This is a genomic window from Streptomyces sp. 2323.1, from assembly GCF_900221035.1.
Lineage (GTDB): Bacteria > Actinomycetota > Actinomycetes > Streptomycetales > Streptomycetaceae > Streptomyces > Streptomyces sioyaensis.
Genome location: NZ_LT907981.1, coordinates 1830306 through 1887976, shown reverse-complemented (window position 1 = coordinate 1887976; position 57671 = coordinate 1830306). Strand labels below are relative to the sequence as shown.

44 protein-coding genes (2 of these 44 cut by a window edge) are annotated in these 57671 nt (G+C 70.4%); 21 read left to right on the top strand and 23 right to left on the bottom strand.

Going from position 1 to position 57671, the window contains the following annotated elements; genetic code table 11:
* Window positions 1–1574: the 3' portion of a bifunctional salicylyl-CoA 5-hydroxylase/oxidoreductase gene (locus CPH93_RS07515; protein ID WP_096212359.1), read on the top strand. Its footprint begins 748 nt before the window's first position; only the last 1574 of its 2322 coding nucleotides appear in the window; its start codon lies off the left edge, out of view; the stop codon is at window positions 1572–1574.
* Between the two features lie 117 nt (window positions 1575–1691).
* Here the strand turns inward: CPH93_RS07515 and CPH93_RS07510 are convergent, their stop codons facing one another.
* Together CPH93_RS07510 and CPH93_RS07505 are read right to left on the bottom strand one after the other, a co-directional pair.
* Entirely contained in the window at window positions 1692–2669 is a 978-nt protein-coding gene (locus CPH93_RS07510) for a ScbA/BarX family gamma-butyrolactone biosynthesis protein (protein ID WP_093485845.1), read from the bottom strand.
* A 145-nt stretch (window positions 2670–2814) separates the two neighbouring features.
* Window positions 2815–3432, bottom strand: a complete 618-nt coding sequence (locus tag CPH93_RS07505) for a ScbR family autoregulator-binding transcription factor (protein ID WP_093649201.1) — start codon at window positions 3430–3432, stop codon at window positions 2815–2817.
* A 193-nt stretch (window positions 3433–3625) separates the two neighbouring features.
* On the opposite strand from CPH93_RS07505, the gene CPH93_RS07500 reads away from it, so the two are divergent.
* Window positions 3626–4654: an MDR family NADP-dependent oxidoreductase gene (locus CPH93_RS07500; protein ID WP_093485847.1), complete on the top strand. Its 1029-nt coding sequence runs from the start codon at window positions 3626–3628 to the stop codon at window positions 4652–4654.
* A 52-nt stretch (window positions 4655–4706) separates the two neighbouring features.
* Here the strand turns inward: CPH93_RS07500 and CPH93_RS07495 are convergent, their stop codons facing one another.
* Window positions 4707–5342: a TetR/AcrR family transcriptional regulator gene (locus CPH93_RS07495; RefSeq protein ID WP_093485849.1), complete on the bottom strand. Its 636-nt coding sequence runs from the start codon at window positions 5340–5342 to the stop codon at window positions 4707–4709.
* A 453-nt stretch (window positions 5343–5795) separates the two neighbouring features.
* Here CPH93_RS07495 and CPH93_RS07490 point away from each other — a divergent pair, with 453 nt between their 5' ends.
* Entirely contained in the window at window positions 5796–6560 is a 765-nt protein-coding gene (locus CPH93_RS07490; RefSeq protein WP_093649203.1) for an HAD family hydrolase, read from the top strand.
* A gap of 17 nt (window positions 6561–6577) precedes the next feature.
* Here the strand turns inward: CPH93_RS07490 and CPH93_RS07485 are convergent, their stop codons facing one another.
* On the bottom strand, window positions 6578–7429 hold the full coding sequence (locus tag CPH93_RS07485) for a PaaX family transcriptional regulator (protein ID WP_093485853.1): 852 nt from the start codon (window positions 7427–7429) through the stop codon (window positions 6578–6580).
* 203 nt (window positions 7430–7632) lie between these two features.
* On the opposite strand from CPH93_RS07485, the gene CPH93_RS07480 reads away from it, so the two are divergent.
* On the top strand, window positions 7633–8880 hold the full coding sequence (locus CPH93_RS07480; RefSeq protein WP_096215346.1) for an RNA-guided endonuclease InsQ/TnpB family protein: 1248 nt from the start codon (window positions 7633–7635) through the stop codon (window positions 8878–8880).
* Here CPH93_RS07480 and CPH93_RS07475 read toward each other — a convergent pair.
* Window positions 8872–10479, bottom strand: a complete 1608-nt coding sequence (locus CPH93_RS07475; RefSeq protein WP_096212358.1) for an AMP-binding protein — start codon at window positions 10477–10479, stop codon at window positions 8872–8874. The genes CPH93_RS07480 and CPH93_RS07475 overlap by 9 nt on opposite strands.
* A gap of 209 nt (window positions 10480–10688) precedes the next feature.
* Between CPH93_RS07475 and CPH93_RS07470 the strand changes: the two genes are divergently transcribed.
* Together CPH93_RS07470 and CPH93_RS07465 are read left to right on the top strand one after the other, a co-directional pair.
* A complete protein-coding gene (locus CPH93_RS07470; protein WP_096212357.1) occupies window positions 10689–11822 on the top strand; it encodes an acyl-CoA dehydrogenase family protein in 1134 nt (377 codons plus the stop codon).
* Window positions 11823–12144: 322 nt separating this feature from the next.
* Entirely contained in the window at window positions 12145–12945 is an 801-nt protein-coding gene (locus tag CPH93_RS07465; protein ID WP_093485859.1) for a VOC family protein, read from the top strand.
* A 166-nt stretch (window positions 12946–13111) separates the two neighbouring features.
* On the opposite strand, the gene CPH93_RS07460 is transcribed toward CPH93_RS07465, so the two are convergent.
* The 3 genes from CPH93_RS07460 to CPH93_RS07450 form a co-directional block, all read right to left on the bottom strand.
* Window positions 13112–13585 carry a helix-turn-helix domain-containing protein gene (locus tag CPH93_RS07460; RefSeq protein ID WP_096212356.1) on the bottom strand — a complete coding sequence of 158 codons (474 nt, stop codon included), beginning with the start codon at window positions 13583–13585 and terminating at the stop codon, window positions 13112–13114.
* 81 nt (window positions 13586–13666) lie between these two features.
* Entirely contained in the window at window positions 13667–14020 is a 354-nt protein-coding gene (locus CPH93_RS07455; protein WP_093485863.1) for a transcriptional regulator, read from the bottom strand.
* Window positions 14017–14535, bottom strand: a complete 519-nt coding sequence (locus CPH93_RS07450) for a hypothetical protein (protein WP_096212355.1) — start codon at window positions 14533–14535, stop codon at window positions 14017–14019. The genes CPH93_RS07455 and CPH93_RS07450 overlap by 4 nt, the downstream gene beginning before the upstream one ends.
* Window positions 14536–14873: 338 nt before the next feature.
* On the opposite strand from CPH93_RS07450, the gene CPH93_RS07445 reads away from it, so the two are divergent.
* A complete protein-coding gene (locus CPH93_RS07445) occupies window positions 14874–16073 on the top strand; it encodes a sensor histidine kinase (RefSeq protein WP_096212354.1) in 1200 nt (399 codons plus the stop codon).
* 85 nt (window positions 16074–16158) lie between these two features.
* Here the strand turns inward: CPH93_RS07445 and CPH93_RS07440 are convergent, their stop codons facing one another.
* Genes CPH93_RS07440 through CPH93_RS07420 form a run of 5 tightly spaced genes read right to left on the bottom strand, consistent with a single transcriptional unit; the run spans window position 16159 to window position 23355 of the window.
* Window positions 16159–18081 carry an ArnT family glycosyltransferase gene (locus CPH93_RS07440; RefSeq protein ID WP_096212353.1) on the bottom strand — a complete coding sequence of 641 codons (1923 nt, stop codon included), beginning with the start codon at window positions 18079–18081 and terminating at the stop codon, window positions 16159–16161.
* 41 nt (window positions 18082–18122) lie between these two features.
* Complete coding sequence (locus CPH93_RS07435) at window positions 18123–19163, bottom strand: NlpC/P60 family protein (RefSeq protein WP_096212352.1); 1041 nt, start codon at window positions 19161–19163, stop codon at window positions 18123–18125.
* A 49-nt stretch (window positions 19164–19212) separates the two neighbouring features.
* Window positions 19213–19695: a poly-gamma-glutamate biosynthesis protein PgsC/CapC gene (locus CPH93_RS07430; RefSeq protein ID WP_033269075.1), complete on the bottom strand. Its 483-nt coding sequence runs from the start codon at window positions 19693–19695 to the stop codon at window positions 19213–19215.
* Window positions 19692–21026, bottom strand: a complete 1335-nt coding sequence (gene pgsB, locus CPH93_RS07425; protein WP_093485873.1) for a poly-gamma-glutamate synthase PgsB — start codon at window positions 21024–21026, stop codon at window positions 19692–19694. Before pgsB ends, CPH93_RS07430 begins: the two co-directional genes overlap by 4 nt.
* A gap of 16 nt (window positions 21027–21042) precedes the next feature.
* Window positions 21043–23355 carry a HAMP domain-containing protein gene (locus CPH93_RS07420; protein WP_096212351.1) on the bottom strand — a complete coding sequence of 771 codons (2313 nt, stop codon included), beginning with the start codon at window positions 23353–23355 and terminating at the stop codon, window positions 21043–21045.
* 988 nt (window positions 23356–24343) lie between these two features.
* On the opposite strand from CPH93_RS07420, the gene CPH93_RS07415 reads away from it, so the two are divergent.
* Together CPH93_RS07415 and CPH93_RS07410 are read left to right on the top strand one after the other, a co-directional pair.
* Window positions 24344–25597, top strand: a complete 1254-nt coding sequence (locus tag CPH93_RS07415; RefSeq protein ID WP_231977222.1) for an alpha/beta hydrolase family protein — start codon at window positions 24344–24346, stop codon at window positions 25595–25597.
* A 133-nt stretch (window positions 25598–25730) separates the two neighbouring features.
* On the top strand, window positions 25731–27302 hold the full coding sequence (locus CPH93_RS07410; protein WP_096212349.1) for a DUF5722 domain-containing protein: 1572 nt from the start codon (window positions 25731–25733) through the stop codon (window positions 27300–27302).
* An 18-nt stretch (window positions 27303–27320) separates the two neighbouring features.
* Here CPH93_RS07410 and CPH93_RS07405 read toward each other — a convergent pair whose 3' ends face one another.
* A complete protein-coding gene (locus CPH93_RS07405) occupies window positions 27321–28850 on the bottom strand; it encodes a helix-turn-helix domain-containing protein (RefSeq protein ID WP_096212348.1) in 1530 nt (509 codons plus the stop codon).
* Between the two features lie 112 nt (window positions 28851–28962).
* Here CPH93_RS07405 and CPH93_RS07400 point away from each other — a divergent pair, with 112 nt between their 5' ends.
* Together CPH93_RS07400 and CPH93_RS07395 are read left to right on the top strand one after the other, a co-directional pair.
* On the top strand, window positions 28963–29955 hold the full coding sequence (locus CPH93_RS07400) for a DUF1648 domain-containing protein (RefSeq protein WP_096212347.1): 993 nt from the start codon (window positions 28963–28965) through the stop codon (window positions 29953–29955).
* A 1-nt stretch (window position 29956) separates the two neighbouring features.
* Entirely contained in the window at window positions 29957–30316 is a 360-nt protein-coding gene (locus CPH93_RS07395; protein ID WP_006602478.1) for a GntR family transcriptional regulator, read from the top strand.
* Window positions 30317–30417: 101 nt separating this feature from the next.
* On the opposite strand, the gene CPH93_RS07390 is transcribed toward CPH93_RS07395, so the two are convergent.
* From CPH93_RS07390 to CPH93_RS07370, 5 genes are all read right to left on the bottom strand, one after another.
* Window positions 30418–31713, bottom strand: coding sequence for an MFS transporter (locus CPH93_RS07390; RefSeq protein ID WP_096212346.1), 1296 nt, complete (start codon window positions 31711–31713; stop codon window positions 30418–30420).
* A gap of 85 nt (window positions 31714–31798) precedes the next feature.
* Window positions 31799–32683: an RNA polymerase sigma factor SigJ gene (sigJ, locus tag CPH93_RS07385; RefSeq protein ID WP_096212345.1), complete on the bottom strand. Its 885-nt coding sequence runs from the start codon at window positions 32681–32683 to the stop codon at window positions 31799–31801.
* A gap of 139 nt (window positions 32684–32822) precedes the next feature.
* Window positions 32823–33179, bottom strand: coding sequence for a YciI family protein (locus CPH93_RS07380; RefSeq protein WP_096212344.1), 357 nt, complete (start codon window positions 33177–33179; stop codon window positions 32823–32825).
* A gap of 41 nt (window positions 33180–33220) precedes the next feature.
* The gene (locus tag CPH93_RS07375; protein ID WP_231977221.1) at window positions 33221–34546 is read right to left on the bottom strand and encodes an MFS transporter; all 1326 of its coding nucleotides are present in this window, start codon (window positions 34544–34546) and stop codon (window positions 33221–33223) included.
* Window positions 34537–35040, bottom strand: a complete 504-nt coding sequence (locus tag CPH93_RS07370; protein WP_096212342.1) for a MarR family winged helix-turn-helix transcriptional regulator — start codon at window positions 35038–35040, stop codon at window positions 34537–34539. The genes CPH93_RS07375 and CPH93_RS07370 overlap by 10 nt, the downstream gene beginning before the upstream one ends.
* A gap of 317 nt (window positions 35041–35357) precedes the next feature.
* Here CPH93_RS07370 and acnA point away from each other — a divergent pair, with 317 nt between their 5' ends.
* Window positions 35358–38072, top strand: coding sequence for an aconitate hydratase AcnA (acnA, locus tag CPH93_RS07365; RefSeq protein ID WP_093485895.1), 2715 nt, complete (start codon window positions 35358–35360; stop codon window positions 38070–38072).
* A gap of 84 nt (window positions 38073–38156) precedes the next feature.
* Here acnA and CPH93_RS07360 read toward each other — a convergent pair whose 3' ends face one another.
* Entirely contained in the window at window positions 38157–41615 is a 3459-nt protein-coding gene (locus CPH93_RS07360; RefSeq protein ID WP_096212341.1) for a GH92 family glycosyl hydrolase, read from the bottom strand.
* Between the two features lie 434 nt (window positions 41616–42049).
* Here CPH93_RS07360 and ngcE point away from each other — a divergent pair, with 434 nt between their 5' ends.
* The 9 genes from ngcE to CPH93_RS07315 all read left to right on the top strand — a co-directional run bounded on the left by ngcE (window position 42050) and on the right by CPH93_RS07315 (window position 54557).
* The gene (ngcE, locus tag CPH93_RS07355; RefSeq protein ID WP_096212340.1) at window positions 42050–43486 is read left to right on the top strand and encodes an N-acetylglucosamine/diacetylchitobiose ABC transporter substrate-binding protein; all 1437 of its coding nucleotides are present in this window, start codon (window positions 42050–42052) and stop codon (window positions 43484–43486) included.
* A 40-nt stretch (window positions 43487–43526) separates the two neighbouring features.
* Window positions 43527–44450, top strand: a complete 924-nt coding sequence (locus CPH93_RS07350; RefSeq protein ID WP_093485901.1) for a carbohydrate ABC transporter permease — start codon at window positions 43527–43529, stop codon at window positions 44448–44450.
* Between the two features lie 11 nt (window positions 44451–44461).
* Window positions 44462–45391, top strand: coding sequence for a carbohydrate ABC transporter permease (locus CPH93_RS07345; RefSeq protein ID WP_096212339.1), 930 nt, complete (start codon window positions 44462–44464; stop codon window positions 45389–45391).
* A gap of 308 nt (window positions 45392–45699) precedes the next feature.
* Window positions 45700–46899 (top strand): ROK family transcriptional regulator, encoded by a 1200-nt coding sequence (locus tag CPH93_RS07340; protein ID WP_093485905.1) that lies wholly within the window; start codon window positions 45700–45702, stop codon window positions 46897–46899.
* 140 nt (window positions 46900–47039) lie between these two features.
* Window positions 47040–48134: a substrate-binding domain-containing protein gene (locus tag CPH93_RS07335; RefSeq protein WP_231977220.1), complete on the top strand. Its 1095-nt coding sequence runs from the start codon at window positions 47040–47042 to the stop codon at window positions 48132–48134.
* Between the two features lie 362 nt (window positions 48135–48496).
* Window positions 48497–49297 (top strand): ATP-binding cassette domain-containing protein, encoded by an 801-nt coding sequence (locus CPH93_RS07330; RefSeq protein WP_093485909.1) that lies wholly within the window; start codon window positions 48497–48499, stop codon window positions 49295–49297.
* The gene (locus CPH93_RS07325; RefSeq protein WP_093485911.1) at window positions 49294–50598 is read left to right on the top strand and encodes a sugar ABC transporter permease; all 1305 of its coding nucleotides are present in this window, start codon (window positions 49294–49296) and stop codon (window positions 50596–50598) included. Before CPH93_RS07330 ends, CPH93_RS07325 begins: the two co-directional genes overlap by 4 nt.
* A 228-nt stretch (window positions 50599–50826) precedes the next feature.
* Window positions 50827–52830 carry a 1-deoxy-D-xylulose-5-phosphate synthase gene (dxs, locus tag CPH93_RS07320; protein ID WP_173909740.1) on the top strand — a complete coding sequence of 668 codons (2004 nt, stop codon included), beginning with the start codon at window positions 50827–50829 and terminating at the stop codon, window positions 52828–52830.
* Window positions 52831–53030: 200 nt separating this feature from the next.
* On the top strand, window positions 53031–54557 hold the full coding sequence (locus tag CPH93_RS07315; RefSeq protein WP_096212338.1) for an amino acid permease: 1527 nt from the start codon (window positions 53031–53033) through the stop codon (window positions 54555–54557).
* Between the two features lie 72 nt (window positions 54558–54629).
* On the opposite strand, the gene CPH93_RS07310 is transcribed toward CPH93_RS07315, so the two are convergent.
* The 3 genes from CPH93_RS07310 to CPH93_RS07300 form a co-directional block, all read right to left on the bottom strand.
* On the bottom strand, window positions 54630–55022 hold the full coding sequence (locus tag CPH93_RS07310; protein ID WP_093485917.1) for an NTP pyrophosphohydrolase: 393 nt from the start codon (window positions 55020–55022) through the stop codon (window positions 54630–54632).
* Between the two features lie 101 nt (window positions 55023–55123).
* Window positions 55124–57259, bottom strand: coding sequence for a 3-hydroxyacyl-CoA dehydrogenase NAD-binding domain-containing protein (locus CPH93_RS07305; RefSeq protein ID WP_096212337.1), 2136 nt, complete (start codon window positions 57257–57259; stop codon window positions 55124–55126).
* On the bottom strand, window positions 57256–57671 hold the 3' portion of the coding sequence (locus CPH93_RS07300; RefSeq protein WP_096212336.1) for a thiolase family protein. Its footprint extends 811 nt past the window's final position; only the last 416 of its 1227 coding nucleotides appear in the window; its start codon lies beyond the right edge, outside the window; its stop codon occupies window positions 57256–57258. The genes CPH93_RS07305 and CPH93_RS07300 overlap by 4 nt, the downstream gene beginning before the upstream one ends.

Below are 57671 nucleotides of genomic sequence, written 5' to 3'. Positions count from 1 at the left end.
TGCGCGGCCGGTCGCTGCGCGCCAACAACTCCAGCTGGATCGCCTTTCGTACCGTCGTCAACGCGCGCTGGTCCCACGGCAATACGGTGCTGCTCGGCGACGCCGCGCACACCGCGCACTTCTCCATCGGCTCCGGCACCAAGCTCGCCGTCGAGGACGCCCTGGCGCTGGCCGCCTGCCTCCAGGAGCAGCCCGACACCGCCTCCGCGCTGGCCGCCTACGAGGAGGAGCGCCGCCCCGTCGTCGCCTCCACCCAGCGGGCCGCCCGCGCCAGCCTCGCCTGGTTCGAGGAGCTGGCCACCTACCTCGACCAGCCGCCCCACCAGTTCGCCTTCAATCTCCTCACCCGCAGCCGCCGGGTCACCCACGACAACCTGCGGCTGCGCGACCCCGGATTCGTCACGGCCGTCGAGCGTGAGGCGGGCATCGAGTCCGCCACGCCGCCCATGTTCACCCCGTTCCGGCTGGGCGGGCTGACCCTGCGCAACCGCGTCGTGGTCTCCCCGATGGACATGTACTCCGCGGTGGACGGCGCGGGCACCCCCGGCGACTTCCACCTCGTCCACCTCGGTGCCCGCGCGCTGGGCGGCGCCGGACTGGTGATGACGGAGATGGTGTGCGTCAGCCCGGAGGGACGGATCACCCCCGGCGGTACGGGACTGTACGCACCGGGCCATGAGACCGCCTGGCGCCGGGTCACCGACTTCGTCCACACCTCCGCGCCCGGCACCGCCATCGGTGTCCAGCTCGGGCACTCCGGCCGCAAGGGCTCGACCCGGCTGATGTGGGACGGCATCGACCAGCCGCTCCCGGAGGGCAACTGGCCCCTCGTGGCGGCCTCCCCGCTGCCCTACCGCGCCGGCGTCAACCAGCTTCCGCACGCCCTGACCGAGCCCGAACTCGCGACCGTACGCGAGCAGTTCGTCCGCTCCGCCGAATCCGCCGCCCGCGCCGGCTTCGATCTGCTCGAACTCCACTGCGCACACGGCTATCTGCTCTCCGGCTTCCTCTCCCCGCTCACCAACCGGCGCACCGACGCCTACGGCGGCGACGTCCACGCCCGGCTGCGCTTCCCGCTGGAGGTCTTCGACGCGGTCCGCGCCGTCTGGCCGGCCGGGCGCCCGATGACCGTCCGGATCTCCGCGACGGACTGGGCGGACGGCGGCACCACGGCCCGGGACGCGGTGGCCATCGCCGAGGCCTTCGCACGGCACGGCGCGGACGCCATCGATGTGTCCACCGGACAGGTGGTCCCCGACGAGCGCCCCGACTTCGGCCGCTCCTACCAGACCCCGTTCGCCGACCGCATCCGCAACACCCTCGGTGTGCCGGTCATCGCGGTCGGTGCGATCTCCTCCTGGGACGACGTCAACTCCCTGGTGCTGGCCGGCCGCGCGGACCTGTGCGCGCTGGCCAGGCCGCATCTGTACGACCCGCACTGGACGCTGCACGCCGCCGCGGAGCAGGGGTACGCGGGGCCGGGAGCGCCCTGGCCGCTGCCGTACCAGGCGGGCAACCGTCCCCCGCCCACCGGACGCACCGACGCGCCGAAGCCCCGCCTCACACTGCGGTGACGGGGGAGGCACGGGCAGTGTGGGGCGGGGCCGTACGGGGGCCGGCCCGGCAGGGGCCGGGCGGGCGGTGAAGCGGCGTGTGGCGGCAGGCGGCCGGCGGGCCGGCGCAGCGGCCGGTCAGGACATCGGCACGCTGGTGATCTGCGCGGAGACGACGGGCTTGTCGTGCTGTTCGACGTCGACCGTGAGCTGCCGGCTGCCGTCGTCGGCCCGGTCGGTGGTCCGCGCCTGTACCCAGGACGGTGCGTCGAGTTCGGCATAGCGCGCGAACGAGCACTCCATGGAGACCGGGAGGGTGAAGCCGGGGGCGGTCGCCTGTGCGGCCTGCCGGGCGGCCTCGATCATCAGCATGCCGGGCGTGTGGTCGACGGGGTGGTCGAAGAGCACCGGGTGCGAGGTGTCCACCCGCAGTTGCCAGCGGTCGGGGCGGTCGGTGGGGGAGAGCGCCACATCGCGGTCGTGGTCCCGGGCGACCAGCTGCGGAGGAACGGCCTCGGGAACCGGCAGCTTCCGGGAGTTGGCGAGCTGGAGATCGCAGTATTCGCCGCGGAGCCGGCGGTAGACCGCCGGGCTGTGACAGGAGTAGTCGAGCGCCGCCGTGGCCAGTTCGGCGCCGTCGCACACGATCCGGAACTCCTGGCGGGCGCTGGCCAGCCGCTTGCCGCGGTGGACCATGTCGTGGTCGGTGATGTGCAGTTCGACCTCGGCGGGCCGGTCGGTGGTGCGCAGCGCCTCCGGTAAGAGGTCGTAGCGGACCCGCTGCCAGATGATCGGGTGGTCCAGGGGCACGCCGTGGGCGACGTGGCTGAGTAATATCCCGGCCTGCCGCATGCTCTCTATCAGCAGCAGCGGGTCGTGCAGCCCGTGGACCGGACCGTAGAAGGTGTGGGCGCGCGGCCACTGCGCGCTGACCACCCAGCTGTCGGCGTCGCCTTGACGCCAGTTGGTCAGGAACACCTCGGAGACGGCGGTGCGGTGCACGTACTCCCGCGGCACCGTCGTGGTGAGCGCGGACGGTCGGATTCCGTTGGCGTCCTCGCCTCCGTTGTCGTGGCGCTCATCGCGCAAGTACGGCGTGAGCGTGGCGCTGGCCATAGGTGTTCCTTTCTGAGGTGCGGCTCTTCGCGCCCTGCCGGGCTGAGCCGTGGTGACCGTTCGTGCGGCACTAAGATACGGACCATGTGGTTTGTTTTCCAGTGCCGGACGGGCCCCGGCTTCGTCGGGGCGGTGAACGGTGGTGTCAGGCCGGGACCTTCACGCACCGGCCGTGCGGATCGAGGTGGCTCAGCGCGCCGGGCGACGCCAGACCCGGGAGGGTGTGCTTCCACAGGGCCGTGACGCGCTCCGGGAGATCGGCGCGGTTGGTCGCGGCCCGTGAGAACAACTGCACGCCCATGTAGGCGGCGACGAAGAACTCGGCCGCCCGGTCCGGTGCCACGCCGGGCAGTAATTCCCCGTTGTCCCGGGCCTCGGTGAACATCGTGGTGATGATGTCCGTCCAGGCCTGGTACGGCACGAGCGGGTTCTCGCTGAAGGTCGTCTCGACCGCGATGCGGGTGCCGGCCTGCAGCAACGGATCGCTGCGCAGGGCCAGCGCCACCTGGTGGGTGAAGTCGATGGCGTCCTGCAGCCGGGATTCGCTGACTTGCGGCAAAAACGGATCGGTCTGCTCCGTGATGACCGCGCGGGCCAGCGCGTCCTTGGACGTGAAATGGAAGTACACGGCGCCTTTGGTGACCCCGGCGCGCTGGATGATCTCTGCCATCGTGGCGGCCTGGTACCCGCGGGTGCCGATGACATGAGCCGCCGCTTCGAGGACGGCCCGTCGGGTGCGCACTGCGCGTTCCTGCTTGACCACCGATCATCCTCCGTATGCTCTCTTGGAGTTGTTGTGCCTGAGTGCGACCCGCCGCCCGTGGCCGCGCAGTCTATTTCCGCATCATAAAGAAGCCAACCATGCGGTATTGATTCGCGCCCGCGACGGTGGCGCGAATCCCGCGTCGCGGTCCGGTGCGACGCCGTCGAGTGTCACGAGCGCGAGGAGCTGTCCGATGTCCCCCACCGTCGTCCCCGCCATACCGGCCGTACATCGCGAGGTCCGCCTCGCGGACCAGGCCGAAGGCGAATTGACGGCAGGTCACTTCACCGTAGTCGAGGTCCCGGTGCCGGTACCGGAGCCGGGGCAGGTACTGGTGCGTACCCGTGTGATGGCGGTGACCGCTGCGATGCGGACGCAGATGACCAAAGTTCCGCTGCCGATGCCCTCATTCGTGCCGGGGCAGGCGCTGTGGGGCGCCGCGGTCGGCGAGGTCGTGGCGGCACCCGGCGGCGGCTTCGCCCCCGGCGAGCTGGTCCACCATCCGTACGGCTGGCGGGAGTTCGCGGCGGTCGAGGAGTCGCGGGTACGGCGGCTCGACCCGGACGCCCTGCCGACGCCCGCCGCACATCTGTCGCAGGGGGCGACCGCCTGGGGCGCGCTCCGCCGGGCCGCCGAGGTGCGGCCGGGGGACACCGTCTTCGTCACCGGCGCGGCGGGCGGCGTGGGCAGCCTGGCCGGGCAGCTCGCGCGCCGGCTGGGGGCGGGCCGGGTGGTGGGCAGCACCGGCTCGGAACGCAAGGCGGCCCGGCTGCGCGCCGAGTTGGGCTACGACGACACGATCGTGCGCGGCGCCGGACCGATCGAGCGCCAGCTGCACCGGGCCGCGCCGGGCGGGATCGATGTACTGCTGGACACCGTGGGCGGTGAACAGCTCCCGGCGGCCCTGGCGGTGGCCCGTCCCGATGCGCGGTTCGCCCTCGTCGGCGCGCTCTCCAGCCAGTTGGGCGGGAGCGGTGGCGCCCTCACGCCGGTGGAGCTGGACACGGGGCTGATCATCACGCGCCGGGTGACGCTGCGCGGCTTCGGGCTGTATGCGCATCCGGATCTGCCGCAGGAGTGGACGAAGGAGTTCGGGCAGGGCTTGCGGGAGGGCTCGCTGACCTTCCCGCACGCCCTTCTTCAGGGGATCGAGCAGGCGCCGCGGGCGCTGTGCGAACTTACGCAGGGGCGTCATATCGGGGCCGTGCTGGTCGAGTTGTGAGGGCCGGGCGCGGGGAGGCGGGCGGCACCGGCCCGGGTGGCGGCCGCGCCGGTCAGCCGGCCGCCGGGAGCTGGGCCGGTGCCGGGATGCCGGCGGCCGCGATCCGGCTCGGCGCGGCCGGCAACAGCCCCCACATGCCCACGATCGACTCCTCGTCCCACCACGTCCCGTCCTCGCCGCCCAGATGCAGCAGGCCCACCACGAGCGAGGTCAACAGCTGGGCCGTCCGGCGCGGTTCGGCGTCCGGCGCGTGCGAGCCGGCCGGTCCGCACGGCCCGCAGGTGACCGCCTTGTCGAGGAAGAGCGCGTACCAGCGCTGCTCCAGTGCGTAGATGCCGAGCCCCGGCGCGGTCTCCGGCCGCAGCCGCAGTCCGGCGCGCAGCACGGCGTCCGTCCGCACCCGGCCGAACAGCTCGACGGTGAAGTCCTGTACGGCGGTGGTCAGCGGCTGCGGGGAGCGGGTGAAGGCCTCTTCGACCTCCTGCAGGGTGGCGAGTGCGGCGTCCCGCACCGCGAGCGTGAGGTCGTCCTTGGACGTGAAGTGGAAGTAGAGGGCACCTTTGCTCAGCCGGGCCCGCCGGCTGATCTCGACCATGCCCGCGGCGGGTACCCCCTTCTCCAGGAAGGTCTCTGCGGCCGAGCGGATGAGTGCCTGGCGGCTCTGGATGGCGCGATGCTGGGTGGGCACGGTGTCCGTCCCGTCTCTAGTACGGCTGCGAGCTCAATGCAGTCTACATAGAAAACCAACCATGCGGTTCGGTATGCTCCCCAGGATTGGCCGGAACTGGCGCTGTCTGACGCGAAGCTGACGTTCGGTCGGCCGTTCGGATCTTGTGGGGCTCGGGGGGTGCGGTGCGTTCCCAGTCTGGCCGGGAAGCGGAGCGTTGTCGACCCGTCAGAGGCAGCAAGCATGCATTGACAAACAGCGCAGGCGGTTTTTAAATCTCCGAAGGCGGTAAACGGGGCGATCCCTTCCGTTGCAGCCGCCCGCGACGGTCGCGTACCGCCCTTGGAAGTGGTGCGTCATGGCGAGACCGCCTCTGCCTTCACCAGTCGTCGACCGCAGGCCGCCCGAGCAGCCGAGCCAGCAACGTCACCCGAGCCCCCTGCACCCCCATAGGAATCCGGAAAGGTCTCAGCCATGCGCGTAGCAACGGAAGTCGGCGAACGTCCCGTCAGAGGCGCGCGGGGCGCCGGCGGTGAAACCATCAGGGCCGCCGTCTTCGATCTGGACGGCACCCTCGCCAACACTCTCCCCGCGATCAGCAAACTTCTCGTCAAGGTGGCCTCGGAGCAGGGCTGTTCGGTGACCCCGCGGCAGGCGGCCGCCGCCATCGGCAAGCCGCCCGGCCCCGCCTTCGGCCGGCTGCTGGGCAGGCCCGAGGACGACGGCCGGGTACAGGCCGCCATCTCCCGCTACCGCGAGCTGTTCTCCTACGAGGTCCTGTGCCAGGGGCCGCAGCTGCTGTTCCCGGGCGTGACCGCGGGGCTGTCCGCGCTGCGCGCCCACGGCGTCGAGCTCGCCGTCGCCACGTCCAAGACGACCCGCAGCGCCGAGTCGCTCCTCGATGTCATGGGCATCCGTGATCTGGTCGGCCCGGTCATCGGCCAGGACATGGTCCGGCGCGGCAAACCGCACCCGGAGATGGTGCTGCGGGCCGCCGGCCGGCTCGGCGTCGCGGCCTGGCAGAGCGCGTACGTGGGGGACACCGTGGGGGACATGAGGATGGCGGTCACCGCGCGCATGGAGCCGGTCGCGGTGACCTACGGCGTCGGGAAGTTCGGCGAGCTCGCCGGGGTCGCCGGCACCCGGATGTGCAGCTCCTTCAAGGACGTGGTCTCCGTGATCGCCGCCGCCAGGCCGCGGTCGGGCGTCACGGTGGGGGCCCAGCAGCGCCGACGCTGAGGCCGGGGGAGGGGGCGCTACGCTCCGGTTGTCAGCTCGTGTGCGTAACGGGCCCCGGCGGTGTGCAGTTTGGCGTGCAGCAGGCCGAACACCTCCGCCGCGCGGCCGCCCGGCCAGTCCTCAGGCAGGAGGGGAGAGGGCAGTCCGGGATCCGCATAGGGCAGCTGACGCCAGGCGTCCAGCGCCAGCAGGTAGTCGCGGTAGGCCGCCTCGGGGGGCACCGAGCGGCGTGGTGACCAGCGGCGCAGGACGGGTTCCTGCTCGGCGAGGAAGGCGCGGTGCGCCGCGGCCACCGCATCGAGGTCCCACCACCGCGCCACCGCGTCCGCCGTGGGGGCGAACCCGGTGTGCGCGCCGGTGAACAGATCGACGTACGGGTCCAGTTGCAGCCGCTGCAGGGTGTGCCGGGTCTCCTCGTAGAGCTGTGCGGGGGCGATCCACACCCCTGGTGCGGCGGTGCCGAAACCGAGCCGCGCCAGGCGGGAGCGCAGCAGATGCCGTTTGTGCCGCTCCTCCTCGGGGACGGAGAAGACGGCCAGTACCCAGCCGTCGGACAGCTGGGCGGCGGGCCGGCCGAAGATCCGCCGGTCGCCGTCCTCCAGGAGCTGACGGGCGTCGTCGGACAGTCCGTAGGCCGCCGCCCCGGTGGCCGTGCGCGCGGGGACCAGCAGACCGCGCCGCTTGAGCCGGGAGACCGCGGAGCGCACCGACGGCGGATCCACGCCGAGCGCGCCGAGCAGCCGGATCAGGGCGGCGACCGGCACCGGCGCGGCCGGGCCGCCCGCGGTGCCGGGCTCGCCGCGTCCGTAGGCGCCGTAGAACGTGACGATCAGGGACCGTGGGGTGCGCTGCGTTTGCTGGTCGTTCACCGGGTCACTCCGGGGATGCCCCGGCTTTCAGGCCGGGGTGGGGGTACCTCCCGTTTGCGGGGGAGAATCGGACTCCTGCGGGGCGGGGCCGGGGTGGCCGAATTGTCGGGAGGGCGGTTCGGTGTCCCACCACCGCGGTGGTGAGGCAGACCGGATTGGATCAGAACTCTCAACTGTCAGACCTCCCAGATAGGTTGATGTTCATGACGACGGAAGCGAAAACGAGCGGGGAGACCGGGCATGCCCGGTGGACCTACCGGCTTCGTGTGTCGTCCACCGCACGGGCCGCACTTGAAGCGGAATGGGCGCGGTGTCGTTGGGTGTGGAACGAGTGCTGCGCCCGGTCGAAGAAGGCATATGCCGAAGAGGAGAAGTGCGGACCGGCACGTCTGGACAGGATGCTGACGGAGGCCCGGGCCCGCATGGCGTGGCTGCGTGCGGGTTCCAGCGTTCCCCAGCAGCAGCTCATTCGCGATTTCGCCAAGTCCCGCGCCAAGGCGCTCAAGGACATCAAGGCCCGGTTGCCGATGCGTCAGCGGTCCGGGTTGCCGAAGTACAAGAAGAAGCACCAGGCAGACCCGAGCCTGAACTGCTCCCAGCGGGGCTTCAGGTTGAAAGACGGCCGTCTGCACTTGGCCGGGGGCGTCGCCGTGACGGTGGTGTGGTCCCGAGAACTTCCCAAGCCACCGTCCAGCGTCCGCGTGTACCGCGACAGCATCGGACATTGGTACGCGTCCTTTGTTGTCCCGGCCAGCACCGAGACCCTGCCCGCCACGGGTGCGGTAATCGGCATCGACTGGGGCGTGAAGGAAACCGCGACCACCACCAGTGACGACCACGACCTTCCCCACGCCGAGCACGGACAGAAAGCCGCCAAGCGCCTGGCGCACTACCAGCGGATGATGGCCCGCCGCCGCGCCCCGCGCGGAAAGACCCAGTCCAAGGGCTACCGCCGGGCGCAGGAGCAGGCGGCGAAGCTTCACAAGAAGGTCGCCCGGCAGCGTGAGGACACCGGCCGGAAGTGGGCCAAGAAGGTTGTCCGCGACCATGATGCGTTGGCGGTCGAGGACTTCCGGCCGAAGTTCCTGGCCAAGTCCACGATGGCTCGCAAGGCAGCGGATGCGGCCATCGGCGCCACGAAACGCGCCCTGGTCGAGATGGGCCGCAAGCACGGCAGGGCCGTGCACCTGGTCCACCCCGCGCACACCACCATGGACTGCGCGCAGTGCGGAGCGAGAACCAAGCACGCACTACCTCTCTCGATGCGAACCTACGCGTGCACCGCGTGCGGAGCCGTCTCGCCCAGAGACAAGAACTCCGCCCGCGTGATGCTCGTCCGGGCTGGTCTCAACCCGGCTGGTGCTGATCGTGTCAGACCTGCTGGTCCGCCGGGCCGCAGGCGACGTGAGCCAGGAATCCCCCTCGTTTACGAGGGGGAGGAGTCAATCTAGATGGGGCCCGCGCAGCCGGAAGCGCTGGAGCTTGCCGGTCGGGGTGCGCGGCAGGGAGGCGTGGAAGACGATCTCGCGCGGGCATTTGTAGGGCGCTATCCGGGTTTTGGTGAAGGCGCGCAGGGCTGCGACGGTCTCCTCTCCCCGGGGGACACCCTCCCGCAGCACGACATGGGCGACGACCACCTGCCCGCGCTGCTCGTCGGCCCGCCCGACGACCGCCGCCTCGGTCACATCGGGGTGCCGCAGCAGGGCGTCCTCCACCTCGGGACCCGCGATGTTGTAGCCGGCCGAGATGATCATGTCGTCCGCGCGGGCCACATAGCGGAAGTAGCCGTCGGGCTCGCGGACATAGGTGTCGCCGGTGATGTTCCAGCCGTCCTGGACGTACGCGGTCTGCCGGGCGTCGGCGAGGTAGCGGCAGCCGGTCGGCCCGCGGACGGCCAGCAGTCCCGGTTCGCCGTCCGGCAGCGGGGTGCCGTCCGCGCCCACCACCCGCGCCTGGAAGCCCGGGACCGGCAGTCCCGTCGTACCGGGCCGGATCGCCTCGTCGGCGGCGGCGATGAAGATGTGCAGCAGCTCCGTGGCGCCGATGCCGTTGATGATCCGCAGACCGGTCGCCTCGTACCAGGCCTGCCAGGTCGCGGCGGGCAGATTCTCCCCGGCCGAGACGCAGCGGCGCAGGGAGGAGACCTCGTGCCCGGCGAGCCGGGGCAGCATCGCGCGATAGGCGGTAGGTGCGGTGAACAGCACCGAGATCCGGTGCGCCGCGATGTCGCCGAGCAGCCGTTCCGGCCCGCCCCAGTCGGCGAGAAAGGCCGAGGCGCCGGCCCGCAGCGGGAAGATGACCAGCCCGCCGAGGCCGAAGGTGAAGCCGAGCGGCGGGCTGCCGGCGAACACGTCGTCCGGCTCCGGGCGCAGCACCTGCGCCGAGAAGGTATCCGCGACGGCGAGCACATCGCGGTGGAAGTGCATACAGCCCTTGGGACGCCCGGTGGTGCCCGAGGTGAAGGCGATCAGCGCGACGTCGTCGGCCGCGGTCGCCACCGCCGGATACGGCGCACCGCCCGGCCGGGCGAGCCGCCGCAGGTCGTCCGGGCCGTCCCCGCCGAAGGGCGTGATCCGCAGCCCCGGGACTCCGGCCTTGGCGAGATCGTCGACCGAGCGGACATCGCACAGCGCATACCGCACCTGTGCGATCTCACAGATCGTGGCGAGCTCCTCGGGGCGCTGCGAGGCCAGTACGGTCACCGCGACCGCCCCCGCCTTCATCACGGCGAGCCAGCAGGCGGCCAGCCACGGTGTGGTGGGACCGCGCAGCAGGACGCGGTTGCCCGGCAGTACGCCCAGCGGGCCGGTGAGCGCATGGGCGATCGCGTCGACCTGGGCCCGCAGCTGTCCGTACGTCCAGACCGGCCCGCCGGCGTCACGGATCGCGGGCCGGTCGGGGCCGAGCCGTGCGATGGTGCCGTCCAGCAGCTCGGCGCCGCAGTTCAGGCGGTCGGGATAGCCCAGATCGGTGAGCTGCGGCCACTGGTCGTGGGGCGGCAGCCGGTCGCGCGCGAAGGTGTCGGCGTGGGCCGAGGACCGTAGCTCCATGGCGGGTGCCCCCTGGGGCGTGGTGGCCGACGCGCGGCCGCGGGAGGGATGGGGGACTGTGGAGGCCGGTGCGGGAACCGGTGGGGAAGGCTCGGGTGGCTGCTCGTGCTGCGGGTCGAGTACTGCCGTTCGGATCCGTCGTCAGCGTAACGTGTTCGTGACGGCAGTCAACAGACCGCGATAGAGGACCGTTACCAGGGAGCCGCCTCGTGACCGTATTCGCGCTGGGACCGGATGAGCGGAAATGGTGTGCCGAACTGCGCGCGCTCACGGCCGAACGGCTGCGCCCGCTGGCGGAGCAGGGCACCGAGGGCCGGGTCAACCGTCCGCTCGTCGCCGCCCTCGGCGAACTCGGCCTGCTGCGCCGCCTGTTCCCCGCCGACGGCGCCCTGCGCGCCCTGGACCTGTGTCTGCTGCGGGAGTCGCTCGCCCAGGAGTGCACGGAGGCGGAGACCGCACTGGCACTCCAGGGGCTGGGGGCCTATCCGGTCGTGCAGTCCGGGACCGAGGCGCAGCGCGCCCGCTGGCTGCCGGAGGTGACCGCCGGCCGGGCGGTCGCGTCCTTCGCGCTCAGCGAGCCGGGCGCGGGCTCGGACGCCGCGGCCCTGGCCCTGGCCGCCGAGCCGGACGGCCCGGACGGCTGGCGGCTCACCGGCGAGAAGTGCTGGATCTCCAACGCCCCCGAGGCCGACTTCGCCACCGTCTTCGCCCGCACCGGCGGCGGGGCGGGCGCGCGCGGGGTGACCGCCTTCCTCGTCCCCGCCGGCCGTCCCGGACTGACCGGCGCGCGCCTGGACATGCTCAGCCCGCACCCCATCGGCACCCTCGTCTTCGACGGCACGCCTGTGACCAGGGCGGATGTGCTGGGTGAGGTGGACGGCGGGTTCGCCGTGGCGATGGCCACGCTGAATCTCTTCCGGCCCAGCGTGGGCGCCTTCGCGGTCGGCATGGCGCAGGCCGCGCTGGATGCGGCCCTGACGCACGCCGGCGCGCGCACCGCCTTCGGCGGCCCCCTCAAGGACCTCCAGTCCGTCGGCCACCAGCTCGCCGAGATGGCCACCCGGGTCGAGTCCGCCCGGCTTCTGGTGTACGCGGCGGCCACGGCGTACGACACCGGGGCGCCGGACATCGCCCGCCGGTCGGCCATGGCCAAGCTGCTGGCGACCGAGACCGCCCAGTACGTCGTCGATGCCGCCGTACAGATCCACGGCGCCCGCGCGCTGCGCCGCGGACACCTGCTGGAACACCTCTACCGGGAGGTCCGTGCGCCACGCATCTACGAGGGCGCCACGGAGGTGCAGCGCTCGATCATCGCCAAGGAGCTCTACCGGGAGAGGACCTGAACTCCTCGCGCTCTCCCTCATGGCGTGGTGTGCGGGGCGCCCGCTGGGCGGCGGGGCCGTACGCGGGCTCATGGCCATACCTCGCGCCGATTGGCGATGCGTGCGCCGGGCGTACCTGACGAGCGCGGGGACGGCGCCGGCCGGCGGTCGGCACGGACATCGGGCCCCGGTCGGCGGTCGGAACGGCGTCGGACCCTGGCTGGCGGGCGTACGGGCACCGGACCCGGCCGGCGGGCGCACGGGCGCCGGCCCCCGGCCGACGGGCGAGTGTCAGTGCCGGATGTCAGGCTGACAACAGAGAGGATCCGCGAAGGGAATCGCCATGATCACTACCGACTTCGTCCCCGGCTCCCCGTGCTGGCTCGATCTCGGCGCCCCCGACGTCGAGGTCGCCACGGCGTTCTACCGCGCCGTGTTCGGCTGGCAGTCCGAGCCGCACGGTGGCCAGGAGGCAGGCGGCTACACCCTCTTCCGGCTCGACGGCAAGGCCGTCGGCGCGGTGGGCCCGCTCACCGAAGTCGGCGCCCGCTCCGCCTGGACGCTCTACTTCCACACCCCCGACGCGGACGCCACGGCCAAGGCGGTGGAACAGGCAGGCGGCGCGGTCCGCACGGCCCCCGCCGAAGTCGGCGCGGACGACGGCCGGTTCGCTCAGCTCACGGACCCGCAGGGGGCGGAGTTCGCCGTGTGGCAGCCCCTGAAATATCCGGGCATCGAAGCCGCGGACATACCGGGCACGCTGTGCTGGACCGAGCTCTACACCACCGATGCGGCCGCCGCGCAGACCTTCTACACCACCGTCTTCGGCTGGACCACCCAGGACATGGCGCTCCCGGGCGGTGGCGGCACCTACACCCTGCTCACCCCCGCGGACCGCGGCGAGGACCGGATGCACGGCGGCCTCATGGAGGTCCCGGCCGATCTCCTGGTCCCCAGCCGAAGGCCGTACTGGCACCCGGTGTTCAGCTCCAAGGACTGCGATGCCACCGTCGGCCTGGTGACGGGCAACGGCGGCATCCTGTCGATGGGCCCGGATACCGCCGAGGGCGTCGGCCGCCTCGCCGTCTGCACGGACCCTGCGGGCGCGGAGTTCGTGGTGCTGACGCCGGAGGGGACGCTGTGAGAGTTCACCGCGTCGGCCTCGTCGCGCGCAATGGGTCTCCGGTGGGTCAGCTCCGCATCGTCGCCTGATCGACCTGGTGAGACAGCTCATCGAGCGGACCGGAGTCACCCGCGACGGCAGTTGACCACCAAAGCCGCCGCCCGGCCGAAGCGGGAGCGAACTGTTGTCAGGGCCGTTCCTGCGCCCGGAAGGCGCCGGGTGCCTGGCCGGTGGCGCGGCAGAAGAACTTGCCGAAGTTGGTCGGCTCGGTGAAGCCGAGACGGCGGCTGATCGCCGCCACCGCGAGATCGGTGTGCGCCAGCAGGCGCTTGGCCTCCAGGGCGACCCGGTCGTCGATGCACTCCTTGGCGGTGTGGCCGGTGGCGGCCTGGCAGGCGCGGTTGAGGGTGCGCAGCGAATATCCGGCGCGGGCGGCGTAGTCAGCGGCGTTGCGGCTGGTGGCGAAGGACCGTTCCAGCTCGCGCTGGAAGCGGCGGTAGACCTCGTCGCCTGCGCCGGTGCGGTCGGCGCCCTCCGGCGCGGGCAGGCGGGTGAGGCGCAGCAGCAGGGCGCCGAGTAACTGGCGCAGCAGGTCGACGGTGGCGCCGTCGGCGTCCGCCTCCGCGACGGCGCGGCGGTACTCCACGGCGAGTTCGCTCATGGCGGCGTGCCCGGGATGCTCCTGGTGCGGATGCCGGTCGACAAGGTCCTGGCGTTCCGCGGAGTGGCCGACCGATCAGCCTCAACCGGATAATCCGGGCGGTCCGCTGCCGGCATGCTCGTCCTCGGAAACGTGTCGTGCCGACCGGTCGGCGATGTCCTGCAGCGCCGCGAGATGGGCCTGCAGGGCGAGGTGGCCGGCGCGGCTCAGGTTCAGCCAGGTGCGCGGCACCTTGCCCACGTGTCCCTTTTTGACCTCGACGTACTCGCGCTTGCTCAGCGTGCTGATCTGCTTGGACAGGGCGGAATCCGACAGGTTCAGCGAGTCCCGGACGAACTTGAACTCGGCCCACCGCGTCGCGGCCAGCAATGCCGTGATCGACAGGCGGGTGGGGTCGAGCAGCAAGGGGTCGAACTCGGGAGTGGTCACGGTCACGCGCCGTTCCGGCTCAGCCGCTGGAGCCGCTCGAACCGGCGGGAGGACGGGAACGCCACCGACAGTCCCAGGGCGAGCCCCAGTATCAGGCGCCAGCCGGGGACGTACGACAGCAGCCAGGCACTGCCCACGGACAGGATTCCCACCACGCCCACCACGACGAGGAATCCGGCCCAGGGGTAGCGCCGCCCGGCCGACCCCGGCGCCCCCGCCGGCAGGAACGCCCGCGGCTTCAGCCCGGGCGGCAGGCCGAACAGGCTGCGCCCCCGCCGGGTGTACTGGCCGAGGAGAAAGACCACGGTCAAGGGCCCGAGAACCGCCGTCCACCACATGCTCCACCGTTCCAGGTGCAGCAGGGGCAGGAGGTCGGGCGTGGAGAAGGTCAGGAAGAGCACGGCCCCCCAGGCGAGGAAGAACCAGCGGGGCTCGCGCTGCGCCGCAATGGCCTGGTGGCGCCGGTGCTGGACGTCTTCCAGCGCGCGGGCCGCCTGTTCGGCGTCGGGTTCAAGGGGCATGGGCCACCTCCTGGCCATCGCGGAGAGCAAGCGAAAGTACTTGCCTGAGGAGAAAGTTACTAGCCACTTTCCTCTCAGGCAAGTGCTTGCCTGGGGTGGAAGTTCCCCGGTTGCCGGCCGGCAACCGGCCGGTCGCCCGCCGGGTGGCGGTCTCCACGCGGCATCCCGATCACCCACCTTCGCCACCGCGTCCTCCTCGGTCAGCAATGACCCTTCCGGCTCCGGTCCGTTGCACCAAGGGGAGGTGCTGCCCTCCACCGTGGGGCGTACGTGACCGCCACAGGGATCGGCCCTCAGGTTGACCCTGGCGCGTACGCGGCCTGCCTACGCTGGTTGACGTGCAGCGTCTTTACGTCTTCCTCCGCCGGCACCCGACCATGGTCGACAGTTTCTGGGCGGTCTTCCTGCTCGGGTTCTCCTGGCTGTCGGTCGCGGGGGACGGCTTTGGTGGCTCAGATCTGTGGACCGCCGCGATCCAGGTGTGCGCGCTGAGCACCGCGGTCGCGCTGCGCCGCCGCGCGCCGGAGAAGATGCTGCTGCTGGCCACGGCGGCGGGGGTGTTCCAGCTCGTCGCGAACGTGCCGAAAAACCTCGCCGACTTCGCGATGCTGGTGATCGTCTACACCGTCGCCGCGAACGGCGCCCGCTGGGCCTCCCGCTTCGCACTGGTCGCCGGACTGGCTGCGCCCCTGCTCGACTACGCCCGCTGGCCGCACTACTACGGGTCCGGCGGGACAAACGCCACCGTCATCGTCTTCCTGGCCATCCCCTTCGCCCTCGCCTGGGTCCTCGGCGACTCCGTGCGCACCCGCCGCGCGTACTACGCCCAGCTGGAGGAGCGTGCCGCCCAGCTGGAGAAGGAACGCGACGCGCAGGCCAAGGTGGCCGTCGCGGCCGAACGGGCGCGGATCGCCCGCGAGTTGCACGACGTCGTGGCGCACAACGTGTCCGTGATGGTCGTGCAGGCGGACGGCGCCGCGTACGTCCTCGATGCCGCGCCCGAGCAGTGCGAGAAGGCACTGGAGACGATCTCCGGTACGGGGCGGCAGGCGCTCGCCGAGATGCGGCGGCTGCTCGGCGTGCTGCGCACCGGCGAGCCGGGCGAGAACAGCGGCGACCGGGCACCGCAGCCGGACGTCGGCCGGCTCGATGACCTGATAGAGCAGGTGCGCGGGGCGGGGCTCCCGGTGGACTTCACGGTCCAGGGCGCGCCCCGGCCGCTGTCCAGCGGTGTGGAACTGACCGCGTACCGCATCGTGCAGGAGGCGCTCACCAACACCCGTAAGCACGGCGGCCCGGACGTGAGCGCGCGCGTACGCCTCGTCTACGGCAGCGACGCGCTGGATCTGCTGGTCGAGGACGACGGGCGGGGCGCGCAGCGCGAAGTGCACGAGCAGGGCGGGGCCGACGGGCTCGGGCACGGGATGATCGGGATGCGCGAACGGGTCGGCATGGTCGGCGGCCGCCTGGACGCCGGGCCGCGCCCCGGGGGCGGATTCCGGATCAGCGCGGCGCTTCCGCTCAAGCCGGCGGGCTGAGGCCCCCTCCGGGCAGGCAGACCGCTGTGCGGCCCGGGCGCGGTGTACGTGTGTGGGCCGCAGAACTCGCCGTGTTCAGGAGGTCTCATTTTTTGCCGCCGGCGCAGTCGTAGAGGGTGAAGCTTCCGTCCGAGGTCTGACCGTAGGCGCGTGGGGAGAGGGCGGTGCAGCTCTTCTTCACCCAGGCCGATGCCGGTGTGGACGGGCGGCGCGTGGTGAGCAGGGCGTAGCGCAGTTGGTGGGTGGAGACCAGGTCACCGATCCGTGGGGCGGTCGGGTAGGGGGTCAGGCCGGTGAAGCCGCCCATGACCAGCATGGGTTGGGGGGTGGCGCGCAGCAGGGGCTCGGCGCCGTAGGCGGCCTGGGTGGCGAGCAGGTACTTCTCGCCGGAACGGTGCGCGGAGAGGTACTTCAGCAGTGCGGTGTCCCGCGTGGACGGTGTGTTCAAGGGGTTTCGGAGGACCTTGGCCCGGTGGTGGTGCCTACCGTGGAAGCCGGGGCCGACCGGTCCGGCCAGGGGTTCGATCGGTGAGCCGGGGTAGCGCGGGTTCAGGCAGGAGGCGGCCCAGACGGCCGGGGCGAGGAGCACGGCCGCCAGGGACGCCGCCAGGGCGCTGTGCACCGCCGGCCGTGTGGTGTGTGGCCCGCTGGTCCACAGGCCGACGGTCCCGCACAGGCCGAGCATCAGCACCACCGGCAGCAGCCAGGGCGCGAAGTCGCTGTGCGGACCGTCGATCACCGCGGCCCACAGTGCCGTGATCCCGACTGCGACGGGCAGTGCCGCCCGACGCCGGCCACCGGCCCGGTACTCGGACCGGAAGAGGGCGATTCCGCCACCGGCCAGCGCGGCGAGGGCCGGGGCCAGTACGGCCATGTAGTAGCCGTGGTTGCCGTTGGAGTTGCTGAAGACCACGAGGTGCATCACCAGCCAGCCGCCCCAGAGCAGGAACCCGGTCCGCGGCCCGTCGGTGCGCGGTCGTCCGGCGCGCCACCACACCCCCAGCGCCAAGGCCAGTACGGCGAGCGGCAGGAGCCAGGCGATCTGCGGCCCCACGTCATGGTTGACGACCATGGTCCACCCCGTGTTGCCGCTGGTGCGGCTGGCGGCGGTGCCGGCGACGGCGCCCAGCGCGTGCGGGTCGTGGCCGAAGCGGCTCAGCCCGTTGTAGCCGAAGACCAGGGTGAAGGGGTTGTTGTTGGTGGTGCCGTCGAGATAGGGACGGTTCGCGGCGGGGGTGACCCATACCAGCAGCAGCCAGGAGCAGGAGACGACGAGTGCGGTGATCCCGGCGAGCAGCAGCCGCCGGGCCCGGTCCCACCAGGAGCCGGGTGCCGCCAGTTGGTACACGGCGGCGAAGACCGGCAGGACGAGCCAGGCTTGCAGCATCTTGGCCTGGAAGGCCAGGCCCACCCATGTCCCGCAGACCAACAGCGGCAGCAGTTTCCCGGTGTGGACGGCCTTCTGCAGCGATCCCGCCGCGAGGACCAGCAGCAGGACGAGCAGGGTGTCGGGGATGTTGTGCCGGTTGAGCGCGACGGTGACCGGGGTGAGGGTGAGTGCCAGCGCGGCGAGCAGCCCTGCCAAGGGGCCGGCCCAGGCACGGACGATCCGGTGCAGCGCCCAGACGGCGAGGAGGCCCTCCAGCACCTGCGGCAGTACCGCCGCCCAGTTGTACGGTCCCAGAAGCCGGACGGAAAGGGCCTGCGGCCACAGCGCCCCGGGGATTTTGTCCAGGGTGAGCGAGCCGCTCGGGTCGAGCCCGCCGAAGACGAAGGCGTGCCAGTCGGCCGCCATCGACCGCACGGCCGCGCTGTAGTACGGGTGCACCCCGGCACGCCCGATGGCCCAGGTGTAGAGCACCGCGGCGGCTGCCAGGATCAGCAGCAGGGCGTAGGACTCCCGGCTGAGGGTGGTGGGTTGCCGGAGCGTGGTGCGGAGGGCGCGTCGTATGCCGTCCATGCGGGGGCGGCTGTCGGCGGGGTCCCGGGTGAGGGGGGCGGTGGCCATGGCGGGGTCTCTCCTGGGGCGGCGGGCTGGGGACGTCGGCTTCACAGGCGGCGGGCCATCCGGAATCCCTGGGCGTAGAAGCCAGGGCCGTCGAGCGTCGCGCGGCCGGCCAGGTCGCCCATGGTGGGCCCGTTGGCCCGCGAGCGGCTGGAGTAGAAGCGCGGGCGCCCGTCGGTGTCCGGCCCCAGGTAGATGCCGCAGTGGTCGATGCCGTGCGGTCTGCCGATGTCGATGGCGAAGAAGACCAGGTCGCCGGGGAGCAGCTGGCTGAAGTCGGCAGGGGGCCGGCCGGTGTTCGGGAGCAGCAGCACGCCGGGGGCCCGGGTGGCGATGGCGTAGGCCCGGCGAGGCAGGCCGATCCCCGGGTTGTTGGTGGCGTGCATGGGGTAGCCCATGCGGTATCCCCAGACCAGGCGCATGAAGCCGGAGCAGTCCACGGCCCCGTAGCGCTCCTTCTCCGGGTACTTGCGGGTGCCGTCCGGGAAGGTCCAGGGAACGCCGAGGTAGTCGTAGAAGTCGGACTTCTCATCGCGGTAGTGGAACGACGTCTCCGACTGCCCGGGAACACGCGGCCCGAAGCGGGCGTTGCCGCCGTAGCGCAGGCCCGATGCGGTGCGCAGATCGGGCGCCCCGTCGCCGTACTGGAAGGCCACGGCGAAGGCGTCCGGACTGCGGTCGGCGAGGGCCTTGGGGAACCACTCCCGGAACCAGTGGGTGTGCTCCTTGCCCTGGCTCCATGGGCTGCCCATCAGCCGCACCCAGGCGTCACTGCGCACCACCGCGCCGGTGGTGCGCGGCTCGCTCCAGGTACGGGTCGGGCCGGTCAGCAGCGCGCTGCGGGCGCCGTCGGTGAAGGTGGCCAGCACGCGGTCGTCGGCGGCGCGCACCACCGTACGGGCGGGCGCGGCGCGGCGCTCGAAGCGGTAGCCGCCGGCCGGTACCGGGGCGTCACTGTCCGGTACGCCGCTTCGGAAGTGGTGCCAGGCGTATCCGGTGATCGCTCCGGCGGAGGCCAGACCGGCGGCGCAGGCCAGGACCTGACGGCGACTGGGCCTGCCGGACGGGGTGGGGCGGGTGCCCATGGTGACCTCCTCTGCGTGCGGATGGATACGGCGGACGCGTGCGGCGGGTTCAGCCGACGGGCAGTGCCCCCAGCAGCAGCCCGGCGACCAGCACCACATACGTGCCGAGGGTCACCGCGGTGGTGGAGACCACGGTGGCCGCCAATGGCTGGCGGACCAGCTGATAGGCGATCAGGCCGGGCACGATGAAGCCCAGGGTCTGGGCGGTGTACAGGAGCGGGAACTCGTGCTGGAGGGCGAGCATCACCGTGGTCTGGAGCAGTACCGCGGACAGCACCACGGCGGCGAACAGCCGCTTCCCGTAAAGGATCACATGGCGCTGGAGGAGCTTGGTCGCGGCGAGGGTGAGGGCCGTGACGCCGATCATCATGGCGGCCCGGACCACATCGGTGACCAGGGTCAGCGCCAGCCAGCCGGGGGTGATCATGCCACCGGGGGAGAGGTTGGTGGTCAGATAGCAGATCAGCGAGAAGAGCAGTCCGAGGGCGATCCCCAGTGCGGCGGTCTGCGGAGTGACGATGACGGGGATCACAGCGGCTTCCTTGCGGTTTCGTACCGGGAATCGGCATGGGCGGAGGAGGGGCTCGGGACAGGTGCGCCGGACGTCGGGCCGGTCAGCGACCCCACCCAGCTGTACGGCTCCGTCTCGGGCGGGTGCGCGACCGGAAGCGGCTCGTCGTCGTGGTCCGGGGCCAGCCTGCTGAGGTGGTCCAGGAGGAGTTCGCCCTGGCCGTGGATATTGCCGACGGCCACCAGTGAGGAATCGGGGGCGAGTTCGGCGAGGAGGGCGTGGGTCAGCTCCTGCGCGTCGCGCCGGTCGCCGCCCAGGTCCACCACCCGGCCCGGCGAGCCCGGCGGGATGCCGTCGAGGGCGCTCTTGGTCGGATGCCCGATGAGGAACACCGTCTCCGGGGCCAGGTCGGGGACGATCGCTCCCATCTGGCCATTGCGTTCCACCCGGTCCGGGCGACAGTTGATCACCACGTTCAGCGGGCGTCGGATCGCACCGAGCTCCTCCAGCTGACGGACGTTCATCAACGTCGATTCGGGGTCGTTGGCGGCGAAGACATTGGCGAAGCGCAGCCGCTTGCCGTCCGGTGTGCGGTAGCGCTCGACGGAGAGCACGCCGGGGTCCGGCGGCGCGTCCCACATACCGCGCAGTGCGGTGGCCCGGTCCACACCGAGCAGTTCGGCCACGGCAAGCGCGATGGCGACGTTCTCCTTGAAGGTGAACCAACTGAACTCGCGCAGCTCCTCGTCGGTGACCGACTCCGGATCGACGGCGATCAGCCGGCACCGCCGCTTGTCCGCCTCCTCTTGGAGGATGTGCAGCCGCTCCTGCTCGGCGGTGACGCAGATCCCGTCGAACGGCATCGACCGGGACAGCGAGCGAGCCACATCGTCCAACGTCGGCCCCATTTCGGCGAGGTGGTCCTCGCGCACGTTGCACAGCACGCCGATGGTGGAGCGGATCAGCTTGTCCTGGTTGACCTCTTGAAGTGCGGGCATCACCGCCATGCACTCGATCACCAGGGCGCACGGCCGGTATGCCGCCGCGCGCCGGACGATGCCGATCTGCTCGACGACGTTCGCGATGCCGAACTTCCGGTACACCGGCTCCTCGGTGGCGTCCGGGTGGATGAACCGGGCAGCGGTGCCGGTGGTCTTGGCCACGGTGACCAGACCACCGCCGCGCAGCGCCCCCGCGCACAGCCGGGTGATCGAGCTCTTGCCGCGAATGCCGTTGACCAGCACCCGGGTGGGGATCTGCGCCAGCGCGGCGTAGTGGCGCCGCTGCTCCAGCACGCCGGCGACCAGCAGCGCGGCACAGCTCAGCAGCAGCACAACATAGAGGAAAAGCACGTCGGTTGATCCTTCACTACGGTGCGCGCGAGGGGGCAGGGACAGCGGCGAGGTCGGCTCCGGCGCCACGGTCCCGCTCCACCAGGGCCTGCCGGAGCAGTTCCAGACTGCGGGTGACCGAACCGCACTCGTCGTGATGGACCGGGAACAGCACGGTGCGGCGGTCACCGCCGGCCAGCCGCTCCGCGCATCCGGTGAGGGTGCGCAGCGGTCCGACCACCACGATGTACAGCCAGCCCAGGCAGGCGCCCCCCGCGGACAGGGCGAGCAGCCCGGCCAGCATGGTGCGTGCCTGGACCTGATACGCCGCCAGTTTGAGCGCTGCGGCAGGCTCGGCGGAGACCACCCGCCAGCCGAGCCCGGCGGCAGGCCCCTTCAGTGCCAGTGGCACGGCGGCCGCGACCGACAGGCCCTCGCCGGGGGCCGTCCCCGCGTGCAGTACGGCCGATGCCGGGTTGCCAGGGCTGCCGGGTGCCGCGTCGGTCTTGGCCACCAGACGGGTGAGGCGCCGGCTGGGAAGGGGCTCGAAGGCTTCAAAGCCGACGCTGGCCGCGAGCACTCTGTGGTGCTCGTCGGTCAGCCACACCTTGCCGAGCCCGGGCCGGGTCACCAGGTCGTTCAGCTCGTCGACGCCGATCTCTGCGACGACCACGGCCGGGGCAGTGTCCTCGGCCTTCTTGGCACCCTTGGCGTGTTTGGCCGCCGGAATCCGGGCGTAGGCGGCGATCGCGGGGATCTTGCCCGACGTGTTGACCTGGGTGATCCCGTCGCCGGTGGGAGGGACGAGAGTGCGCAGCGGCTGCTCGCCCACTTGCCGCACGACGGCACCGGTACGGTCCAGCACATACAGCGACCGGAACGTCGGATGGTCGTCGTGTTCGCGCCGCAGCACCTCCGCCGCCCGCTCGGGTCGCGCACCGGAGAGCGCTGACGCCGCCGCCGCGAGGTCGGTGCGGCTCCGGCCGAGGGACCGCTGCACCCGGTCGGCGGCGGCCTCGGTGCGGGCCCGCTGGTCGGCGACGGCAGCAGCCGGTACGGCCTTGGCTGCCGGTACCCGGTTGAACAGGAACAGCAGCGGCACCCCCCATGCGGCGATCACGAGGGCGCAGACGAGCACCAGAGCACGGACACCTGGGCGGCGCCGCACCGGCTGCACCGGCTCCGGTCCCGTCTCGCCGAGCAGTTGGCGGCGTATCGACTCCAGCGCCCGGCCGATCCTGCCCGGCTCGTCGAACCCGTCAACCGGCACCGGCCGCGCCAACTCCGCACGGTCCCCCGGCATGTCGCCGACACCCTTGGCCAGCCGGGCAGCGGACAGATGCAGCCGCAGCAGCGGACGCTGCAGCGTGCCCCACAGCACCAGGGTGACCAGCACGGCGATCACCACGAGCGCGCCCGCGGCCACGAGGGCGAACCACATATGGTCGCCTCCCGCCTTCACCGGAGGCACCTCCCGGGCCGTCAGGACGGTCAGTCCCAGGCCGGAGGCGTCGTCCTTGCCGTCCGCCGCGGTGACCGACGCCCACCCCGTGACCCTGCGCAGCCCGTCGTGACCGTCACCGAGCACGCTGCCCGAGACGTCGCCGGTGTGGACTCCGGTGTGCGCGGCGTTCGCCGCAGCGGCAGGCAGCGCGCGGTGGTCGGCAGCAGCCGCCACGCCCGCGCCGGTGGTGGGGGCGGAAGCACACACCTTGCCGTTCCGGTCCACCAGTTGCCCGGTGCGCCCCGCCCCGTACACCGCTGGAGCAGCGACCTTTTCCGAGACGACGAACAGGAGTCCGCGTGACTCCGCGTCCTGCTCCCCTCTCAGGTCGCCGGCCTGATCCTGGTTCTCGTCCTGCTTGCGGCCCGCAACGGGGACGCTCACCCGGGCAAAGAGCAACAGCCGCGGCGCGCCACTGCCGGAACCGACCACCCGGGGCGCGATGTTGCCGGTATCGGGCCGCGCCAGATCCTTCGCATCCACCCCGGTCAGCGGCACCTTTTCCCCACTGGCCGCCAGCGGTTTGCCGGTGCGCGGGTCGAGCAGCACACCGCCCGCCGCAGGGTGGCCGGTCGGGAGGAGGGACCGCAGAACTGCCGCCGGTTTACTGCTGCCGGCGGGTGTGGCCGACGCCGCGGAGCGGCGCACGGCCCTGGCACTTGCGTTGATGGAGGTCCCGACCGAGTCGGCGGCATCCTGGGCGATCTGGCGTTCCGCGTCGCTCAGGGCCTGGGGCACATCCTGTTCGTGAACGGTACCGAGACCGAGAGCGGTCAACGCGGAAACTGCCAGCAGGGCGCAGAGCAGTGCGGCGATCGGTGGGCGGACGCCTCCGAGCATGGGCATGTCGGCGCGGCGTCGGGTGCGGTGCGGACGGGGCGCGCGGGCAACAGCGAGCAGGGCAGCGTCCTCTCGGCATATGGGGGTGGCCGTGCGGCAACTCAAACAGTATGAATACTGGGAACACAGGATAATCACAAGGTTGTTCATGCTGTGCCCGGATTGCCGGCCCGTACAACATGGGGCTCAACTCGCCCTCGGAAGCGGCCGCTTATGCGTCTTTCGACCCCATCCCGACATGGGGGAATTTCCAACGCACCGGTCGCCAGGGCCGGTTCCCGCCCGTTTCCGCTCTGCGTTCGGCGCCTCACGCAGAGTCGCGATGGCGCTGAAGTTCGCCCCCGAAACGGCCCCTTCCCGAGTAAATCCGCAAATCCACAAGGGCTGGTCGGAGCGGTCAGTAGTTACGAACTGCCGCGTAATAAAAGCGCTCAGTGAATACGGTGAGCAAAGCCGAAGCAAACCTGGATCCGATGGCTGCCATCCGGCGATGGCGCGAACCAGTCGCCTCCCACAGAGGCCTTCTGGTCGGGTCTGACGCTCCCTCAGCCCTCGTGTTGAGGCAACGGAACGGTCGCTCACGCCGACCCTCCGCCGGCTTGGACCTTGCTGCTGCAACTGGTTGCCTGAGGTTGCCGAATGGGCCGCCGCTGACAACTGACACCGGCCCAACCAGGGGATTTCCCCGTTGCGCATCCCGTATGGGCACCCGACGTTGCTCAACTCGGAGGCATGCTCCGCGAGCGCCGACAGACAGCTCCCCACACATATGGGTCCAGCGAAAAGGTCACTCACCGAGGCCCGGCGACGGACGGTGTACGAAGTCGACACCGCGCAATTCCGGACGCGTCATGAGCGCTCACCTCACCCACCGCCGTGGATAACTCCCTGCCCTATCAAGTGGGTTGGCTTGGCAATGGCAAAACTGCATATACGATGACCGCCAGCCGATCGCTGATCACGTGGCGATCACCACCATGGAGGGGGGCTGCCCATGAAGCACGCACGAAGGCGCCACAGTCGGTTGCGCACCCGGGTCGCCGGTACCACAGGACTACTGACCCTCGCCCTGGGCGCCGGGATCGCGCCGGCCACCGCCGCGGAGAAGACCGCCCATGCGACCACGGCAGCGGCCATGGACACAGCGGCGTCCGCGGAAACGGAAGCGGCCGTGGAACCGCCCCAGGCCCCGGGCCAGCTGACTCTCCCGGCCCCGACCGGTCGCCATCGCGTTGGGACGGTCGACCTCCACCTGCGCGACTCGTCCCGCATGGATCCCTGGGTGCCCGGACAGCAGCGCGAGCTGATGGTCTCGCTGTGGTACCCGGCCACGCACACCAGCCAGTACCCCGCCGCACTCCTCCCCAACAGCCAGCAGGTGCTGCCGGGCGGGGTGACCCTGCCCACCACAGCCGGGCACACCGGCGCCCCGGTCGCCCGCAAGGACGGCAAGCTGCCGGTGCTGCTGTACTCGCCCGGCGGGCGTGGGAACCGTGCGACGGGCACGGCACTGGTTCAGGACCTGGCCAGCCGCGGCTACTTGGTCGTCACCATCGATCACACCCACGACACCAACGATGTGGTGTTCCCCGGCGGGCGACATGAGCCGAGCATGCTGCCGCCAGGCACCAAATCGCGCGACTTGATCGACGTCCGGGCGGCGGACAGCCACTTCGTCATCAACCAGCTGGCCGAGATCGCCCGCGGCCACAACCCGGACGTGGAACACAAGGCGCTTCCCCACGGGCTGACCCAGGCCGTGAGCACGAAACACATCGGGATGTTCGGTGCCTCCCTCGGTGGCGGATCAGTGGCCGCTGCCATGCACGCGGACTCCAGGATCGACGCCGGCGTGAACCTGGACGGCCAGCTCTTCGGCCGGTCGGAACACCAGCGGCTCGACCGCCCCTACATGCTGTTCAGTTCCGAGCACCACAACCGCAACACCGACCCGAGCTGGGCGCGGCTCTGGGAAAACCTGCACGGAGAGCGGCTCGACCTGAAGCTGCGCGGCTCCGGGCACAACTCCTTCGTCGACAACCAGGTCCTGTTCCCCCAGGCGCCGGGCGCATTCGGGGTAACCCCGGAAGTAATGCAGCAGGCACTCGGCACGATCGACCCCAACCGCTCCATCGAGGTCCAACGCACCTACGTCGCCGCCTTCTTCGACAAGCACCTGCGCGACCAGCACAGCAGCCTGCTCGACGGCCCCTCGCGGCATTACCCGGAGGTCGACTTCATCCGCTGAACCGACCGGAGGCCACCGTCGGCAACTACACCGTCGGCCACTGCACGGGCGCCGGTATGTCACGGCCGGTACGCCCCGACCGCACGCTGAACCTGCCGCACACGCTCGACGGATAAGACGTAGAAGGAGAATCATGGCCAGAGCAGCCCGGTGTCTTGCGGCTCTCGTGCTGCTCATCTCCGCCCTCCTCCTTCCCGAGGCTCTCCAGCCCACCGCCGGTGCCGAGGCGGCTGCGCTGCCGTACCCGACGCGCTCCGACTACCGCATCAAGGGCATCCAGCCGGACTTCTGGTCCCCCAAGGACGAGATCGCCGGCAACAACGCCGGCGGCGTCTCCATGAACCTCGTCTGGGCGGACTGGGAGCGAACTGCCGAAACAGCCCCCTGCGCCGCCGGTGAGCAGGAGTTCGACGGCCGCTGCTTCACCATCCGGCCCGAGGTGGACGCGGCCATCAAGGAGTGGACCGACCGGGGCATGGTGGTCACCGCCATCGTCTACGGCACGCCCGACTGGGCCCGTCAGGGCCGACCCTGCGAGCCGGCGCCCGGCTATGAGTTGTTCTGCGCACCCAAGGACCCTGCCGACTTCGGACGGTTCGCCGGCATGCTGGCCCAGCGTTACGACGGACTCCACGGGCACGGCCGGATCGCCGACTTCGTGATCGACAACGAGGTCAACACCAACACCTGGTTCAACATCGGCTGCGGAAGCGGCAAGCCCTGCGACACCACGCAATGGCTCGATGAGATCGCGGCGAACTACAACGCCGCCTACGACCGCATCACCGTCCAGCAGCCCACCGCCAAGGTACTGACCTCACTGGACCACCACTTCGGCACGGCATACGACCGCCCCTCCGACCACGACGCGACGCTGTCCGGCATGACGGTGCTCAAGGGCCTGGCTGCCCGGACGGGATCGCGCCAATGGCGCGTCGCCTACCACCCGTACGCCCCCGACCTGTTCACCTCCGCCTTCTCTGCCGACGACTTCCCCAAGGTCACCTACGGCAACATCGGCGTAGTGGTGGGCTGGCTGCGCCAGCAGTTCCCGCACACCCCCTCCGCCTGGACGATCCAGCTCACCGAGAGCGGCATCAACTCCGGAGACCGGTCCAACGAGTCACAGCAGGCCACCGCGGTGTGCGACGCCTTCCGCAATGTGCTCGGCACACCGGACATCGAGAGCTACATCTACCACCGGATGCAGGACAACCCCGCCGAGGGCGGCCTCAAGCTCGGCCTCCGCAGACAGGACGGCTCCGCCAAACCCGCGTGGGCCACGTGGGCCCTGGCCAACCGCAACGACCTGCCCGCACCCCAGCTCTCCTGCGGATTCGAGCACCTGCCGTACACCCTGCTGCGCCGCGGCTACCGCCCCGACCGCGGACACGTCGCCTCCTCCCGGCTGCTGCCGCCCGGCTTCACCCAGGAGCAGACCTGGAAGCTCCTGCGCCACCAGGCGCCCGACACCACCATGCTCTACGAGTGCAAAACGGCCGGCCACACGCTCCTCACCCGCGACCCCGGCTGCGAAGGCCAGTTCCCCATGGGACCCGTCGGCTACGTCCACACCAACCAGGTGAGCGGGTCGGTCCCCCTCTACCGCTGCTACACCCCTTCCAGCGGAGACCACTTCGTCTCCAGCGCAGCCGACTGCGAGGGCCATACCCGGGAGTCCTTGCTGGGTTACGCGTTTCCCTGACGCAGCGACATCCGCCCCTCAGATGTCCCGAAAGATCTCGATCTGCGCCCCGATCGAGTTGAGCCGTTCCGCCAGGTCCTCGTAGCCGCGGTTGATGACGTAGACGTTGCGCAGGACGGAGGTGCCCTCGGCGGCCATCATGGCCAGGAGGACGACGACGGCCGGGCGCAGGGCCGGGGGGCACATCATTTCCGCGGAGCGCCAGCGGGTCGTGCCGTCGACCAGTACCCGGTGCGGGTCGAGCAGCTTGACCTGGGCGCCGAGGCGGTTGAGGTCCGTCAGGTAGATGGCGCGGTTGTCGTAGACCCAGTCGTGGATGAGGGTCTGGCCCTGGGCGCTGGCCGCGATGGCCGCGAAGAAGGGGACGTTGTCGATGTTGAGGCCCGGGAAGGGCATCGGGTGGATCTTGTCGATCGGGGCTTGGAGCTTGGAGGGGCGGACGGTCAGGTCGATCAGCCGGGTGCGGCCGTTGTCGGCGGCGTACTCCGGGCTGCGCTCGTGGTCCAGGCCCATCTCCTCCAGGACCGCCAGCTCGATCTCCAGGAACTCGACCGGGACGCGGCGGATGGTCAGCTCGGACTCGGTGACAACTGCCGCCGCCAGCAGGCTCATTGCCTCGACCGGGTCCTCGGACGGGGCGAAGTCCACATCGCGTTCGATGTGCGCGGCGCCGTGGACGGTGAGCGTGGTGGTGCCGATGCCGTCGACCCGGACGCCCAGCTCCTCCAGGAAGAAACACAGGTCCTGGACCATGTAGTTGGAGGAGGCGTTGCGGATGACCGTGACGCCGTCGTGGCGGGCGGCGGCCAGCAGCGCGTTCTCCGTGACGGTGTCGCCGCGTTCGGTCAGCACGATGGCGCGCTTGGGGGCGACGCTGCGGTCCACCTCGGCGATGTAGGTGCCGTCGGTCGCGGTGATCTCCAGGCCGAAGTGCCGCAGCGCCGTCATGTGCGGGGTCACGGTCCGGGTGCCGAGGTCGCAGCCGCCCGCGTAGGGCAGCTTGAAGTGGTCCATCCGGTGCAGCAGCGGGCCGAGGAACATGATGACGCTGCGGGTGCGGCGGGCCGCCTCGGTGTCCATCGAGGCGAGGTCGAGCTCGGCGGGCGGAACGATCTCCAGGTCGTTGCCGTCGTTGATCCACCGGGTCCGTACGCCGATGCTGCCCAGCACTTCGAGGATGCGGTAGACCTCCTCAATGCGGGCCACCCGGCGCAGAGTTGTGCGGCCGGCGTTCAGCAGCGTGGCGCACAGCAGCGCCACGCAGGCGTTCTTGCTCGTCTTCACGTCGATGCCGCCGGACAGCCGGCGGCCGCCGACCACCCGCAGATGCATCGGCCCGGCATAACCGAGCGAGACGATTTCGCTGTCGAGCGCCTCGCCGATTCGGGCGATCATCTCAAGACTGATGTTCTGATTCCCGCGTTCGATGCGGTTGACCGCACTCTGGCTGGTGCCGAGAGCCTCCGCAAGCTGCGTCTGTGTCCAGCCACGGTGCTGCCGGGCGTCACGGATGAGCCTGCCGATGCGTACGAGGTAGTCGTCTGCCATGGGGTGACCGTATCTCAGATATGAGATGGATACGCAATTGCCATTGCCTGGGTTGTTCTCCTACTATGCGAACAATTGAAGGGGAGTCATAAGGGACGTCATAAGGGGAGTCATGAAGAGTGTGCTGCGATCCGTCCCGCCTCTGACCGGCCGGCCGCGGGCCCTGGTTGCCGCCGGCCCCTTCCTTGCCGTGCTCGTGGCGTTCGCCGGCATCTATACGGCGGTGTCCGGCCGGCTGCCCGATCCGCTCGCCACCCATTTCCGGTACGGCGGCCAGGCCGACGGCTTCACCTCGGTCCAGGGCTTTCTGACCGGATCCCTCGCCCTGTTCCTCCTCCTCGGCGCCGTGGTCGGCCTCCTCATCCAGCTGCGGCCGGACGCCCCCGAGGTGCCGTGGGTGATCGCCGGCGGCTACGCCACCGCCGCCGTAACCGGTTACGCCGTCTGCGTGACGCTGCTCAGCAACGCCGACGTGGCCGATGTATCGGCCGTCCGGGTGCCGCAGTGGGAGCTGTTCCTCAGCCTCGCAGTCGCGCTGTGCGCCGGGGCGCTGGGGCGACTGCTCGCCGGCGCGGCGCCTGCCGCGCCCCGGCGGCCGCGCGGTGCGGTGTCCCGGCTCGACCTTCCCGCCGCCGCGACGGCCGGCTGGTCGCGCACCATCAGCTCGCCGCCGCTGGCCGTACTGGGCGGTCTGCTGCTCGCCGCCGGGCTCGTCGTCGGCCTCGTCGCCGGCTGGATCGCCGGCGCGGGCCTGCTGTTCGGCGCTGCCGTGTCCCTGCCGCTGGCCTCGGTACGGGTGACCGTGGACCGGCGCGGGCTGACCCTCGCGCCGACGCTGCTGTCCTCGCGGTGCCATTTCCGGCGCATACCCCTGGACCGCATCGAGGAGGCCGGCAGCCGACGGATCGCCTGCTTCGCCGAGTTCGGCGGCTGGGGCTACCGCATCCGGGGCGGCGGCAGCGGCTTCGTGCTGCGCTCGGGGGAGGGCATCGTGGTACGGCTGACCAGCGGCAGGGAGTTCGTGGTGACGGTCGATGATGCCGCGACCGCCGCCGCACTGCTCAATACGTACACCGACCGCGCCCGTTCGCGGCAAGGAGGCTGAGGTGCTCTTCCGGGTCGATCCCGGCTCGTCCGTCCCGCTCGGCGACCAGATCGCGGCCTGTGTCCGCGGCGCCATCGCCGACGGCACGGTGGACGCCGGGGAGCGGCTGCCGGCCGCCCGCGAGCTCGCCGGGTCCCTCGGCGTGAACGTCCATACCGTGCTGCGCGGCTATCAGCGCCTCAAGGAGGAGGGGCTGATCGAACTCCGCCGCGGGCGCGGTGCGGTGGTCACCGGTGCCGCCACACCCGCGCGTGCCCGCCTCGGGGAGACCGCCGAGCGGCTGATCGCCGAGGCCCGCCATCTGGGGCTCTCCGACGAGGAGATCGTCACGGTGGTACGGACGGGGCTGGCGGGGCGGTGAGTACGGGCGGACGCGGCGGAGGGTGCACCCGGGCCGGCTCCGCCGCACCACCCGGGTCGGCTCCGCCGCACCACCCCGGCCGGCTCCGCCGCACCGCTCGTTCACGGGCCGTCCGGTGCCTCGTCGCCAGGTGCCGGCCGGAGCGTGCGCAGGCCGCGGACCTGCGGGGAGAGCAGCGCGGCGGCCGTGGCGAGGACGATCAGCGCGGCGCAGCCGGCGAGCGTACGACCCACGCCGAGGTGTGCCGCGACCGGCCCCGCGACCAGCAGGCCGAGTGGTGCGAAGGCCAGTGAGCCGAACCAGTCGTACGAACTGACGCGGGACAGCGCCGCCTCGGGGACCTCCCGCTGGAGGGTCGTCGCCCACAGCACCCCGAAGACGTCGGCGGCGATACCCGAGCCGAACATGGCGAGCGCGATCAGCGGCACCGGTGCCCGCACGGCGAGCAGGGCGATCGGGAGTGCCGCCGGGAAGGTGGCCAATACGGCGACCAGGACCGGACGGTGCACCCGGAGGCGGGCGGCCAGTCCCGCGCCCAAGATGGTGCCCAGTGCCTGCGCGGCCACGATCAGGGACCAGGAGCGCGCACCGCCCAGCCCGCCTTCGGTCGCCAGCGGTCCCAGCACCCCGGCGTTGGCGTTGAGCGCGGCGACGACGACCGCGTACTGCACCACGACGACCCACAGCCACTGCCGCCTAGCGAACTCCCGCCAGCCGTCCCGCAGTTCCGACCACCCCGACGCCCTCGGCCGGACCCGTGCGGACAGCCGGAGGCAGCGGATCAGCAGCGCGCTCACCACGAAGGAGGCGGCGTTGAGGGCCAGCGCCCAGCCGGCGCCGACGAGTGCCACGACCACACCGGACAGCGCCAGCCCCAGCAGCATCGAGCTGTTCATGCCGACCCGCAGCAGTCCGTTCGCCCGTTGCAGCCGTCCGGCGGGGACCAGCAGCGGAATGACGCCGTCCATCGCGGGGGAGAACAGCGCGGTGGCCGTCCCCGCCAGCGCGGCCAGCGAGCAGAGCGCCCACAGCGGCGCCTGCCCCGTCAACACCATCGCGGCGAGCCCGGCGTAGGCGGCCGCGCCCACGAGATCGGCGACGATCATCAGCCGGGAGCGCGACACCCGGTCCGCCAGCACCCCGCCGACGAGGACGAACGCCAGCTGTGGCACCGCCTGACAGGCCAGCACCAGCGACAGCTGCCCGGGGCCCGCCCCCGGCAGTGCCAGCACCGCGAAGGACAGCGCCACCCGGGCGAAGCCGGTGCCGAGGACCGAGATCGTACGGGCGGCGGTGAGCAACACGAACCGCCGGTCGCGCCAGAGGGGTGGGCCGGCGGGCAGCGCGGTCAGCGTCGGGGACGGGCAAGGGGGCGCGGGTTCCGGGGTGGCCGTCACGGCGTCAGCGTAGGACCAACTGCCCTACCCCGTACGGGGTCTGGGCATCGGTGGAGGCCAGCCTCCCCCGACGGGCCCGGCCTCCTCAGTCGTCGAGGAACGTCAGGTCCAGCCGCTCCAGGCGTGCCGGATCGGCGAGGATATTGATCTCGACGACCTTCCCGTGGGCGATGGTGAAGCCCATGACGGAGAGCGGCACTCCGCCCGGCGCCGTGACCAGCCCGGGTGCGCCGTTGACCAGCGCCGGCCGGGCGAACGGCGCGAACCGGGAGAACATCAGCGCCTGTTCGACGACCGCGCGTGCTCCGCGGACCAGCTTCGACAGCCCGCCGCCCGCGGCACCGGCGTCGGCGCGCAGCACCACGTCCGGGTCGAGGACGGCGAGCAGTGCATCGAAGTCGCCGCCGCGGGAGGCGGCGAGGAAGGCGTCGACCACCTCCCGCTGCCGGGCGAGATCCGGATCGGGGGCCGGGGCGGTGCCCTGCACGCGCCGCCGGGCCCGGCTGGCGAGCTGCCGGGCGGCGGCGGGCGTGCGGTCGACGATCGGCGCGATCTCGTCGAAGGGCATCGCGAACATGTCGTGCAGGACGAAGGCCAGCCGCTCGGCGGGGGAGAGGGTCTCCAGGACGACGAGCAGCGCCAGCCCGACGGAGTCGGCCAGCACCGCCGCGTCCTCCGGGCCGTCGGCGTCCAGCCGGCGCACGACCGGCTCGGGGACATGCACTTCGAGCGGGTCCTCGCGCCGTGCCGTGCGCCGGCGCAGCTGGTCCAGGCATACCCGCCCCACGACCGTCGTCAGCCATCCGCCCAGATTCTCCACGCCGTCCGCACCGGACCGGTCGAGCCGCAGCCAGGCCTCCTGGACGGCGTCCTCCGCCTCGGTCAGCGACCCGAGCATCCGGTAGGCCACCGCCCGCAGATGGCTCCGGTTCTCCTCGAAGCGCTCCGCCAGCCACTCGTGCTCATCCATCGCTCGCATCCTTCCCCCGTTTTGCTCCCCGACAAGGTCCGTCACCGTACTGACGCATCCGGCGGGGCGCATGTGACAGGAGGGAGGCTACGGGCAGGTTTCCCCTGCCCGTAGCGCGCGTATGGGGGTGGGGCGCCGGTCAGCCCTCGGCGATCTCGCGGACCTCGGCGGTGACCGTCAGGTGCTCCGGGTGGATCTGCAGGAACCGCTTGGTCCACTCCAGGGCCTCGGCCTTGTCCTTGCACTGGGTCAGGGCGTAGCCGCCGATGACCTCCTTGCTCTCGGTGAACGGCCCGTCGCTCCAGTGGAGCTTCCCCTCGGACCAGGTGACCCGGGTGCCCTCGGAGGTCGGGGTGAGGCCGGCCGTGTCCAGCATGACTCCCGCCTTGGTGATCTCCTCCAACAGCTCGGCCATCCGCCCCTCGAACTCGGGGCCGGGGCCCTCGGCGGGGGCGTTCTGCTCGTCGATGCGGATCATCGTCAGAAAGCGCGGCATGGTCACTCCTCGGTCGGGAGGGCGGGGCTGGTCCCCGCCTCTCACCCTTGCGTCGAACGGGAGACGGCCGGATCGACACCTTTCCCGGAATTCTTCGGAGATTTTTCCGGGGCGGCCACCGCAGCGTCTCCCGGGCGGCGGGAATCCGCGGAGCACGCGCGCAGCCCGGGCGTCGCGGCACCCACCAGAGCGACCGCGCCGAGGCACAGCAGACCGCCGCTGACCAGGGCGGTCACCCCTGACGTGGCGTCGGCCAGCAGGCCTCCGCGGACATTGCCGAGGTCCGGCCCGGCCTGCCCGACGATCTGTTCCGCGGCGCCGACCCGGCCCAGCAGTGCGTCGGGGGTGTGCCGCTGGACGAGGGTGTTGCGGGACACCACGGACACGGTGTCGGCCGCACCGGCCAGGACCAGGAACCCCAGTCCGGCCCATGGGTGGGTCGAGAGGCCGAACAGCGCGAGCGCCCCGCCCCACGCCGCCGATCCGCCGAGCATCACCAGGCCGGGACGGGAGCACCGGGTGAAGGTCCCGGAGAGGACGGACGCGGCGAGGCCGCCGGCCGCGAGGGCGGTCAGGAACAGCCCGAGGGTGCCCGGGCCGCCGGCGAACCGTTCCGCGTTGATCAGGGGGAACAGGCTGATCGGCATCGACAGGACGGTGGTGGCCAGGTCGGTGAGGAGCGCCCCGCGAATGACGGGCGTGCGGACCAGGAAGGCCAGGCCGTCCCGTACACCGCGCAGGCCCGGCCGGGCCGGCTCGTCCCCGGGGCGCATCGGCGGCAGGCCCCGCGCACCGTGGAGCGCCGCGGTGAAGGTGAGCGCGTCGACCAGGTAGCAGCCGCCGACGCCCAGCCCGTCCAGGAGCAGCCCGCCCAGTGCCGGTCCGGTCAACATGGCGCCCTGGAAGGCGATCCGGCGCAGTGCCAGCCCGGCCGCGCGCTGGTCCTCGGGAAGCAGGCGGGGGACGAACGTGCGGGCCGCCGGACCGCTGCCGGCCCCGAAGCAGGACTGCACCGCGACCAGCAGCAGTACGCCCGCGGCCGGGAAGTGCCCGAGCAAGCCCTGCACGGCGAGCAGCAGGGAGCAGACGGCCTGGCCGCCGGTGGTGACCAGGTAGCACGTCCGCCGGTCCACCCGGTCGACGACGGACCCTGCGAAGAGCCCGAGGGCCAGGAGCGGAACGGCCCCGGCAAGGCCCACCGCGCCGGTCCAGGCGGTGCTGTGCGTCATCTGCCAGATCTGGAACAGCACGGCGACGCGCGTCATCTGGCTGCCGAGCCCGGAGAGCGCCTGGCCGACCCAGAGCCGCCGGAACGGTGCCGACGAGCGCAGCGGGCGCACATCGAGGAGGGCCCGCCTCACTCCCATGCCGGGTCCGCCGCCAGCCTCTCGGCGATCCGGTCGTGGAAGCTCTTGCGTGCGAGGGCCTGCTCGATGTCGGTGACGACCCGGCTGAGGGGGTAGGGGATCTCCGCCTCGATCTCGGCGAGCGCGGCCTCCGTGGCCCGCCACTCCGCCGCCAGCCGGCCGGCCACGCGGCGGGCGTCGTCCGTGAGCGTCACCTTCTTGCTGCGCGCATCGTCGCCCGGCACGGTCCGGACCCAGCCGGCCGCGCGCATCGCGGCCACCTTCTGGCTGAGCGCCGAATGCGTCCGGCCGACCGACGCGGCCAACTCGGTGATGGTCATCGGCCCCTCGGCGTGCAGCCGGAGCATCTCCAGCACATAGCTCGGCTTGAGCCCGTCGATCTGCTTCTCCGCGTAGATCCGGGCGATGTCCGCGTCCATCGAGGCCTGAAGCAGCCGCAGCGGCCGCCATCGGCTGTGGTGGGTGGGGTCGGGCGTCGGGTCCGTTTGCGTCATGAGCAAACCGTAACAGCGCTTATATAAATGCTGTTGGATTTCTCCCGCCTTCCTTGTGCCCCGGAAGGCGGCGGCCGCGAGGAGGGTGTCGGCGGGGTGAACGGCAGGCGGCGATGGCGAATGCGCGAAGGTCAGGGCATGACCCCGGCGCGGCGATGTATTAGAGTTATCTCGACATCGAGATATCTACCGAGAGGCGTACCGCTGCCGCGCCAGTAAGGCATGCCTAAGTTAGGCCAACCTTAGTGGATGGGGCAAGGGGCTGTGACGGCAGCATTGCGGCGGTACGCGCGAATTCATGCATGAAGGAGACTGTCGTGTCGGCGAACAGCTTCGACGCCCGCAGCACGCTGCAGGTGGGCGACGAGTCGTACGAGATCTTCCGGCTGGACAAGGTGGAGGGCTCGGCCCGCCTCCCGTACAGCCTGAAGGTGCTGCTGGAGAACCTGCTCCGCACCGAGGACGGCGCGAACATCACCGCCGACCACATCCGGGCGCTCGGCGGCTGGGACTCGCAGGCCCAGCCCAGCCAGGAGATCCAGTTCACGCCGGCCCGCGTGATCATGCAGGACTTCACCGGTGTGCCGTGTGTCGTGGACCTCGCGACCATGCGTGAGGCCGTCAAGGAGCTCGGCGGCGACCCGGCGAAGATCAACCCGCTGGCCCCGGCCGAGCTGGTCATCGACCACTCCGTCATCGCCGACAAGTTCGGCACGAAGGACGCCTTCGGCCAGAACGTCGAGCTGGAGTACGGCCGCAACAAGGAGCGCTACCAGTTCCTGCGCTGGGGCCAGACCGCCTTCGACGAGTTCAAGGTCGTCCCGCCCGGGACCGGCATCGTCCACCAGGTGAACATCGAGCACCTGGCCCGTACGGTCATGGTCCGCAACGGCCAGGCCTACCCCGACACCCTCGTCGGCACCGACTCGCACACCACCATGGTCAACGGCCTCGGTGTGCTGGGCTGGGGCGTCGGCGGCATCGAGGCCGAGGCCGCGATGCTCGGCCAGCCGGTCTCGATGCTCATTCCGCGCGTCGTCGGCTTCAAGCTGACCGGTGAGCTGAAGCCCGGCACCACCGCCACCGACCTCGTGCTGACCATCACCGAGATGCTGCGCAAGCACGGTGTCGTCGGCAAGTTCGTCGAGTTCTACGGCGAGGGCGTCGCCGCCACCTCGCTGGCCAACCGCGCCACCATCGGCAACATGTCGCCGGAGTTCGGTTCGACCGCCGCGATCTTCCCGATCGACGACGAGACCCTGAACTACCTGCGCCTGACCGGCCGCGACGCCCAGCAGGTCGCGCTCGTCGAGGCGTACGCCAAGGAGCAGGGCCTCTGGCTCGACCCGGCCGCCGAGCCCGACTTCTCCGAGAAGCTGGAGCTGGACCTGTCGACGGTCGTCCCGTCGATCGCCGGCCCGAAGCGCCCGCAGGACCGCATCGTCCTCGCCGAGGCCGCCACGCAGTTCGAGCGCGATGTCCTCAACTACGTCTCCGACGCGGACGAGGCGGGCGAGGAGTCCTTCCCGGCCTCCGACTCCCCGGCCGCCGCCAATGGCGTGCCGAGCCGTCCGACCACGGTCACCGCCCCCGACGGCTCGACGTACGAGATCGACCACGGTGCGGTGACGGTCGCGGCCATCACCTCCTGCACCAACACCTCGAACCCGTACGTCATGGTCGCCGCCGCGCTGGTGGCCAAGAAGGCGGTCGAGAAGGGCCTGACCCGCAAGCCGTGGGTCAAGACCACCCTCGCCCCGGGCTCGAAGGTCGTCACCGACTACTTCGACAAGGCCGGGCTGACCCCGTACCTCGACAAGGTCGGCTTCAACCTCGTCGGCTACGGCTGCACCACCTGCATCGGCAACTCCGGCCCGCTGCCGGAGGAGGTCTCCAAGGCCGTCAACGACCACGACCTGGCCGTCACGTCGGTGCTCTCCGGCAACCGTAACTTCGAGGGCCGGATCAACCCCGACGTCAAGATGAACTACCTGGCGTCCCCGCCGCTGGTCGTCGCGTACGCCCTCGCGGGCTCCATGAAGGTGGACATCACCAAGGACGCACTCGGCACCGACCAGGACGGCAACCCGGTCTTCCTGAAGGACATCTGGCCCTCCGAGGCCGAGGTCAACGACGTCGTGGCCAACGCCATCGGCGAGGACATGTTCAACAAGTCCTACCAGGACGTCTTCGCGGGCGACGCCCAGTGGCAGGCGCTGTCGATCCCGACCGGCAACACCTTCGAGTGGGACCCGCAGTCCACCTACGTCCGTAAGCCCCCGTACTTCGAGGGCATGGCGATGGAGCCGTCGCCGGTCCAGGACATCGCCGGTGCGCGCGTCCTGGCCAAGCTGGGCGACTCGGTCACCACCGACCACATCTCCCCGGCCGGTGCGATCAAGGCCGACACCCCGGCCGGCAAGTACCTCACCGAGCACGGCGTCGAGCGTCGCGACTTCAACTCCTACGGCTCCCGCCGTGGTAACCACGAGGTCATGATCCGCGGCACCTTCGCCAACATCCGCCTGCGCAACCAGATCGCGCCGGGCACCGAGGGCGGCTTCACGCGTGACTTCACGCAGGAGGACGGCCCGGTCTCCTTCATCTACGACGCGTCGCAGAACTACCAGGCCGCCGGCGTCCCGCTGGTCATCCTGGCCGGCAAGGAGTACGGCTCCGGCTCGTCCCGCGACTGGGCCGCGAAGGGCACCGCGCTGCTCGGCGTCAAGGCCGTCGTCGCCGAGTCCTACGAGCGCATCCACCGCTCGAACCTCATCGGCATGGGCGTCCTCCCGCTGCAGTTCCCGGAGGGCCAGTCCGCCGAGACCCTCGGTCTGACCGGCGAGGAGACCTTCGCCGTCTCCGGCGTGACCGGGCTGAACGACGGCACCACGCCGCGCACCGTCAAGGTCACCACCGACAGCGGTGTCGAGTTCGACGCGGTCGTCCGCATCGACACCCCCGGCGAGGCGGACTACTACCGCAACGGCGGCATCATGCAGTACGTGCTGCGCTCGCTCCTGCGTAAGTAAGTCCCCCGCGGCAGCGGCAGCAGGACGGGCCGCACTCCCTCGGTCGAGGGGGTGCGGCCCGTCCCGTTTTCACGGCGTCGGTATTTACGGCGTCCCGAGCAACTCGACCTCGGCCAGGGTGCCCTTGTGGTCGGGCACCACCCGGTAGTGCCGGTAGCTGCCCGGCCGGCTGATGCCGAAGACCCGGGTCTGGTGGTCCCAGGTGAAGGACTCCCCCTCGCGATGGTCCAGCCGCGTCCACTGCTCCCCGTCGGCGGAGCCCTCCAGCGTCCAGCCCGACGGTGCCGAGGCGCGGTCCGCCGACGTGAAGGTGTATGACGTGACCGTGGCGGGCCGGGCGAGGTCCACCGGGGCATCGGTCAGTTCGGCCGAGGTGTCCGAGGTGTTGTCGTACAGCGGGCCGCCGCCGGGGCCGGTCAGGTCCCGGGGCGGGGCGGGGACCTTGTCGTCCGTGGTGATCGAGGTGGGGGCCGCGTGCGCGCCGGTGCCCCAGGCGGACGGCTCGGGGCCCATGGTGAAGTCCAGGGTGCCGCCGCGGGCCAGGAGGCGGTGCGGCAGGGCGGTGGAATTCCACGGCTTGCCGTTGAGCGTGAGCTGCTGGACGTAAATGTTGCGTGGGGAGTTGTGCGGGGCGTTGATGGTGAGATCGCGGCCGTTCTCCAGATGGACCGTGGCCTTGGTGAACAGCGGGGAGCCCACCGCGTATTCGCCCTGGCCCATCACCAGCGGATAGAAACCCAGCGCGCTGAAGACGTACCACGCGGACATCTCACCGTTGTCCTCGTCGCCCGGATATCCCTGGCCGATCTCACTGCCGAGGTAGAGCCGGGACATCGCCTCGCGGACCTTTTCCTGGGTCTTCCAGGGCTGCCCGGCCGCGTCGTACAGGTAGCCGATGTGGTGCGCGGGCTGATTGCTGTGCCCGTACATGCCCATCCGGGTGTCGCGGGCCTCGGTCATTTCGTGGATCACCTGGCCGTAGGAGCCGGCGAATTCCCTGGCCGCGGTCTCCGGGGTGGAGAAGTAGGCGTCCAGCTTCTTGGCCAGGCCCGGGCGGCCACCGTAGAGGTTGGCCAGCCCCCGGGTGTCCTGCGGCGCGGTGAAGGCGGCGGTCCAGGCGTTGGTCTCGGTGTAGTCGTAGCCCCAGACACGGGGGTCGAACCGGTCCGCGGGCAGCCGCCAGTTGCCGTGGGCATCCTTGCCCTGGAAGAAGCCGGACTTTTCGTCGAAGAGCTGGACGTAGTTCTGGGCGCGGCCCAGGAAATACGCCGATTCTTCCTTGTAGCGGGGCTTTTTGGTCTTCTCGTAGAGGGCCTGGCCCATACGGGAGATACCGAAATCGTTGAGATAGCCCTCCAGCGCCCAGGACATTCCCTCGCGGGTGTCGGTGCTCGTATAGCCGAGGAAGGGGGACGTGGTCATGCCCTTGCGGCCGACACCGGGGTTCGGCGGGGCGACGGTGGCGTTCTTGACGGCCGCGGCATAGGCAGCCTCGGCGTCGAACTTCACGCCCTTGAGGTAGGCATCGGCGAAGGCCACGTCGGAACTCGTACCGGTCATGAGGTCCGCATAGCCGGGGGAGGACCAGCGGGAGATCCAGCCGCCGTCCTTGTACTGCTGCACGAAGCCGTCGACCATTTTCCCCGCGCGTTTCGGCGTGAGCAGGGAATAGGCGGGCCAGGTGGTCCGGTAGGTGTCCCAGAAGCCGTTGTTGACGTAGATCTCACCGTCGACGATCTTCGAGCCGGTGTGGGTCGGGGTGTCCTGGCCGGTCTGCGGCGAGAACGGGCTGGCATAGCGGCTGCGCGAACCGACCTTCTCGAAGCCGGAGTTGGGGTAGAGGTAGAGGCGGTAGAGGTTGGAGTAGAGGGTGGTGAGCTGGTCGCGGCTGGCGCCCTGGACCTCGATCCGGCCCATGAGGCCGTCCCACTGCGCCTGCGCCCGGCCCTCGATATCGGCGAAGGTGGCATCGGCGGGGATCTCCCGGGCCAGATTCGCCTTCGCCTGGTCCACGCTGATCAGGGAGGTCGCGATCCGCATGGTCACGGTGCGGTCCGCGCCGGGCCGGAAGCGGAGATAGCCGGTGACGTCCTTGCCCCCGGTGCAAGCACCGGCTCCACTGGAGCGGCTGGCGCCGCACCCCTCGTTGGCGAGCCGGCCGCCGCCGGTGACCGGGGCGTCGAAGGTGCCGTAGACGAAGAGCCGGGTGGCGCCGACCGACAGCCCGCTGCGGACGTCCGAGAAGCCGGTGACGATGCCGTGCTCGGTGTCCAGGCTCAGGCCGCCCTTGTTGTTGACGTTGTCGAAGATCAGGCTCGCCCGGTCGCCGGGGAAGGTGAAGCGCATCAGCGCGGCGTGATCGGTCGGGGTGATCTCCGTCTTGAGGCCGTTGTCGAAGGTCACGCCGTAGTAGTGCGGCTTCGCGGTCTCGTTGCTGTGGTGGAAGGGCAGCGCCCGGCCGGTGCGCGAGGCGTCCGGGGTGCCGGCCGCGACGGACGGCATGACCTGGAAGGTCTGCCGGTCGCCCATCCACGGGCTCGGCTCATGGCTGGCGCTGAAGGCCTGCAGGGTGGGCAGGTTGTCGGCGTTGTTCTTCCGCGCGTACTCGTAGAGCCAGTCGGCGGAGCCCGCGTTGGTCACCGGGGTCCAGAAGGTGAAGCCGTTGGGGACGGCGGTGGCGGGGAAGGTGTTGCCGCGCGAGAAGCTGCCGCTGGAGAGCGTGCCGCGGGTGGTGACGGCGTAGTCGGAGAGGTGCCCGAGCGGCTTGTCCGGGGCGGCGGGGCCGAGGGTGAGGTCATCGACCCAGCCGCGGAAGGCCGTGGTCGTCCGCGGGGCCCGCGGCGCGTCGTAGGCGACCAGGATGCGGGCGACCGTCTTGCCCGCGGCGACCGCACCGATCCGCGACTCCCGGTGGTTCCACTGGTTGACGTAGAGCGTCTTGGAGGCGCCCTGCCCCTGCGGGGTCAGCGGTGCGCCGTGCTGGTCGACGGCGGACAGCTCGCTGAGGTAGGTGCCGTCGGTGAAGGCCAGATCGAGGGCGGCATGGGTCGCCGGGTAGTCCGGATCGCTCCGTGCCATCTCCGGAAAGATCTCGTACGAGAGCGAGGTGGCCGTGGTGACGGGGATGCTGACCTCGAAGACCTTGTTGTACGCGTAGCCGTGGCCGTCGGCGGTGTGGGTGCCGGCGTAGCGCAGCGCATGGCCGCCGCTGAAGCCGGCGTGCGCCTTGGCGGTCGGGGAGTCGCCGGGGCCGGTGTCGACGCCGGTGATCATCCCGGGCGCTGCGGGGGCGGTTTCTTGGGTGACGCCTAAGACCCTGGGCTTTCCGTCGGGGCCGGTCTCGACGGCGTCGTTCCAGTCCGGCTGCGGGTCGCCGGCCTCTAAGGACGAGCGGAACTCCGTGGCCCCGTGGGGTCGTTGGGGCGGTGCGGCCTGGGCGGTGCCGGCCGGCCCGGGCCCGGTGACGAGGAGCAGAGCGGCCGCCACGAGGGCGGCGGGGCGGGCGATCCCGCGCAGTGGACGGTGCCGGTGTCTGAGCCGCACGCGAGCCCTCTCAACCAGGGTGACATCGTTGTCAGTTGGGTGGCGCCAAGCCAAGCAGAGACAAGTAACGTGCGTGGGGGCTTTGGTGTCAAGGGTGGTGCCGAGATCGGTGGGTCGGCCGTGCCGGCCGGCGCGCCCCGGGGGTGACGACCGGAAAATCCCCCGCATACCGGGGAGGTCTCAACTAGGGAAAGACTGCCGCCCGACCCTGCGTTCGATCTTGCCCCTGCGGCCGCAAGTGGACTATACCTGTCGGCGTCCGACCGGCCGTGCGACACGGCCGTGGATCCGGGGGGAAAGCGGGAAACGGATGACCGCCCCGCACTTCCCTGGCGTCCCGGTGCACATCCCGTACAACTCAGCTTCATCTGACCCGCGGTGCCGGGGTGGCTCCGGTACACCGCCTGAGTCCTGAAGAAGGCGAGGACTTGAGCATGGGATCCACCTCTGAATTCAACCGTCGTGATCTGGTCAAGCGAGCCGCTGCCCTGGGAATCATCGCCGTACCGGCCATGGGAACGCTCTCGGCGTGTGCCACCGGAGGCGGTGGCGGAAACGAGGACAACGGCGCCAAGAACAAGGGCGCGACCTCCGCGAAGAACCCGCTGGGCGTGAAGAAGGGCGTCGCCCTGGAGGCGTTCATTTTCAAGGGCGGGCTGGGCGACCAGTACGCCAAGGACGCCGAGGCCGACTACGACAAGACCTATGGCGTCACCGTCAAGCACACCGGAACGCAGCAGGTCGGGCCGAAGCTGCAGCCGCGCTTCGCCGGCGGGAATCCCCCGGACATCATCGACAACTCCGGGGCCGACCATCTGGACATGAACAAGCTGTCCGCACAGGGCCAGTTGCAGGATCTGGCGGCGTTGCTCGATGCGCCGTCGCTGGACGACCCGAAGAAGAAGATCCGGGACACGCTCTACCCCAGCACCCTGGAAAAGGGCAAGCACAAGGATGTGTTCGATGTCTTCTACTATGCGTTCACGGTCTATGGCACGTGGTATTCCCACAAGCTGCTGAAGGACAAGGGCTGGGAGTACCCGACCTCTTTCGACGACATGGTCAAGCTCTGCGGCGAGATCAAGAAGTCGGGCGTGGCGCCCTGGACGTACCCGGGCAAGTACCCCTACTACGTCCACTTCAATATGTTCGCGCAGATCGCCAAGATCGGCGGGCTCGACAAATGGATCGCCATCGACAATCTGGAGCCCAAGGCTTGGACGTCGAACGACGCGGTCAAGCAGGTCGTCGAGCACTATGCGGAGCTGGCCGCCAAGGGCTACTTCCTCCAGGGCAGCCAGGGCCTGACGCACATCCAGTCGCAGACCGCCTGGACCCGGGGCAAGGCCGTCTTCCTCCCCAACGGCTCCTGGGTGGAGAACGAGGCCGCGCCGACCACGCCGAAGGACTTCGACATGGCCGTCGGCCCGCTGTTCAACGGCGGCAGCGACGACAAGATGCCGCACGGCACCCTGCGTGCCGAGCCCAGCGAGCCGTTCATCGTGGCCAAGGACGGGAAGAATCCGGTCGGCGGCATGGAGCTGCTGCGCATTCTGCTGTCGAAGAAGCATGCGCAGAATTTCGCGACCAAGGTCCGCTCGCTCACCACGGTCCAGGGCGCGACCGACGGAATGCAGCTCTCCCCGGGGCTCTCCTCGGCCGCCGAGGCAGTCAAGGCGGGCGGCCAGAACCTGCTGATGATCCAGCTGCAGGAGTGGTATCCGAAGCTGACCGACGAGAAGCTGGGCGGACTCACCAGCCAGCTGCTGACCGGTGACATGAAGGCGGCGGAGTGGATCAAGAAGGCCCAGCAGTACGCGGACGAATTCGCCAAGGACGACTCCGTCACCAAGTTCCACCGCGAGGCCTGACCGCACACGCCACTTGACGAGGGAGGGGCCGGGGAGCGCAATGCAACACGGCAAGTACCGATTCATCGTGGGGTTCCTGGCCCTGCCTCTGCTGATCTACGCGATCTTTGTGATCTCGCCGTTCATCCAGGCATTCCAGATCTCGACGACGGAATGGAGCGGCCTGCGCGGTGCCGCCAAGAGCGTCGGTCTGGGCAACTACGACAAGCTGCTGCACAGCGACGAATTCTGGAATGCACTGGGGCACAACGTCATCATGCTGGTGCTGGTCCCGATCGCCACGCTGACGCTGGGGCTGTTCTTCGCCTTCATGCTCAATGTCGGCGGCCGGGCCCGCCGCGGCGCGGTCATCACCGGCGTCCGCGGGGCCTCGTTCTACAAATTCGTCTACTTCTTCCCGCAGGTCATCTCGATCACCATCATCTCGGTGATCTGGTTCAACATCTACAACCCGGATCCGCACGACGGCATGCTCAACTCGCTGCTGGGATCGGTGGGTCTGGACTCGCTGCAGAGTTCCTGGCTGGGAGAACGCAGTATCGCCCTCGCCTGCATCATGGTGGTGATGGTCTGGGCGAACGTCGGCTTCTACGTCGTGCTCTTCTCCGCCGCCATGGCCTCCATTCCGCGGGAGATCTACGAGGCCTCGCTGCTGGACGGCGCCAACCGTCTCCACACCTTCTTCCGGATCACCCTTCCGCTGCTGTGGGACACCGTGCAGACCGGCTGGGTGTACATGGGCATCATCGCGATGGACGCCTTCGCGCTGGTGCAGATCATGTCGGTGAACATGGGCGGGCCCGACGGCGCCACCGATGTCGTACCGCTGCGGCTCTACCAAACCGCTTTCCGGGACAGCCAGTTCGGCTATGCCGCGGCGATGGGTGTCGCCATGCTCGTCGTCACGCTGTTGTTCGCCGTCCTCACGATGCGCTTTGCGCGCCGTGAGCGGATCGAGTTCTAGGGGCAGGGCGCATGACGACGGAAACGAATGCGGTGCAGAAGCTGCCGGCGGTGCCCGGGCAGCGGTCCGACGGCAGGAAGAGCGCCGGGAAGACGCGCCGGGGCGCCGAGGGCAGCGTGCTCAACGTCTTCTCGCACGGCATGCTGATCGTGTGGGCGCTGATGGTGGGCATGCCGCTGCTGTGGGTGCTGTGGAGCTCGTTCAAGAGCAGCGGGGACATCCTCACCACGCCCTGGTCGCTGCCCGGCAAACTGCACGTCGAGAACTGGGTCAACGCCTGGGACAAGGCGAACATCGGCAAGATGTTCCTCAACACCCTGATCGTGGTGGGTGGTTCGGTCACCGGGACGATGGTGCTCGGCTCCATGGCGGGCTACGTCCTGGCGCGGTTCACGTTCCCGGGCAACCGCGTCATCTACTACCTGTTCGTGGCCGGGATGTCCTTCCCGGTGTTCATGCTGGTCATCCCGCTGTTCTTCGTGATGCGGGACTTCCCTGGGATCCCGCTGCTGGCCACGTACCAGGGCCTGATCGCGGTCTATATCGCCTACTCGCTGCCGTTCACGGTCTTCTTCATGACGTCCTTCTTCCGCACCCTGCCGACGTCGGTGGCGGAGGCGGCGATGATCGACGGTGCCTCGCACGCCAGGACGTTCTTCCAGGTGATGCTGCCGATGGCCAAGCCCGGCCTGATCAGCATCGGGATCTTCAACTTCCTGGGGCAGTGGAATCAGTATCTGCTGCCGATGGTCCTCAACCAGGACGAGGACAAGTACGTGTTGACGCAGGGCCTGGCCAACATCGCGCTGCAGCAGGGATATGAGGGGGACTGGGGCGGGCTGATGGCCGGCATGATGATCGCGATGCTGCCGGTGCTGCTGGTGTACTTCATCTTCCAGCGTCAGGTGCAGGCGGGGCTGACGGCGGGGGCGATCAAGTAGGGACCCGGCACCCCGTTCGTACCGCCGATTGTTTTGCGCCATCTTGGCGCGTGCCTGTGTGCGCTTCCCGCGCGCACCTCGGGGCGGCTCCGCGGCAACGGAGCCGCCCCGAGGGTTTTCCTCCCGGGCCGGCCTTCGATCATGCCGGGCTCAACGCCTTGACGAGACTTCCCGGCTGGCGTTCTGCTTAGAGTTCACATGTTGAATCGACGGCCGTCCCTCGATGAGGTGGGTGCGGTCGGCGGGAGGTCGTCGTGCCTCCCCGGCCACCGCTGGGGGAGCCCGGCCCGAGACGGGAGTATGAGTCAATGGAGACTCCGGGGTCGCAGTCCTCGCTGCACCGGGCCAATCTGGAGCGGGTCGTCCGCGCGGTACGGATGGCGGGCTCGCTCACCCAGGCGGAGATCGCCCGGAGCACGGGGCTGTCCGCGGCCACCGTTTCCAACATCGTTCGTGAGTTGAAGGACGGTGGGACCGTTGAGGTGACCCCCACTTCGGCGGGCGGGCGGCGGGCGCGCAGCGTCTCGCTCTCGGGTGACGCGGGCATCGTCGTCGGGGTCGATTTCGGGCACTCCCATCTGCGGGTGGCCATCGGCAACCTCGCCCATCAGGTGCTCGCCGAGCAGGCCGAGCCGATCGATGTGGACGCCTCCGCCGCGGAGGGCTTCGACCGGGCGGAAGAGCTGGTCAACCGCCTGATCGAGGCCACCGGGATCGGTGCCGGCAAGGTCGTCGGCGTCGGGCTGGGCGTGCCCGGGCCGATCGACGTCGAATCCGGGACGCTGGGCTCGACGGCGATCCTGCCGGGCTGGGCCGGGACGAACCCCCGCCAGGAGCTGTCCGGGCGCCTCGGGGTGCCGGTCCACGTCGACAACGACGCCAACCTGGGCGCGCTGGGCGAGCTGGTGTGGGGCGGCGGCCGTGGGGCCTCCGACCTGGCGTACATCAAGGTCGCCAGCGGTGTCGGCGCCGGCCTGGTGATCAGCGGCCAGATCTACCGCGGACCGGGCGGTACGGCGGGCGAGATCGGGCACATCACGCTGGACGAGGCGGGCCCGGTGTGCCGCTGCGGCAACCGCGGCTGCCTGGAGACCTTCACCGCGGCCCGGTACGTCCTCCCGCTGCTGCAGCCGAGCCACGGCCCGGATCTGACCATGGCGCGGGTGGTGCAGCTGGCTCGCGAGGGCGACCCCGGCTGCCGGCGGGTCATTGCGGACGTAGGCCGTCATATCGGCAGTGGTGTGGCGAATCTGTGCAATCTGCTCAATCCCAGCCGAGTGGTGCTTGGCGGGGACCTTGCCGAGGCCGGTGAGCTGGTTCTCGCGCCGATCCGGGAGTCGGTGTCGCGGTACGCCATTCCCAGTGCGGCACGGCAGTTGGGGATCGTCCCCGGCACGCTCGGCGGCCGTGCCGAGGTGCTGGGCGCGCTGGCGCTGGTGCTGAGCGAGATGGGTGATTCGTCCCTTCTGGACGGCGGGCAGCCGGTGGATGCCCCGGCCCTAGCGTGAAAGCGCTGAGTTCACACAGCTAACGCATGGCACCGTTGCCATCTCGTTAAGGATTTACTTCTTGACGGTCGGCTGGCGGCCGAGTTGACTTCCAGCCACCTCGGCCGCAACGACGCGGCCACGTCAGGGAGGCAACCCCAATGAACGTATGGACGCGTCGCGTCGTGATAGGCACTGCCGCCGTTTCGATGGCGCTCTCCGTGGCCGCGTGTGGCAAAGCCGGTGACAGCAAGGCCGGCGGCGGTGGCCAGAACAAGACCATCGGTCTGCTCCTGCCGGAGAACAAGACCACGCGTTACGAGACCTTCGACCGCCCGCTGATGGAGGCGAAGATCAAGCAGCTGTGCAGCGACTGCACGGTGCGGTACAACAACGCGGCGCAGGACACCGAGACCCAGAAGAAGCAGTTCGATGCGCTGATCACCCAGGGCGTGAAGGTGATCATTCTGGACGCGGTCGACTACAAGGCCACCAGGTCCTGGGTGAACCAGGCCGCCAAGAAGGGCGTGAAGGTCGTCGCCTACGACCGGCTGGCCGAGGGCAACATCTCCGCCTACGTGTCCTACGACAACGAGAAGATCGGCCGCCTGCAGGGCCAGGCGCTGGTCAAGGCGCTCGGCGACAAGGCCAAGGACAGCAATGTCGTCATGATCAACGGCTCGCCGACCGACCCGAACATGCCGTTCTTCAAGAAGGGCGCCCACAGCGTCCTCGACAAGCAGGTCAAGAAGATCGCGTACGAGCAGGACATCCCGGACTGGTCGCCGGACGAGGCGAACAAGAAGATGAGCGCGGCCCTCGACTCGCTCGGCAAGGACGGCTTCCAGGGCGTCTACTCCGGCAACGACGGCATGGCCGGCGGCATCATCACCGCGCTCAAGCAGAAGGGCGTCAAGGTCCCGGTCGGCGGCCAGGACGCCGAGCTCGCGGGTCTGCAGCGGGTCCTCAAGGGTGACCAGGCGTTCACCATCTACAAGCAGATCAAGCCGCAGGCCGACTCCACCGCGGAGATCGCCGTCAAGCTGCTCAAGGGCGAGAAGATCGACTCGCTGACGCCCAAGAAGGTCGACAGCCTCAGCGGCGAGGTCAAGGGCATCCCCGCGAAGCTCTACGACGCGCAGATCGTGACCAAGGACAACATCGAGTCCACGATCATCAAGGACAAGGTCTACAAGGCGAGCCAGATCTGCACCGGCGACGTCAAGAAGGCCTGCGCAGCAGCCGGCATCAAGTAAGGCCCCGGGCCACCGGCCCCGGCTCTCCCGCCCCCGGTCACCGGCCCCCGCTCTCCCGCCCCGGCCCCATCGGCCCCGGCGCTCCACGGCCCGGCGCTCAGGCGCCAGGCACCCCCGGTCGGACGGGGGCCGCGCGGCACCGCCCGCGGCCCCCGTCCCGACCCGGTCTCTATCCCTACCCGGTCCGGATCTGTTCCCCTTCTCCCGACCGGTCCTCATTCCGACCGGTCCCGTCCGGTCCCCACCCGACCCGGTCTGTCCCCGCCCCGCGCCACCCCTTTCCCGGCGCGGACCCGGACCGTCCCCGCAAGCCCCCCGCTCCACGCACCACCATCCCCGCCGTTGTGACGGCGGCGAAGGAGATGATTCACGTGTCCGCTACGCCTGTGCTGGCGTTGCGCGGAATCTCCAAGCGGTTCGGCGCCGTCCAAGCTCTGACGGACGTCACCCTGGAGATCCACCCCGGTGAGGTGGTCGCCCTCGTCGGCGACAACGGCGCCGGCAAGTCCACGCTCGTCAAGACCATTTCGGGCGTCCACCCGGTCGACGACGGCGCCATCGAATGGGAGGGCGGTGCGGTACGTATCAACAAGCCGCACGATGCCCAGGACCTCGGCGTCGCCACCGTCTACCAGGACCTCGCGCTCTGCGACAACCTCGATGTCGTCGCCAACCTCTTCCTCGGCAACGAGACCCGTACCGCCGGTGTCCTCGACGAGATCGCCATGGAGAAGCGCGCCAAGGAGCTGCTGGACACCCTGTCCATCCGCATCCCCAGCGTCCGCATCCCGGTCGCCGCGCTCTCCGGCGGTCAGCGGCAGGTCGTCGCGATCGCCCGGGCGCTGATCGGCGACCCGAAGGTCGTCATCCTCGATGAGCCCACCGCCGCCCTCGGTGTCGAGCAGACCGCGCAGGTCCTCGACCTCGTCGAGCGGCTGCGGGAACGCGGTCTGGGCGTCATCCTCATCAGCCACAACATGGCCGATGTGCAGGCCGTCGCGGACCGGGTCGCGGTGCTGCGGCTGGGCCGCAACAACGGTGTCTTCGATGTCGAGGGCACCTCCCACGAAGAGATCATCGCGGCCATCACCGGCGCATCGGACAACGCCGTGACCCGCCGCAAGGCGCGTACGGACCACGTGAAGAAGGAGGCCGGAGCATGAGCGACCTCACCAAGCAGCCAGCCGGCGAGGAGCAGGCGACGACGGAGACGCCCGCCGCCGACGCCCCCCAGCCGGCCGCCGTCGACCCCCGGCTGCTCGTCCGTGAGCAGGGCTTCGCCGGCTACCTCAGCGACTTCAAGCGCCGGGTGCGCGGCGGTGAGCTGGGCTCGCTGCCGGTCGTCATCGGCCTGATCGTCATCGCGATCGTCTTCCAGTTCAAGAACAGCAGCTTCCTGTCCGCGGACAGCCTCGCGAACATCGGTGTCTACACCTCCGGCCTCGGCATCATGGCCGTCGGCATCGTCTTCGTGCTGCTGCTCGGCGAGATCGACCTGTCGGTCGGCTCGGTGGCGGGTGTCGGCGCGGCCGTGTGGGCCGTCCTCAGCGTCACCAAGGGCGTCAACGACTGGCTCGCGGTCCTGATCGCCATCGTCGCGGGCGTGGCCATCGGCGCCCTGCACGGGTTCTTTTTCGCCAAGATCGGTGTGCCGGCCTTCGTCGTCACGCTGGCCGGTTTCCTCGGCTGGAGCGGCCTGCAGATCTGGATGATGGGCAACGAGGGCTCCATCAACACGCCGAGCGGCAGCGTGGTGGAGAACCTCACCGGCTACTACTTCGAGGACAAGGGCGCCGGCTACGGCCTGGCGCTGATCGCCGTCCTCGCCTACGCGGGCTCGCTGCTGCTGGAGAGCCGCCGCCGCAAGGCCGCCGAGCTGCCGTCCCGGCCGCTCAGCGAGATCCTGCTGCGTACCGGCGTGGTCGCGGTGATCGCCTTCGTGGTCGCCTACGTCCTGAACGAGCCGGCCGGCGCCCGCGGTCTGCCGCTGGCCCTGGTGCTGTTCCTCGCGGTGCTGGTCGTCGCCAACTTCGTGGTGCGGCGCACCACCTACGGCCGGCAGATCTTCGCGGTCGGCGGCAACGCCGAGGCGGCCCGCCGGGCCGGTATCAACGTGAACAAGATCCGGATCAGCGTCTTCGCCATCTCCGGCATGCTCGCGGCCTTCGGCGGACTGTTCATCGCGAGCCTCTCCGGCGGTGCCACCAAGAACCTGGGCTCCGGCAACACCCTGATGAACGTCATCGCGGCGGCCGTCATCGGCGGCACCAGCCTCTTCGGCGGGCGCGGCAAGATCTGGTCCGCGCTGCTGGGCATGCTGGTCATCCAGTCGATCCAGCAGGGCCTGAACCTGCTCGGCATGGCGAGCGAGATCCAGTACATGATCACCGGCGCGGTGCTGCTCGCCGCCGTCGTGATCGACTCGGTCTCCCGCCGCACGCAGAAGACAGCCGGCCGGACCTGATTGCACCGGTCGTCGTTCGACGGCAGCGGCCCCCACCGGGCATGATCCGGTGGGGGCCGGTCCGTGTGCGCCGGCGGGGGAAAACGGTGTGCCGGAGCCCGAGTCACCCGAGTGACATACATCGCAAGGCCCGGGCGTGCCCGCGGCGGACGCAACATTAGACTCATCTGATCGGCAAGCTCGATCCACGGCAGCAAGCAGCGAGCAGCAAGCAGCAAGGAGGCAGGGGTGCAGGAGGTGCCGCGCAAAGCGAGTCCGGCCGGGGTGGTGGCGGGCAGCGGGAGGGCGTTGCTTTCCCGTATCAGGGGACCGCGCGATCTGGACCGACTGGGCCCGGAGCAGCTCGAGCAGCTGGCGGGGGAGATCCGTACCTTCCTTGTCGACGAGGTGTCCAAGACCGGCGGACACCTCGGCCCGAACCTCGGTGTGGTCGAGCTGACCATCGCCCTGCACCGTGTCTTCGACTCGCCCAAGGACAAGGTGCTCTTCGACACCGGGCACCAGTCCTACGTCCACAAGCTTCTCACCGGCCGTCAGGACTTCAGCAAGCTCAAGGCCAAGGGCGGCCTGTCCGGCTACCCCTCGCGCGCCGAGTCCGCCCACGACGTTATCGAGAACAGCCACGCCTCCACGGTGCTGGGCTGGGCCGAGGGCATCGCGAAGGCCAACGAGGTCCGCGGTTCGAGCAACCGGGTCGCCGCGGTCATCGGCGACGGCGCGCTGACCGGCGGTATGGCCTGGGAGGCGCTCAACAACATCGCCGCCGCCAAGGACCGTCCGCTCGTCATCGTCGTGAACGACAACGAGCGCTCCTACGCCCCGACCATCGGCGGCCTCGCCAACCACCTGGCCACGCTGCGCACCACGGACGGCTACGAGCGCTTCCTGGCCCGCGGCAAGGACCTGCTGGAGCGCACGCCCGTCGTGGGCAAGCCGCTGTACGAGACCCTGCACGGCGCCAAGAAGGGCCTGAAGGACTTCATCGCTCCGCAGGGCATGTTCGAGGACCTGGGCCTGAAGTACGTCGGCCCGATCGACGGCCACGACATCGAGGCGCTGGAGTCCGCCCTGACGCGCGCCAAGCGCTTCGGCGGCCCGGTCATCGTCCACTGCCTCACCGAAAAGGGCCGTGGCTACCAGCCCGCTCTCCAGGACGAGGCGGACCGCTTCCACGCCGTCGGCAAGATCCACCCCGACACCGGACTGCCGCTCTCCTCGGGCGGCAAGGACTGGACCTCTGTCTTCGGTGACGAGATGGTCGAGCTCGGCAAGGAGCGGGACGACATCGTCGCCATCACGGCGGCCATGCTGCAGCCGGTCGGACTGGACAAGTTCGCCAAGGCCTTCCCCGACCGGGTCTACGACGTCGGCATCGCCGAGCAGCACGCGGCGGTCTCCGCGGCCGGTATGGCCACCGGCGGCCTGCACCCGGTCTTCGCCGTCTACGCCACCTTCCTCAACCGCGCCTTCGACCAGGTGCTGATGGATGTGGCGCTGCACAAGTGCGGGGTCACCTTCGTCCTGGACCGGGCCGGTGTCACCGGCACCGACGGCGCCTCGCACAACGGCATGTGGGACATGTCGATCCTGCAGGTCGTTCCGGGGCTGCGGATCGCCGCGCCGCGCGACGCCGACCAGGTCCGCGCCCAGCTGCGCGAGGCCGTCGAGGTCGATGACGCGCCGACCGTCGTGCGGTACTCCAAGGGTGCGGTCGGGCCGGCCGTCGAGGCCGTCGGGCGCATCGGCGGGATGGACGTGCTGCGCGAGCCCGCCGAGGGCGTCAAGCGGCCCGATGTCCTGCTGGTGTCCGTCGGTGCCCTCGCCCCGATGTGCCTGGAGATCGCCGACCTCCTCGACAAGCAGGGCATTTCCACCACCGTCGTCGACCCGCGCTGGGTCAAGCCGGTCGATCCGGCGCTGCCCGGGCTCGCCGCCACCCACCGGGTCGTGGTCACCGTCGAGGACAACATCCGCTCCGGCGGCGTCGGTTCGGCCGTCGCCCAGTCGCTGCGGGACGCCGGTGTGGACCTGCCGCTGCGGGACTTCGGCATCCCCGAGCGGTTCCTGGACCACGCCTCCCGCAAGGAGGTCATGGCGGAGATCGGACTCACCGCGCCGGACATCGCGCGCCAGGTGACCGGCCTGGTCTCCAAGATCGACGGCCGGTACGACGACGCCGAGCCGGTCGGCGCCAAGGGCGCGGCCGAGCCCGCCGAGGCCGCCCGCGACTGATTCCGCAGACGCCACCCCCCGATGGGCCGGCCGGTCATCCGTACGGATGTTCCGCCCGGCCCATCGGCATAAGCCCAGCCGCACCCCATCGGGTGAATCCCCGCCGCCCGGCGCCCCGCCGAAGCTGACTGTTTCCTGACATTGCGGAGACTCGGTCAGTTCAGGAGAGTTGCGAGGGTCGTCCAGGTGGAGGTTCGCCCATGAGCACACAGCACGGCACACCACATGATTCACGCCGCGATCGCGGCCTGTTCCGGACGAAGACTGTGGAGCAGTCGATCCTGGATACCGAGGAGCCGGAGCACACGCTCAAAAAGTCCCTGTCGGCGCTCGATCTGACGGTGTTCGGGGTCGGTGTCGTCATCGGGACCGGCATCTTCGTCCTCACCGGAAAAATCGCCAAGGAGCAGGCCGGTCCGGCCGTCGCTCTGTCCTTCGTGGTCGCGGGCGTGGTCTGTGCGCTGGCGGCCCTGTGCTATGCGGAGTTCGCCTCCACCGTGCCGGTCGCCGGTTCGGCCTACACCTTCTCGTACGCCTCACTGGGCGAACTGCCCGCCTGGATCATCGGCTGGGACCTGATCCTGGAGCTCGCCCTGGGCTGTGCGGTGGTCGCGGTCGGCTGGTCCGGCTATGTGCGCTCGCTGCTGGACAGCGTGGGGTGGCATCTGCCGCCGATCCTGTCCGGTACGCACGAGGGGAACTTCGGCTTCGATCTGCTCGCCTGCATCCTCGTGCTGGTCCTGACCGGCATCCTCGTGCTCGGGATGAAGCTGTCCTCACGGGTAACGGCGGTGGTCGTGGCGATCAAGGTCACCGTCGTCCTGCTGGTCATCATCGCCGGCGCCTTCCTGATCACCGGTGCCAACTACGAGCCGTTCGTGCCGCCCAGCAAGCCCACCGCGGCCGGCGGCGGACTGTCCGCGCCGCTGGCGGAGCTGATGTTCGGCTTCGCCCCGTCCACCTTCGGGGTCATGGGCATCTTCGCCGCGGCGGCCGTGGTCTTCTTCGCCTTCATCGGCTTCGATATCGTTGCCACCGCCGCCGAGGAGACCCGTAACCCGCAGCGCGATGTGCCGCGCGGCATCCTCGGCTCGCTCGCCCTCTGCACGGTCCTCTACGTGGCCGTGTCGGTCGTCGTCACGGGCATGGAGAAGTACAGCAAGCTCTCCACCGACGCCCCGCTCGCCGATGCCTTCGCGGACCTCGGGCACCCCTTCTTCGCGGACGTGATCAGCTTCGGCGCCGCCGTCGGCCTGACCTCGGTCTGCATGATTCTGCTGCTCGGCCAGAGCCGGGTGTTCTTCGCGATGAGCCGGGACGGCCTGCTGCCCCGCGTCTTCTCCCGGGCCCACCCGCGGTACGGGACCCCGTACCGGTCCACCATCGTGCTGGGCGTCGTCGTCGCCATCGCCTCCGGCTTCACCTCGATCGACGTCCTCGCCGAACTGGTCAACATCGGCACCCTGTTCGCGTTCGTCGTGGTTGCCATCGGCGTCATCATCCTGCGCCGCTCCCGGCCCGACCTGCCCCGCGCCTTCCGCACCCCGTGGGTGCCGGTGGTGCCGGTGCTGTCCGTCCTGGCCTCGGTGTGGCTGATGCTCAATCTGCCCGCGGAGACCTGGGTCCGGTTCGGGATCTGGATGGTGGCCGGCTTCGGCATCTACTTCGTGTACGGGCGCTCGCACAGCCGCCTGGGCCTCCGCAACCGCCGGCCCGCCGGGGACTGACCCCCGGTCAGCCACGCCTGCGCACGGCCCCGTACGCCGCCCCGACGGTGTACGGGGCCGCGCCGTCCCCGACTACGACCCGCCGCGCCCCGGCCCCCACACCGCCCGCGGCCCCGTCACCCGCGCCCCCAGCGCCTGCACCCGCTCCCGCAGCCCGCGGTCCGCGGTGACCACCAGACAGTCCCGTCCGCCGCCCTCGTCGGCCACCAGCTGCACGATCCGGTCGTCGCCGCTGCCGGCCGCCGGCACCACCCGTACGTCCTCCGCGGACTCGACGCCGCGGGCCGCGCCCTCCACCACCAGGACCAGCTCCAGGGGCGGGGCGAGAAGTCCCGGCAGGCCGTCCGCGGCGTAGGCGGCCAGCGCATCGCGCAGCCGCTCGGCCGCACCGTGCCGGTCCCGCCACCAGCCGTCGGGCACCGAGCCCACGACATTCGCGGCATCGACAATGACCAAGGCATCCATGCCGTCACCCTCCCATGGCGCCGCGGCCCACGCCGCACACACGAATGCGCGGGCCGGCTCCGCCGAGCCGGCCCGCGCATCCGCCTGTCAGTCGTGCACCGTTACGCGGGCACGCTCGCGATGCCCGGGGCCAGGAACTTCTTGCCCCGCACCCGCTCGGAGACCCCGGCCCGGTCCAGGTACGGCGTGATGCCGCCCAGGTGGAAGGGCCAGCCGGCGCCGGTGATCAGGCACAGGTCGATATCCTGCGCCTCGGCGACCACGCCCTCGTCCAGCATCAGGCCGATCTCCTGCGCCACGGCGTCCAGCACGCGGTCGCGGACCTGCTCCTCCGTCAGCACCGAGTCGCCCTGCTTGAGCAGCGCGGCGACCTCGGGGTCCAGCTCCGGCTTGCCGGAGTCGTAGACGTAGAAGCCGCGCTTGCCGGCCTCGACGACGGCCTTGAGGTTCGGCGAGACCGTGAAGCGGTCCGGGAAGGCGCGGTTGAGGGTCTCGGAGACGTGCAGACCGATCGCCGGGCCGACCAGCTCCAGCAGGACCAGCGGCGACATCGGCAGACCGAGCGGCTCGATGGCCTTCTCGGCGACCTCGACCGGGGTGCCCTCGTCGATGACGTTCTGGATCTCGCCCATGAAGCGGGTCAGGATGCGGTTGACGACGAACGCCGGGGCGTCCTTCACCAGCACCGCGGTCTTCTTCAGCGTCTTGGCGACACCGAACGCCGTGGCCAGCGAGGCGTCGTCGGTCTGCTCGCCGCGCACGATCTCCAGCAGCGGCAGGATCGCGACCGGGTTGAAGAAGTGGAAGCCGACGACCCGCTCGGGGTGCTTCAGCTTCGACGCCATCTCGGTGACCGACAGCGAGGAGGTGTTGGTGGCGAGGATCGCGTGCGCCGGGGCGACGGCCTCCACCTCCGCGAACACCTGCTGCTTGACGCCGATCTCCTCGAAGACGGCCTCGATGATGAAGTCGGCGTCGGAGAAGCCCTCGGCCTTGTCGAGGACACCGGAGACCAGGGCCTTGAGGCGGTTGGCCTTGTCCTGGTTGATCCGGCCCTTGCCGAGCAGCTTGTCGATCTCGGCGTGGACGTAGCCCACACCCTTGTCGACGCGCTCCTGGTCGATGTCGGTCAGCACGACCGGCACCTCCAGGCGGCGCAGGAAGAGCAGGGCGAGCTGCGAGGCCATCAGACCGGCGCCGACGACGCCGACCTTGCTGACCGGGCGCGCGAGCTTCTTGTCCGGAGCGCCGGCCGGGCGCTTGGCGCGCTTCTGCACGAGGTTGAACGAGTAGATGCCGGCGCGGAGTTCACCGCCCATGATCAGGTCGGCGAGCGCCTGGTCCTCGGCGTCGAAACCGGCCTGGAGGTCACCGCTCTTGGCGGCGGCGATGATGTCCAGCGCCCGATAGGCGGCCGGGGCGGCGCCGTGCACCTTGCCGTCGGCGATGAACCGGCCCTTCGCGACTGCCTGGTCCCAGGCCTCACCGCGGTCGATCTCGGCACGCTCGACCGTCACGTCGCCCTTGAGGACGTGCGCGGTCCAGATCAGCGACTGCTCCAGGAAGTCCGCACCCTCGAAGATCGCGTCCGCGATACCGAGGTCGAAGACCTGCTGGCCCTTGAGCTGCTTGTTCTGGTTGAGCGAGTTCTCGATGATGACCGAGACGGCCTTGTCCGCACCGATCAGGTTGGGCAGCAGCGCACAGCCGCCCCAGCCCGGGACGAGACCGAGGAAGACCTCGGGGAGCGAGAAGGCGGGCAGCGCCTTCGACACGGTCCGGTAGGAGCAGTGCAGACCGGCCTCGACGCCACCGCCCATGGCGGCACCGTTGTAGTACGCGAAGCTCGGCACGGCGAGCGCGGACAGCCGCTTGAAGACCTCGTGGCCGCCCTTGCCGATGGCCAGCGCGTCCTCGTGCCGCTTGAGCAGCTCGACGCCCTTGAGGTCGGCGCCGACGGCGAAGATGAACGGCTTGCCGGTGAGGCCGACGCCGACGATGTCGCCGTCCGCGGCCTCCTTCTCGACCTGGTCGAGCGCGGCGTTGAGGTTCGCCAGCGAGCCCGGGCCGAAGGTGGTCGGCTTGGTGTGGTCGAAGCCGTTGTCGAGCGTGATCAGCGCGAACTTGCCCGCGCCGTACGGCAGGTCGAGGTGGCGGACGTGCGCCGACGTCACGACCTCGTCGGGGAACAGCTCGGCCGCGCCCTTGAGGAGCTCGGCGGTGGTGGTGGTGCTCACTTGTCGCCTCCGGCGTCCTTGTGGTTCGGGTTCTCCCAGATGACCGTGGCGCCCATGCCGAAGCCGACGCACATGGTGGTCAGGCCGTAACGGACCTCCGGCTGCTCCTCGAACTGCCGGGCCAGCTGGGTCATCAGCCGGACGCCGGAGGAGGCCAGCGGGTGGCCGTAGGCGATGGCGCCGCCGTACTGGTTGACGCGCTCGTCGTCGTCGGCGATGCCGTAGTGGTCGAGGAAGGCGAGCACCTGGACGGCGAACGCCTCGTTGATCTCGAACAGGCCGATGTCGCCGATGCCCAGGTCCGCCTTGGCGAGGGCCTTCTCGGTGGCCGGGATCGGGCCGTAGCCCATCACCTCGGGCTCGACGCCCGCGAAGGCGTAGGAGACCAGGCGCATCTTGACCGGAAGGTCGT

Coding starts and splice junctions, on each gene's coding strand:
- CPH93_RS07375 (WP_231977221.1), bottom strand. CDS start 34,546: ATGGGAGTGAGGCGGGCCCTCCTCGATGTGCGCCCGCTGCGCTCGTCG.
- CPH93_RS07440 (WP_096212353.1), bottom strand. CDS start 18,081: ATGGCCACCGCCCCCCTCACCCGGGACCCCGCCGACAGCCGCCCCCGC.
- CPH93_RS07370 (WP_096212342.1), bottom strand. CDS start 35,040: ATGACGCAAACGGACCCGACGCCCGACCCCACCCACCACAGCCGATGG.
- CPH93_RS07490 (WP_093649203.1), top strand. CDS start 5,796: ATGCGCGTAGCAACGGAAGTCGGCGAACGTCCCGTCAGAGGCGCGCGG.
- CPH93_RS07480 (WP_096215346.1), top strand. CDS start 7,633: ATGACGACGGAAGCGAAAACGAGCGGGGAGACCGGGCATGCCCGGTGG.
- CPH93_RS07350 (WP_093485901.1), top strand. CDS start 43,527: ATGCAACACGGCAAGTACCGATTCATCGTGGGGTTCCTGGCCCTGCCT.
- CPH93_RS07380 (WP_096212344.1), bottom strand. CDS start 33,179: ATGCCGCGCTTTCTGACGATGATCCGCATCGACGAGCAGAACGCCCCC.
- CPH93_RS07510 (WP_093485845.1), bottom strand. CDS start 2,669: ATGGCCAGCGCCACGCTCACGCCGTACTTGCGCGATGAGCGCCACGAC.
- CPH93_RS07405 (WP_096212348.1), bottom strand. CDS start 28,850: ATGGCAGACGACTACCTCGTACGCATCGGCAGGCTCATCCGTGACGCC.
- ngcE (WP_096212340.1), top strand. CDS start 42,050: ATGGGATCCACCTCTGAATTCAACCGTCGTGATCTGGTCAAGCGAGCC.
- CPH93_RS07325 (WP_093485911.1), top strand. CDS start 49,294: ATGAGCGACCTCACCAAGCAGCCAGCCGGCGAGGAGCAGGCGACGACG.
- CPH93_RS07315 (WP_096212338.1), top strand. CDS start 53,031: ATGAGCACACAGCACGGCACACCACATGATTCACGCCGCGATCGCGGC.
- CPH93_RS07450 (WP_096212355.1), bottom strand. CDS start 14,535: ATGCCCCTTGAACCCGACGCCGAACAGGCGGCCCGCGCGCTGGAAGAC.
- CPH93_RS07330 (WP_093485909.1), top strand. CDS start 48,497: ATGATTCACGTGTCCGCTACGCCTGTGCTGGCGTTGCGCGGAATCTCC.
- CPH93_RS07345 (WP_096212339.1), top strand. CDS start 44,462: ATGACGACGGAAACGAATGCGGTGCAGAAGCTGCCGGCGGTGCCCGGG.
- CPH93_RS07475 (WP_096212358.1), bottom strand. CDS start 10,479: ATGGAGCTACGGTCCTCGGCCCACGCCGACACCTTCGCGCGCGACCGG.
- CPH93_RS07410 (WP_096212349.1), top strand. CDS start 25,731: ATGGCCAGAGCAGCCCGGTGTCTTGCGGCTCTCGTGCTGCTCATCTCC.
- CPH93_RS07435 (WP_096212352.1), bottom strand. CDS start 19,163: ATGGGCACCCGCCCCACCCCGTCCGGCAGGCCCAGTCGCCGTCAGGTC.
- CPH93_RS07335 (WP_231977220.1), top strand. CDS start 47,040: ATGAACGTATGGACGCGTCGCGTCGTGATAGGCACTGCCGCCGTTTCG.
- CPH93_RS07415 (WP_231977222.1), top strand. CDS start 24,344: ATGAAGCACGCACGAAGGCGCCACAGTCGGTTGCGCACCCGGGTCGCC.
- CPH93_RS07500 (WP_093485847.1), top strand. CDS start 3,626: ATGTCCCCCACCGTCGTCCCCGCCATACCGGCCGTACATCGCGAGGTC.
- CPH93_RS07420 (WP_096212351.1), bottom strand. CDS start 23,355: ATGCCCATGCTCGGAGGCGTCCGCCCACCGATCGCCGCACTGCTCTGC.
- sigJ (WP_096212345.1), bottom strand. CDS start 32,683: ATGGATGAGCACGAGTGGCTGGCGGAGCGCTTCGAGGAGAACCGGAGC.
- CPH93_RS07400 (WP_096212347.1), top strand. CDS start 28,963: ATGAAGAGTGTGCTGCGATCCGTCCCGCCTCTGACCGGCCGGCCGCGG.
- CPH93_RS07310 (WP_093485917.1), bottom strand. CDS start 55,022: ATGGATGCCTTGGTCATTGTCGATGCCGCGAATGTCGTGGGCTCGGTG.
- CPH93_RS07460 (WP_096212356.1), bottom strand. CDS start 13,585: ATGAGCGAACTCGCCGTGGAGTACCGCCGCGCCGTCGCGGAGGCGGAC.
- CPH93_RS07340 (WP_093485905.1), top strand. CDS start 45,700: ATGGAGACTCCGGGGTCGCAGTCCTCGCTGCACCGGGCCAATCTGGAG.
- CPH93_RS07465 (WP_093485859.1), top strand. CDS start 12,145: ATGATCACTACCGACTTCGTCCCCGGCTCCCCGTGCTGGCTCGATCTC.